This is a genomic window from Paracoccus sp. (in: a-proteobacteria), from assembly GCF_047605025.1.
Classification (GTDB): domain Bacteria; phylum Pseudomonadota; class Alphaproteobacteria; order Rhodobacterales; family Rhodobacteraceae; genus Paracoccus.
Window position 1 is genome coordinate 56,601 of the sequence record NZ_JASGGO010000008.1, and the last position, 57,671, is coordinate 114,271.

Here is a 57,671-nt window from a genome sequence, read left to right on the forward strand (position 1 = left end):
CCGGAAATGGCCTATTTCGAATGCCTGCACGAGGTGAAGCTGATCGTGGACCTGATCTACGAAGGCGGCATCGCGAATATGAACTATTCGATCTCGAACACCGCCGAATATGGCGAATATGTCTCGGGTCCGCGTATCCTGCCCTATGAGGAAACCAAGGCCCGCATGAAAGCCGTGCTGACCGACATCCAGACCGGCAAGTTCGTGCGCGACTTCATGCAGGAAAACGCCGTCGGCCAGCCCTTCTTCAAGGCGACCCGCCGCATCAACGACGAACACCAGATCGAGAAGGTCGGCGAGAAGCTGCGCGGCATGATGCCCTGGATTTCCAAGGGCAAGATGGTCGACAAAGAACGGAACTGATCGGCTCCAACAGGAAAGCCCCGCGAGAGCGGGGCTTTTTAACAAGCAGCAACCCAAAAGTAAAATATATTGAATCTATCTAGTCAGCAATTCGCTTCCCCCAGACGTTTTAATTTTTCTCCATAATTATTCCTTGCCTGGCCAAACCGTTGGCACAAGAGGGGGCTATTTTTGAATGCAGCTTCAAATGTGTTATCCCATCCCGCAACTTCATTCTCCCACCCTTCTCTAAAAATGTAGAAGTAAATTCTATCTACTGCATCTAGACGCATATCGGAAAAAATCATTGCCTCATTTATATTTTTTCAATTTATACCAAAAGCTTCCCCACCTTCAAAATATGGAAAAATAGAAGAGTGCTACATCACCACCACAAGATGACCGCTCCACTCTTCAAAAATTTTAGCATACGCTTCCGTCGAGGCGATGCGCGCAGAAACTCCCCACTGCTTTGCAGCAAAGAAAATTACAACAAACCCGACAAGTGAGAGAGTAATACTTCCGATCCCCAGACAAATACTTATATACTCGCGCGATTCTGCGACATCGCACATGGTCGCTACAGATAAAAATATAATTAATAAATCTGTAGTATAAAAATATTCGGTAAATTCTTATTTAACTGACAGTGTCCGCGAATAAGGCAGTGGCGCTACATCACTCCTCCACCACCTCCAGCACCCCCGGAATGACCCGCAGCGCCTGCCGAGCCGGCGTTGTCAAAGGCGCGTCCTCGGCGATCTCGATATCCACCAGGTCATCGCCATCCTTCAGCCGCAGCGCGATCGGACCGCGCGCGCGCGCGGGCGCCTTCACCTCGTCCTGGATGCGGGCCAGGGCCTCGGCGATCATGGGCACGGCGTCCAGGCCCGCGATCTCGACCGCCAGGCGGTTCGCGCCCGCATCGGCCACCGCCTGATCCAGCGGCGTCACCGAGCGCGCCAGCAGCTTGACCTGATCGCCCGAGGGCTCGACCTGCACCTGCAGCACCACGTTCTCGCCCGGTTCCAGGTGCTGGCGATGCGCGTCCAGCGTGTCGGAAAACACCGTCACCTCATACATGCCGGTCGGGTCCGACAGGCCGACAAAGGCGAAACGGGTGCCGCGCGCGGATTTCTTCTCCTGCCGGAACGCCACCGTGCCGGCCAGAGAGGCGACCAGCGCGCCGTCCATCGCCGCCTGCGTCACCTCGGCCAGGGTCTGGACATTCTTGCGCCGCAGCGCGGGCAGATAATCGTCCAGCGGGTGGCCGGACAGATAAAAGCCCACCGCCGCATGTTCCTCGCCGAGCTTTTCGGCGGGCATCCAGATCGGCGCGGTCACGGGGCGCGGCGGCGGCAGATCCTCGCCTCCACCGAACAGCGAGGATTGCGACGAGGCCGCCGCCACCTGCACCGCCGCTGACCACGCAGCCAGACCATCAATAGATTTCATGACCTTGGAGCGGTTTTCCTCGATACAGTCGAATGCCCCCGCCCGTGCCAGCATCTCAAGCGGACGCTTGCCCACGCGCTTCATGTCCACGCGGCGGGCGAAATCGTGCAGGTCGCGGAAAGGCCGGTCTCCACGCGCCTCGACGATCAGCCTCATCGCTTCGACGCCCACGCCCTTCAACGCGCCAAGGGCATAATGGATGCGCCCGTCCCGCACGCTGAAACTCGCGATCGAGCGGTTGACGCAGGGCGCGACCGTCTCGATCCCCATGCGGTCGGCCTCGCGCTTATAGATCGCCAGCTTGTCGGTCAGATGGATGTCGCAGTTCATCACCGCGGCCATGAATTCGACCGGATGGTTCGCCTTCAGCCAGGCGGTCTGATAGCTGACCACGGCATAGGCGGCGGCGTGCGACTTGTTGAAGCCGTAATTGGCAAATTTCTCAAGCAGGTCAAAGACCTCTCCGGCCTTCTTCTTGTCGATTCCCTGGGCTGCGCAGCCCTCGACGAACTTCGGCCGCTCTTTCGCCATCTCCTCGGCGATCTTCTTGCCCATGGCGCGGCGCAGCAGGTCGGCGCCGCCCAGCGAATAGCCGGCCATGACCTGGGCGATCTGCATCACCTGTTCCTGATAGACGATGATGCCCTGCGTTTCTGCCAGGATCGGGTCGATGGTCGGATGCAGCGATTCCAGCGGCCGCAGCCCGTTCTTGACCTCGCAATAGGTCGGGATGTTCTCCATCGGGCCGGGACGATAAAGCGCGACCAGCGCCACGATATCCTCGATGCAGGTCGGCTTCATGCGCCGCAGCGCGTCCATCATGCCGCTGCTTTCGACCTGGAACACGGCCACGGTGCGGGCGCTGGCGAACAACTCGTAGCTGGGCTTGTCGTCCAGCGGGATCAGGTTGATTTCGTTCTCGGCCCCTTTGGCGGGCTGGTAAAGTTGCCGCCCGTCGGCCGCGACGTGCAGGGGCCGCCCGCCGCCGTTGATCAGGTCGACCGCGTTCTGGATCACCGTCAGGGTCTTCAGGCCCAGAAAGTCGAACTTGACCAGCCCCGCCTGCTCGACCCATTTCATGTTGAACTGCGTGGCCGGCATGTCCGAGGCCGGGTCGCGGTAAAGCGGCACCAGATGATGCAGGGGCCGGTCGCCGATCACCACGCCGGCGGCATGGGTCGAGGCGTTCCTTAGCAGCCCCTCCAGCTTGGCGGCATAGTCCAGCAGGCGGCCGACCACCTCTTCCTTGGCAGCTTCGCGCAATCTAGGTTCATCGGCCAAGGCTTTGGTGACGCTGACAGGTTTCACCCCCTCGACCGGGATCATCTTGCTGAGACGGTCGACCTGGCCAAAGGGCAATTGCAGCACCCGGCCCACGTCGCGCACGGCGGCCTTCGACAGCAGCGCGCCGAAGGTGATGATCTGGCCCACCTTGTCGCGGCCGTATTTCTCCTGGACGTATTGGATCACCTCCTCGCGGCGATCCATGCAGAAATCGATGTCGAAGTCGGGCATCGAGACGCGTTCGGGGTTCAGGAAGCGTTCGAACAGCAGGGAATAGCGCAGCGGGTCAAGGTCGGTGATGGTCAGCGCATAGGCCACCAGCGAACCCGCGCCCGAGCCGCGCCCCGGCCCCACCGGGATGCCCTGGTCCTTGGCCCATTTGATGAAATCGGCCACGATCAGGAAATAGCCTGGAAATCCCATCTGCTCGATGATGCCCAGTTCGAAGCGCAGGCGCTCTTCATATTCCGCGACCGGGACGGCGTGGGGGATGATGGCCAGGCGCGCGCGCAGCCCGTCCCAGGCCTGGCGGCGCAACTCCTCGACCTCATCCTCGGCAAAGATCGGCAGGATGGGCTTGTGCTTCTTGACCGCGAAGGCGCAGCGGCGCGCGATCTCGACGGTGTTCTGGATGGCCTCGGGCAGATCGGCGAACAGCGCCGCCATCTCGGCCTGGGATTTGAAATAATGCTGCGGTGTCAGGCGCCTGCGCGGCGCGGTCTGGTCGACATAGGCGCGTTCCGAAATGCAGATCAGCGCGTCATGGGCGGCGTAAAGCTCGGGCTTCGGGAAATAGGCGTCATTCGTCGCGACCAGAGGCAGGTCCAGCGCATAGGCGATGTCGATCATGCCCCCCTCGGCCGCCTGCTCTTCGGGGATGGGACGGCCCTCGGCGTCGTGATGGCGTTGCAGTTCGACGTAAAGCCGCGTTGGAAAGGCGTCGGAAAGGCGTTCGACCAGCGCGCGCGCCTCGGGCAGCCGGCCCTGCGCGACCAGCAGGCCCACGGGCCCCAGCGGGCCGCCGGTCAGGCAGATCAGCCCCTCGGCATGGGCGGCAAGCTCGTCCAAGGTGACATGCGGCAGCGCCCCTCCCTCGCGCAGATAGAGGCAGGTCGAAAGTGCCATCAGATTAAGCCAGCCTGCCTCATTCTGCGCCAGAAGGACCACGGGTGCCGTTACGTCAGCGGCCAGCGCGACCTGGCATCCGACGATCGGCTGCACCCCGTATTCCTGCGCCTTGATCGAGAATTCCAGCGCCGCGAAAAGCGCGTTCGTATCGGTCAGCGCGACGGCGGGCATACCGTTTTGTGCCGCAAGATCAGCCAGTTTCTTGACGGGGATCGCGCCTTCCAGCAAGGAATGTTCGGAATGCGCGCGCAGGTGGATGAATCGGGGGGATGTCTCGGCCATGGGCGCAATCTAGGTCCGACCTGACCGATTGTGCAATTGCCACTCGGCGGAAAGCCGCTAAGACTTGGACGAAAACTGCACAGGGGCGGGACAGTGAGCGATGTTTTCCGGGCCGAGGGTCTGGGCAAGACCTATCCCGGCGTCCGGGCCAACGATCAGATCAGCTTCTCGGTCGGGCCGGGGGAAATCCACGCCCTTCTGGGCGAGAATGGCGCCGGGAAATCCACTCTGGTCAAGATGATCTATGGGCTGGTGCGGCCCGATGACGGCACGATGGCGCTGCTGGGCCGGCCCCACGCCCCCGCCGATCCGCGCGCGGCGCGGGCCGCCGGCGTCGCCATGGTCTTTCAGCATTTCAGCCTGTTCGACGCGCTGACCGTGGCCGAGAACGTCGCGCTGGGGATGGAGAACCCGCCGCCCCGCGCCGATCTTTCCCGCCGCATCGCCGAGGTTTCCGCGACCTATGGCCTGCCCTTGAACCCCGCCCGCCGCATCGCCAGCCTTTCGGCGGGCGAACGGCAGCGGGTCGAGATCGTCCGCTGCCTGCTGCAAGATCCGCGCCTGCTGATCATGGACGAGCCGACCAGCGTGCTGACCCCGCAAGAGGCCGAGATCCTGTTCGCGACCCTGCGCCAACTGGCCGCGCAGGGGACCGCGATCCTTTACATCAGCCACAAGCTTGACGAGATCCGCGCCCATTGCGACCGCGCGACCATCCTGCGCCATGGCCGCGTGGTGGCCACCGTCGATCCCCGCGCCCATTCCGCGCGCGCGCTTGCCGCGATGATGGTCGGCGCCGAGATGCGGATCGTCGACCGCTCGGGCCGGGCGCCGGGGGCCGAGATCCTGCGCATCTCGAGCCTTTCGACCTCGGGCGAGACGGCGCTAAGGGACATCGCCCTGACCGTGAACGCGGGCGAGATCCTGGGCATCGGCGGCGTCGCCGGCAACGGGCAGGAAGAACTGCTTTCGGCACTTTCCGGCGAGGTCGCCAGCGCGCCCGGCACCATCGCCATGGACGGCCGCGACCTTTCGGCGCTTGGCCCCGAGGCGCGGCGCCGCCTGGGCCTGCTCTCGGCCCCCGAGGACCGGCTGGGCCATGCCGCCGTGCCCGAATTCAGCCTGACCGAGAACACGCTTCTGACCGCGGGCGCGCGGCAGGGCCTGGTGCGGCGCGGGATGATCGACCACGCCGCCGCGCGGCGCTTCGCCCAGGCCGTGATCCAGGCGTTCGACGTGCGCACGCCCGGCCCCGGCACGGCGGCGGGTGCGCTTTCCGGCGGGAACCTGCAAAAATTCGTCATCGGCCGCGAGGTTCTGGGCAAGCCGCGCGTCCTGGTCGTGAACCAGCCGACCTGGGGCGTCGATGCCGGCGCGGCCGCGCAGGTGCGCCAGGCGCTGCTGGACCTGGCCCGGAACGGTGCCGGGGTGATCGTCATCTCGCAGGATCTGGACGAACTGCTTGAGCTTTCGGATCGCTTCTGCGCGCTCAACGATGGCCGCCTGTCGGCCCCTCGCCCGACCGAGGGGCTGACGGTCGAGGAGATCGGCCTGATGCTGGGCGGCGCCCATGGTATGGAGGCCGCGCATGTTCCGGCTTGAGCCGCGCGCCAGCGCCTCGCTGCCTTGGCAGATCGCGACACCGATCCTGGCCGTCATCGCCACCATGCTGGTCGGCGGCGTGCTGTTCGCGGCCATGGGCTTCGACCCGGCGGCCGCGATCCGCACCATCTTCTGGGACCCGCTTTTCGGCCCCGCCGCCGGCTATTCGCGCCCGCAGCTTCTGGTCAAGGCCGGCCCGCTGATCCTGATCGCCAGCGGGCTGGCGCTGGGGTTCCGCGCCGGGATCTGGAACATCGGCGCCGAGGGGCAATATATCATCGGCGCGATCTGCGGCGCGGCGGTGGCGCTGGCGGCCTATCCGGCCGAGGCGTTCTGGATCTTTCCGGCGATGATCCTGGCGGGCGCGCTTGGCGGCTGCGCCTGGGGCATGATCCCGGCCCTGCTGCGCAACTGGTTCGGCGCCTCGGAAATCCTGGTCTCGCTGATGCTGGTCTATGTGGCGGAAAAGATCGCCGCCTGGATGGCCTTCGGACCGATGAAGAACCCCGAGGGCTTCAACTTTCCCGGCTCGCGCAACCTGCAACAATATCCCGCCGCCTCGAACCCCGAACTGATCGCCGATAGCGGGCTGCATTGGGGCGGGATCGCGGCGGTTCTGGCGCTGGTGGCGATCTGGTTCGTGATGTCGCGCCATGTCCTGGGCTTCCAGATCCGCACGGCGGGCGCCGCGCCGCGCGCCGCGCGCTTTGCCGGCGTGCGGCCGCAGCGGCTGGTGGCGCTGTGCCTGGGCGTCTCGGGGGCGCTGGCGGGGCTTGCGGGGTTGTTCGAGGTGGCGGGTCCGGCGGGACAGATCACCGAAAGCTTCGGCTCGGGCTATGGCTTTACGGCGATCATCGTGGCCTTCCTGGGCCGCCTGCATCCGCTGGGCATCCTGCTTGCGGGGCTTTTGATGGCGCTGACCTATATCGGCGGGGAACTGGCGCAGATGATGCTGAACCTGCCCGCCGCGACCGTGCAGGTGTTCCAGGGGATGCTGCTGTTCTTCCTTTTGGGCTTCGACATCCTGACCCGCTACCGCATTCGGAGGCGCGCATGATTTCCGTCCTGATCCTGCTGATGGGCGCCGCCACGCCGATCCTGTTCGCCGCCCTGGGCGAGCTGGTGGCCGAGCGCGCGGGCGTTCTGAACCTGGGCGTCGAGGGGATGATGATCGGCGGCGCGCTGGCCGGTTTCGCCGCCGCCCATGCCAGCGGCAGCCCGGCGGTCGGCTTCGCGGCCGCGGCCGTCGCGGGCGCGGTGCTGGCGATGCTGTTCGCGCTGATGACGCAATACCTGCTGTCCAACCAGGTCGCGACCGGCCTTGCGCTGGTGCTGTTCGGACTGGGCCTGACGGCGATGTTCGGCAAGCCCTATGAGGGGGTCAAGGCGCCGGCCATGGCGGCCGGGCCGCTGGGGCTGAACTGGATGATCTGGCTGGGCCTGGCGCTGGTGCCCGCGATCTGGTGGTTCCTGGCGCGCTCGCGTCCCGGCCTGATCCTGCGCGCCGTGGGCGAAAACCACGAGGCCGCCCATGCCCTTGGCTACCCCGTCCGCCGCACCCGCGTCCTGGCGCTGGGTTTCGGCGGCGCGCTTGCGGGCATGGGCGGGGCCTATGTCTCGATCGCGACGGTGCTGCAATGGACCGAGGGCATGACCGCCGGCGCGGGCTGGATCGCGCTGGCCATCGTCGTCTTCGCGCAATGGAACCCCTGGGGCGTCCTGGCGGGGGCCTGGCTTTTCGGCGGCGTCACCGTGGTGCAACTGCGCCTGCAAGCGGCGGGCGTGGCGGTGCCGGTGCAGTTCCTGGCGATGGCGCCCTATCTCGCGACGATCCTGGTCCTGGTGTTGATCTCGGCCCGGCAGAAATTCGGCCGCTCTGGCGGCGGTTCCGCCCCCGGCTCGCTCGGCAAACCCTTTCACGCGCTGCGCTAGGCGGCATTACCTTCAAGGAGATCCAGATGAAACGCAGAACCCTTCTCGGCAGCGCCGCCGCGCTTCTGGCCGCCTCGGCCCTGCCCACCCTCGCCGCCGGGGAAAAGCTGAAAGTCGGCTTCATCTATGTCGGCCCCGTGGGCGATGGCGGCTGGACCTATCAGCACGACCTGGCCCGCAAGGCCGTGGTCGAGAAATACGGCGACAAGGTGGAAACCACCTTCATCGAAAGCGTCCCCGAGGGCGCCGATGCCGAACGCGCGATCACGCAACTGGCGCTCTCGGGCCACAAGCTGATCTTCACCACCAGCTTCGGCTTCATGGACGCCACCATCAACGTCGCCAAGAAGTTCCCCGACGTGAAGTTCGAGCACGCCACCGGCTACAAGACCGCCGAAAACGTCGCGACCTATGACGCCCGCTTCTACGAGGGCCGCGCCGTCATGGGCACCATCGCGGGCCGCATGACCAAATCGAACAAGATCGGCTATATCGGCAGCTTCCCGATCCCCGAGGTGATCCAGGGCATCAACAGTTCGTTCATCCACGCCCGCAAGGTGAACCCCAATGTCGAGATGAAGGTCGTCTGGGCCTATACCTGGTTCGACCCCGCGAAAGAGGCCGACGCCGCCGCGGCCCTTATCGCCGAGGGGGTGGACGTGATCTTGCAGCACACCGACTCGACCGCGCCGCTTGCCAAGGCGCAAGAGGCCGGCGCCATCGGCTTCGGCCAGGCCAGCGACATGGCGGCCTTCAAGCCGACGCCGCGCGTCTCGGCCATCATCGACAACTGGACGCCCTATTACATCAAGCGCGTGGGCGAGGCGCTGGACGGAACCTGGGCATCGCATTCGGTCTGGCTGGGTATCGGCGATGGCGAGGTCGAGATCGGCGAGATCACCGATGCCGTCCCCGCCGAGGTCAAGGCCGAGGCCCTGGCGCTGAAGGACAGGATCGCCTCGGGCGCATACCACCCCTTCACCGGCCCGCTGAAAAAGCAGGATGGCAGCGACTGGCTGGCCGAGGGTGAGACGGCCAGCGACAAGGACCTGTCGGGCATGAATTTCTATGTCGAAGGCATCACCGCGCCGATGCCGAAATAGGCCGGCGGCAATGAAAGACCGGGGCCGTGGGGCCCCGGTTCCATTCCGTCACGCGGGGCGGCCGCCTTATTCCAGATGGCTCTCCAGGAACCACAGATCCTTGTCCGCCGTGCGCGAGGCGGCGGTGAACAGATCCGCCGTATCCGCATCGCCCGCCTCGTCGGTGGTGTCGATGGCCCCGCGCACCTTGGCGCCATAGTCGCGCATCCGCTCGCAGATGGCCTTGATGTGATCCTCGGATTTCGTCAGGTCGGTCGGATATTCCTTCAGGCTGCTCGTCTTGGCGACCTGCTCGACCGTGCCCAGGGCCACGCCGTCCAGCACCTGGATGCGCTCGGCCATCGTATCCACATGGGCCTGGAGATTGGCGAAAACCGTGTCGAACAGTTCATGCACGGCGATGAAGTTCCGGCCCTTGACGTTCCAATGCGCCTGCTTGATCGCGGCGGAAAGGGCCACCGCATCCGCCAGCCTGGCGTTCAGTTCGGCGATCGCGGTCTTACGCCCATTATCGCTGAGACCCTGGATATTGACGGCCATAAGGATGCTCCTTTGTTCGGCTCCGCCAGGAAAACCCACTTCCGACAAGGGTGGTTCCAATCCCGGAACGCAAAAAGGGGCGACGCCTCTGGCACCGCCCCTTTTCGCCGAAAAGGCAAAGATCGTATCAGACCGCGCCCTGGATGAACTTGACCGCATCGCCGAAGGTCTGGATGGTTTCGGCGGCATCGTCGGGGATCTCGATCCCGAACTCTTCCTCGAAGGCCATGACCAGTTCGACCGTATCCAGAGAGTCGGCGCCCAGATCGTCGATGAAAGAGGCGCTCTCCGTCACCTTGTCTTCGTCGACGCCCAGGTGCTCGACGACAATCTTCTTCACGCGATCAGAAATATCGCTCATGTCTCTTCCTCATTTTCGCGGGCATCCGCCCAGAAAGTGCCGACCAAAGCCGACGCCAGCCCAGGGCGGTTCCCCTGCAGCCTTATTGGCGGGATATAGCACGCAGACGTGATCTTGCAACCGGATAAACGGCCATCAGACCATCGCCATCCCGCCGTTCACATGCAGCGTGGCGCCTGTGACATATCCTGCCTCGGCGCTGGACAGATAAAGCACCGCCGCCGCGATTTCCCCAGCAGCCCCCATCCGCCCCGCCGGGATCTGGCTCAGAATGCGGCCCTTCTGGTCCTCGTTCAACTTGTCGGTCATCGCCGTCTCGATAAAGCCCGGCGCCACGCAGTTCACGGTGATCCCGCGCGAGGCGACCTCATAGGCCAGGCTCTTCGACATGCCGACCAGCCCGGCCTTGGCGGCGGCATAGTTGCCCTGCCCCGGATTGCCCGTGGCCCCCACGACCGAGGTGATGTTCACGATCCGGCCCCAGCGCGCCTTCATCATGCCGCGCAGAACACCCCGGCACAGCCGGAAGCTCGAAGTCAGATTGACCTCCAGCACCTGTGCCCATTCCTCGTCCGACATACGCATGAAAAGGTTGTCGCGCGTGATCCCCGCATTGTTGACCAGCACATCGACCGAACCCATGGCCTGGGCCGCGGCCTTCGGCAGCGCCTCGACCGCCGCCGCGTCGCCCAGATTCGCCGTCACCACATGGGCACGGCCGCCCAGCTTCTCGGCCAGTTCACGCAAGGGCGCCTCGCGCGTCCCCGACAGCGTCACGGTCGCGCCCGCCGCATGCAGCGCCTCGGCCACCGCGCCGCCGATCCCACCCGAGGCGCCCGTCACCAGCGCATTCTTGCCCGTCAGATCAAACATCAAGCTCTTTCTCCGCTTTCCAAATACCCTGGGGGAATCCCGCAGGGATGGGGGCGAAGCCCCCTCTTAACCCTTCAACGCGGCAATATCCGCCGGCGTGCCGATATTGCGGGTCACGGCCTCCCTGGCGATGCGCTTGATCATCCCCGAAAGCGCCTTGCCCGCCCCGATCTCCCAGAATTCGGTGACGCCGGCCTCCGCCAGGAAACCGACGGATTCCCGCCAGCGGACCGAGCCGGTGACCTGCCGGACCAGCAATTCCCGGATCTCGCCGGGATCGGTCACGGCGCCGGCGCGCACATTCGCGACCAAAGGCACCGCCGGCGCCGCGATCTCGACCCCGGCCAGCGCCTCGGCCATCACGGCGGCGGCGGGTTGCATCAGCGCCGAATGGAACGGGGCCGAGACCGGCAGCATCAGCGCCCGCTTGGCGCCGCGCTCCTTGGCCAGGGCGGCCGCCCGTTCGACCGCCGCCTTGTGCCCCGAGATCACCACCTGCGCCGGATCGTTGTCATTGGCGGCCTGGCAGACCTCGCCTTGCGCGGCGTCCCGCGCCAGCGCCTCGACGGCGGCCAGGTCCAGCCCCAGGATCGCGGCCATGGCGCCCTGCCCGACCGGCACCGCCTCCTGCATGGCCTGGCCCCGCAGCCGCAAAAGCCGCGCGGTATCGGCCAGGCTCAGCGCGCCGGCGGCGCAAAGCGCGGAATATTCGCCCAGGCTATGGCCGGCGACAAAGCCCGCATCCCCGATCCCGAACCCTTCGGCCTCAAGCGCGCGCATCGCCGCCAGCGAGGTCGCCATCAGCGCGGGCTGCGCGTTGCGCGTCAGCGTCAGCGTCTCGATATCGCCCTGCCAGATCAGCCCGGACAGATCCTCGCCAAGCGCGTCGTCGACCTCGGCGAAGACCGCGCGCGCGGCGGGATAGGCATCGGCCAGGTCTCGCCCCATGCCCACCACCTGGGCGCCCTGGCCGGGAAATACGAAAGCCCGCATCTTTGATCCCTTCTGCTTATTGATTTTGAACACACTTAGCCGCTGCTCCGGGCGGCGGCAACCGCGCGGCTCAACGCGGGATGACGATCTCGGCGCGCAGCCCGCCCAGGCGCTTGCCGTCGACCAGGCGCAACTGCCCGCCATGGGCGCGGGCGATGTCGGCCGCGATGGCAAGCCCCAGCCCTACCCCCTGTCCCTTGTTCTGGTTGCGCGCCGCATCCAGCCGCGTAAAGGGCTTCAGCGCCTCGTCGCGGCTTTCCGGGGGAATGCCCGGCCCGTCATCCTCGACCGAGATGCGGAAATAGCTCGGCCCCAGCGCCGCCTCGACCTCGGCATGCTCGCCATAGCGCACGGCATTGCCGATCAGGTTCTCGACGGCGCGGCGCAGGCTGTCGCCGCGAAAGGTCGCGCGCCCCGCGGGATCGCCCAGAACCTCGACCAGCTTGACCGCCTGCCCACCGCGCTGCGCATCCGCCACGATGCCGCGCAGGAACTCGATCGCGGGCATGGCGATGGGGGGCGCGTCCTGAGCCTCGTTTCGGGCATGGTCCAGGAAGGCGTCCACCATCCTGCCCATCGCCGCAACGTCGCTTTCCAGCGCCGCGATCTCCTCGGGCTCGGGCGGCAGGTCCGGCGACAGCATCGACAGCCCCAGCCGCAGCCGCGTCAGCGGCGTGCGCAGGTCATGGCTGACGCCCGAGAGCATCTGCTTGCGCTGCTCGCTCTGGCGTTCGATACGCGCGCGCATCTCAAGAAAGGCGGTCCCGGCACTGCGGATCTCGCTGGCGCCGACGGGGCGATAGGGGATGATCCGGCCCTTGCCGTATTCCTCGGCCGCGCGCGCCAGCCGCCTGATCGGACGCAACTGGTTGCGCAGGAAGACCGTAGCGATGGCCGTCATCAGAAGCGATGTCCCCAGCATCAGCACCAGAAGCTGGTGCGGGTTCGAGGCACTGACCCGCTCGCGTCCGAAGCTCAGCGCATAGGGACCATGCCGCCCCGACAGCGTTACCCGCACCTCGCGGCGCTGGCTCAGATCGACGCCGATGACCTCGGGGGTCATGTCGTGGAACTGCGCGATCACCACCCGCCCCGACAGATCGAACGCGCCGCGCCAGTCCCGCGCCGGCTGGCCGGCCGGCAGATCCAGAGACAGCCCCAGGGGGGTGGCCAAGGACAGCGCCGCACGCCGCGCGGCCTCGGCATCCGGGGCCTCGTCGACGCTCCGGGTGATCAGCGCGATCTCATAGCCCATGCCCGAGGTCATCTGCCGCGTCACATCCTCGAAATGGCGTTGCAGGAACATGACCGTGACCACCAGCGTCACCGCCACCACGGGCAGGAACAGGATCAGCGCGGCGCGTCCGTAAAGCCCGCGCGGCGCCACATGCTTCAACAGGTCGAATTTCACCACCGCACCCTTTCGCCGCCCTTCCGTTTCGGGCGCGTCCCGCGCTAGCTTACCCTCATGACAGAGTTGCCGAAAGACCTGCGGGTCGTGACCGCCCCCAACCCCTCGCCCCTGACCGGAGCGGGGACCAACACCTTCCTGCTGGGCAGGGACCAGGTAGCGGTCATTGATCCCGGCCCCGACCTGCCCGCCCATCGCGCCGCGATCCTTGCGGCCGTCGGCGCGGGCCGGATCAGCCATATCCTGGTCACGCACGCGCATCTTGACCATTCCGAGGGCGCGGCGGCCCTGTCGCGTGCCTGCGGCGCGCCGATCCTGGGCTTCGGCCCGGCCGAGGCCGGACGCTCGCCCCTGATGCAACGGCTGGCCGCGCAAGGCGGGATCCAGGGCGGCGAGGGGCTGGACCGCACCTTCTCGCCCGATACCTGCCTACGCGACGGCGATCTGGTCGAAACCTCGGAATGGCGCCTGCGCGCGATCCACACGCCGGGCCATTTCGCGGGGCACCTCTCTTTCGGCTACGAGAACCGGATTTTTTGCGGCGATGTGGTCATGGGCTGGTCCTCGACGCTGATCTCGCCGCCCGATGGCGATCTGGGGGATTATTTCCGCAGCCTCGCACGGCTCGAAGCCGAGGATGCGGCGATGCTGCTGCCCGCCCATGGCGCGCCGATCACCTCAAGCGCGGCGCGCCTGGCCGAGCTTGCCGCCCACCGGCGCGCCCGCACCGCCCAGATCCTGGCCGCCCTGGCCGAGGCCCCCCGCACCCCCGCCGAGCTTGCACGCCGAATCTACGACATCCCCGATCACCTGCACCGCGCCGCCAGCCGCAACGTGCTGGCGCATCTGATCGCGCTGGCCGAACTGGGCGCCGTCACCCCGCGCGGGGCGCTGTCAGCCGAGGCGGTGTTCCAGATCGGCTAGCCGGCTTTCTTGGTGACTGCCGATGCGATAAAAGCTTGCCGGACATTGTGTCAAAGTTTCCCACGCGAACTCCCTGCACAAGGATTGCAAGCTATCCGCCTTTCCCTGACAGGGCCTCGGCTTCGATAGAGCGCGCATAAAGCGGTCCCAGCGGGCCGCATTTTCCCGACGCCACCGCCGGCCGGCAGGCTGGGCACAACCATCCCGGCTCCGCTTTCGGCGGGATGAAAGACCAGCGGTCAATCAAAATCCGAACGGTCGGTTCATGGATAGGTTCGCACCCGGTCGGGAAGCGAATGAAAAAAGGGGCAGCCGGTGCCGCCCCTTTTTCCGATCTGCGGGACAGCCCCCGAAAGGGCCGCCAAATTCCTTAGAAATGGATCGAACGCGCCGTGCCCGGCACTTCCAGCGGCGGGGCGAAGGTGGTCAGGTCGATACCTTCGACCGCCGCCTTGTATTCCTCGGCCGAAGGAGTGCGGCCCAGGATCGCGGCCAGCACCACCACCGGGGTCGAGGCCAGAAGCGATTCGCCTTTTTTCTGGGCGCTGTCCTCCACCACGCGGCCCTGGAACAGGCGGGTCGAGGTGGCCAGCACCGTGTCCCCTTTTTCCGCCTTTTCCTGGTTGCCCATGCAGAGGTTGCAGCCGGGACGCTCAAGATACAGGATATTCTCGTATTCGGTCCGCGCGCTGCTTTTCGGCAGCAGATCATCGAATTCGAAGCCGGAATATCTCTGCAAGATCTCCCAGTCACCCTCGGCCTTCAATTCGTCGATGATGTTGTAGGTCGGCGCGGCGACGACCAGCGGCGCCTTGAACTCGACCTTGCCCTGGGCCTTTTCCAGGTTCTTCAGCATCTGCGCGACGATCTTGATGTCGCCCTTATGGACCATGCAGGACCCCACGAAGCCCAGATCGACCTTCTTGGCACCCCCGTAATACGAGACCGGGCGGATCGTGTCATGGGTATAGCGTTTCGACACGTCGTTGTTGTTCACGTCCGGGTCGGCGATCATCGGCTCGTCGATCAGATTCAGGTCCACGACGACCTCGGCGAAATATTTCGCGTTCTCATCGGGGGCCAGGGCCGGCTTTTCGCCCGAGCGAATCTCGTCGATGCGGGCATCGGCCTTGGCGATCAGGCCGCGCAGCGTGCCAGCGGCATTGTCCATGCCCTTGTCGATCATGATCTGGATGCGCGACTTGGCGATCTCCAGCGACTGGATCAGCGTGTCGTCCTGCGAAATGCAGATCGAGGCTTTCGCCTTCATCTCGGCGGTCCAGTCGGTGAAGGTGAAGGCCTGGTCGGCCAGAAGCGTGCCGATATGCACCTCGATCACGCGGCCCTGAAAGACGTTATCGCCGCATTGCTTCAGCATCTGCGCCTGGGTCGCATGAACCACGTCGCGGAAGTCCATATGCGGCTGCATCTTGCCCTTGAAGGTGACCTTCACCGATTGCGGGATCGGCATGGTCGCCTCGCCCGTGGCCAGCGCCAGCGCGACGGTGCCCGAGTCGGCGCCGAAAGCCACGCCCTTGGACATGCGGGTATGGCTGTCGCCGCCGATGATGATCGCCCAGTCGTCCACGGTGATGTCGTTCAGCACCTTGTGGATCACGTCCGTCATCGCGTGATAGACGCCCTTGGGGTCGCGCGCGGTGATCAGGCCGAAATTGTTCATGAAGGACATGAGCTTGGGAATGTTCGCCTGCGCCTTTTTATCCCAGACCGAGGCCGTGTGACAGCCCGACTGATAGGCCCCGTCCAGAATGGGCGAGATCACCGTCGCGGCCATCGCCTCAAGCTCCTGGGCGGTCATCAGGCCGGTGGTGTCCTGCGAGCCGACGATGTTCACCTTGACCCGCACGTCCGAGCCGGCATGCAGCACCTTGCCCGGCGTCACGCCCACGGCGTTGCGGTTGAAGATCTTTTCCACCGCGGTCAGGCCCTGGCCCTCGACCGAAAGCTCCTTGTTAGGGGCAAAGACCGGCGTGGCCTCGACGCCCAGCGTCTGCGCGGCGAAGGTTTGCAGCTTCTTGCCGAAGACGATGGCATAGGAGCTTCCGGCCTTCATGAACTCCATCTTCTGGGGCGTGAAAGCGGCGGCGATATCGACCAGCTCCTTGCCGGATTCGTCGCGCAGCTTCTTGTCCTTGGCGTCGATGGTCAGGACGGTGCCGGTCTCGACCGAGTATTTCTGTTCAAGGATCGGGTTGCCGTCATTGTTCAGGATAGGCTTGCCATCCTCATCGACCTTCTTGACCCAGTTTTTCAGGTTCAGGCCGATGCCCCCGGTCACGTCCACCGTGGTCGCGAAAATCGGCGAGATGCCGTTGGTGCCCGCGACGACCGGGGCGAAGTTGACGAAGGGCACATAGGGGCTGGCCTTCTTGCCGGTCCAAAGCGCGACGTTGTTCACCCCCGACATGCGCGAGGAACCCACGCCCATCGTGCCCTTTTCCGCGATCAGCATCACGCGCTTGTCGGGATGCTGCGCCTGCAACGCCACGATTTCGGCCTGCGCCTCGGGCGAGATCATGCATTTTCCGTGAAGCTCGCGGTCGGAACGCGAATGCGCCTGATTGCCGGGCGACAGAAGGTCGGTCGAGATATCGCCCTCGGCGGCGATATAGGTCACGACCTTGATTTCGTCCTCGACCTCGGGAAGCTTGGTGAAGAACTCGGCCTTGGCATAGCTTTGCAGGATGTCCGCGGCGACGGCATTGCCGGCCTTGTAGGCATCCGCCAGGCGCGCCATGTCGGCATCGTAAAGGAAGACCTGGGTTTTCAGCACCTCGCCCGCCTGGGCGGCGATGGCGGCATCATCGCCCAGCGCCAGATCCAGCAAAACCTCGACCGAAGGCCCGCCCTTCATATGCGAAAGCAGTTCGAAGGCGAAGGCCGGGGTGATCTCCGGGACCAGGGCCTGGCCCAGGACGATCCTCTTCAGGAACTTCGCCTTCACCCCCGCGGCGCTGGTCGTGCCGGGCAGGGTGTTGTAAATGAAGAACTCCAGCGAATCCTTGCGATATTCGCTGCCGCTATCCTCGATCTGCGCGATCAGTTCCTGCACCAGCGCGCCATCATCGATGGGCTTGGGATGCAGGCCCTGCGTCTCGCGGGTTTCGATTTCGGTGAGGTAGTCCGTGTACAAGCTCATGACGATCCCTAGGATTCAGGGCTGGGTTTAAGCCGAAACACCGTCGTTAAGAATTTTGGCGAGCGGCGGCAAGCTAATTGTATGCAGATGTATACCAAGCGCGCTGCGCTGGCAAGAGGTTCGTGAAGGATTGCACGGATCATCCATCGTCGCGAGCGGTTTCCTTCTTTTGCGTCCGCATGGCGCCAAGGACATGGGCCGGCATCATGGTTGAAAATCGCCGGATACGCCCCTTTTTCGTTCACCCCAAGGGATTTGGGCGATTGACCGGGCCGGGCGCATGGCGGCAAATGCGCCCAAGGCTACCCGACAGGCACCCATGCGCGCGATCATCCCCGACCTTCACGCCGACCCCCGCCGCCTTGATGCCAGCCTTGCCGCCGCCGGTGCCGGCGGACTGGCCTTTCTGGGTGATTTCATCGACGCCTTTCCGGGCGCGCCGGCGGATGGCGATCTTGCCGTGCTGCGCAGGGTGCGCGACCTGATCGACGATCACGGCGCGCTGGCGGTGATGGGCAATCACGAATTGAACGCGATCCTGTTCCACCGCCGCGATACCGCCGGCGCCTTCCTGCGCCCACATAGCGCCAAGAACCTGGGGCAGCATCAAAGCTTCATCCAGCAATTCGGGATCGAGACGCCCCAGGCCCTGGACTGGACCGGGTGGTTCCTGCGCGCCCTGCCGCTGTGGCGCGATGCGGGAAGCTTTCGCCTGGTCCACGCCTGCTGGTCCGATGCCGCCGTCCGCACCATCCGCGCGCGCCGACCCGATGCCCGCTTGCAGCCCGAGGACCTGCCCGAAATCGCCTCCGAATCGACGGATTTCGGTCGGGCGGTCAAGCTTTTGGTCTCGGGCCCCGAGGCGACCGTGCCGGGCTGGAAGGGGTTTCTGGATCACAAGGGCAATCGCCGCCGGCAGGTGCGCCTGTCCTGGTGGAGCGGCGGGCCGACCTGGCGCGATCAGGCGCTTTCGATCCCCGACCCCTTGGACCTGCCCGACGATCCGGTCCCGGCGGAGTTGACCGCGCCCCGCTATCCTGCCGACGCGCCGCCGGTTTTCGCCGGGCATTACAAGATGCGCGGCGCGCCCCGGCTTGACTGCGCGAATGTGCTCTGCCTGGATTATCCCGCCAGCCCCTGCCTTTACCTGCATTGCGGCGAGGCCGCCCTGGACCCGCGCAATCTGCGCGTTCTGGCATCATGACGCCCAAGGAACGGGCAACCCGGCCTCTCACCCCCACTTCCCGCTGAAAGATTTTCAACGTAATCTTGAGACAGCCAAGGCAATTCCGCCAATTTTCGGCAATCAGCCCGATGGGTTAAGCCCTTTCCAGCTAGACAGGAGCATTTTATGTCCGATTTCGCCGTTATTTGGGACTGGCTCGCCTTTGCCATCCGCTGGACGCATGTCGTCACCGCCATCTGCTGGATCGGCTCGTCCTTCTATTTCGTGGCGCTGGACCTGGGCCTGCGCAAGGTGCCCGGCCTTCCCGCCGGCGCCCATGGCGAAGAGTGGCAGGTTCATGGCGGCGGCTTCTACCATATCCAGAAATACCTGGTCGCACCCGAGCGCATGCCCGATCACCTGATCTGGTTCAAATGGGAAAGCTATGCGACCTGGCTTTCGGGGGCGGCGCTTCTGATGGTCACCTATTGGGTCGGGTCCGAACTGTTCCTGATCGACCCCGCCAAGATGGAACTGGTGCCCTGGCAGGCGATCCTGATCTCGGCCGGTTCGCTTTCGGTCGGGTGGCTGGTCTATACCAACCTGTGCAAGTCGAAGCTGGGCGAGACGCCGACGCTGCTGATGCTTTTGCTGTTCGCGCTGCTGATGGTGATGGGCTGGGGCTATAACCAGGTCTTCACCGGCCGCGCCACCATGCTGCATCTGGGCGCCTTCACCGCCACGATCATGACGGCGAACGTGTTCTTCGTCATCATGCCGAACCAGCGCATCGTCGTCGCCGACCTCAAGGCGGGCCGCCCGGCCGATCCGAAATACGGCAAGATCGCCAAGCTGCGCTCGACGCATAACAACTACCTGACGCTGCCGGTCATCTTCCTGATGCTGTCGAACCATTACCCGCTGGCCTTCGCGTCGAACTACAACTGGGTGATCGCCGGGCTGATCTTTCTGATGGGCGTGACCATCCGGCATTTCTTCAACAGCATGCATGCGACCGGCGCCATGAAATGGTGGACCTGGGCTGTCACCACGATCCTGTTCATCATCGTGATGTGGCTCTCGACCGCGCCGATGTTCCGCCAGACCCTGGAAGAGGCCGAGGCCCGCGTCCTGACCCCCACGCAGCAGGCGATGATCGACACCCCCGGCTGGAACGGCGCCTTTGGCGCCGTCATGGGCCGTTGCAGCATGTGCCACGCCCGCGAGCCCAGCTATGAGGGTATCCACACCGCCCCCAAGGGCGTGCTGCTGGAAACGCCCGACGACATCACCCGCGCAGCGCGCGAGATCTATATTCAGGCCGGGCTGACCAATGCCATGCCCCCCGCCAATGCCAGCTTCATGGAACCGCAAGAGCGCAAGGCGATCGTGGACTGGTATCGCGCCCTGCCGAAAAGCTTCGCCTGGAACTGACCCGCTAGACGGCCCACCCGCCGCGCCGAATCGCGCGGGGCAATGCCGCCGAAGACCTTCCTCCTCCCAGCCATCGCACCCGCCTGACCGGAACCGCCGCGCGGACCCGCTCCCTCTTCAAGATAGCGCGGGCTTCAAGATCGCGCGGGCACTGGGCCAGATCCCAGACAAGGCGTCCCTACCCCCATCGCGCGTCAGGGAAAATCACTCTCTTTTCGAATGTTGCCCCGCCGGTTGGCGCGCTAGTCGAAATGCCCGCGCGTCTCGCGCGCGATGAAATCCGCGAACAGCCGCACCTTGGGATCCTGCAAACGGCGATGCGGGGTCAGCACGCCGAATTGCGCCGGCAGGGGGCGGGATTCGGGCAGGACCTCGATCAGGCGCCCCGCCGCCAGGTGTTCGGCCACCTCATAATGCGGACGGTTGGCGATGCCTCGGCTTTTCAGTGCCCAATCGGTCAGCACATCGCCGTCATCAGCGTCAAAACGGCCGTTGACCAGCAGTTTCATCGGCCCCTCGGCGGTTTGCAGCACCCAGTAATATTCCGGGCTGCGCGGATAGCGCAGCAACAGGCAGTTATGCCCGACCAGGTCCTCGGGGCGCTGGGGCGTGCCGCTGCGCGCCAGATAATCCTCCGTCGCCACCAGCACCCGCCGGCATTCCGCGATACGGCGCCATTTCAGCGCCGAATCCTGTGGCTCGCCCAGGAAGAAGGCCAGGTCGATCCCGTCCGCGATGATGTCCACATTCCGGTCCGAAAGGCGCAGGCGGATCTCGACCCCCGGATATTCATCGCAGAAACGCGGCACCAGGGGCGCGATCAGCCGCCGTCCCAGGCCCAGCGGCGCGGTCACCCGCAAGGCGCCGTGCGGCATGCCCGAAAAACCCGAGACGACGGCCTCGGCCTCGTCCAATGTCTCGATCACCCGGCGCGCGCTGTCATAGAAGGCACGGCCCACCTCGGTCGGAACCAGCTTGCGAGTCGTGCGGTTCAGCAGCCGCACACCGAAGCGCGTCTCAAGATCCTTGATGCGATTTGAGGCAACTGCCGGAGACATACGCAGATCCCGCCCTCCGGCGGTAATAGACCCCAACTCGACCACGCGCACGAAAACACGCAGACTTTCAAGATATGGCACGGCGCTTACCCGCCTCTTTCAAGGAATGGCTGAAAGTCTTATGCTCAAACAATCATTTCGCAAAGGGCAAAACGCATCTAGGCTTTTTCCCATCCCAGCGACCAGCGAGGACCAATGAGCGGCGAACTGCGTTTTCTTCTGAACGACACCGAAATCCGCCTGACCGAGGCCGGCGCGCGCGACACGCTTCTGGATTTCCTGCGCCTGAACCGCCGCCTGACCGGCACCAAGGAAGGCTGCGCCGAGGGCGATTGCGGCGCCTGCACGGTGCTGGTCGGCCGGCTGCATCACGGCGCCATGCATTACGAGCCGATCAACGCCTGCATCCGGTTCCTGGCCTCGTGCCACGGCTGCCATGTCGTGACCATCGAACATCTGCGCGGCCGCGACGGCGGGCTGCATCCGGTCCAGGCCGCGATGGTGGAACATCACGGCAGCCAATGCGGTTTCTGCACGCCGGGCTTCGTCATGGCGCTTTACGGGCTTTGGATGCAAAATCCGCGTCCCGACATGCTGGCGATCGAGACCGCGCTGCAAGGCAATCTGTGCCGCTGCACCGGCTATGAGCCGATCGTGACGGCGGCCTTCGCGGCCTCGCAGGCGGGCGGGCAGAACTTCGACGCCCTGACGGTCGAACGGGATCGCGTGACGGCGGCGCTGCAAGCCATCCCGCGCGAGCGGGTCGAGCTCGCCCGCGGCCCGGATCGCGCCATCCTGCCGCGCGACGCCGCCGATCTGGCCCAGGTGCTGGCCGAAAACCCCAAGGCCACCATCGTCGCCGGCGCGACCGATGTGGGCCTTTGGGTGACGAAATTCCTGCGCGACATCTCTCCGGCCGTGTTCATCGGCCATCTGGCGGATCTCAAGCAGATCCAGATCACGCCGGGCCATATCACCATCGGCGCCGGCGTGACCTATTCCGAATTCGAGCCTTTCGTGCTGGCCCATTTCCCCGAGGCGCTGGATTACTGGCGCCGCATCGGCGGCTGGCAGGTCAGGAATGCCGGCACCATCGGCGGCAATGTGGCCAACGGCTCTCCCATCGGGGAAACGCCGCCGCTGCTGATCGCACTGGGGGCCTCGATGCGCCTGCGCGGCGCCGGAGGCACGCGCGACATCGCGGTCGAGGATTACTTCATCGCCTATGGCAAGCAGGACCGCCGCCCCGGCGAATTCGTCGAAAGCATCACCGTGCCGCTGAAGGGCGACGCGCGCATCGCCGCCTACAAGGTCAGCAAGCGCCACCATGCCGACATCACCGCCTCGGCCGCCGCCTTCCGGGTGGAAACCGACGGCACCACGATCACCTGCGCCCGCGTGGCCTTCGGCGGCATGGCCGCGACTCCCAGGCGCGCCACCCAGGCCGAAGCCGCGCTGAAAGGCCAGCCCTTCACCGCCGAGACCTTCGAGGCCGCCGCCCGCGCCGTCGCGAACGACTTCCAGCCGCTCAGCGACTGGCGGGCCAGCGCCGAATACCGCCAAACCCTTGCCGCCAATTTCTTCCGCCGCTTCTGGCTTGAACAGTCCGGCGCCGAGCATCGCCTTCGGAGGGCCGAATGAAACAGGACGTTTTCGTCAAGGGCGCCGCCCATACGTCGATCATCCACGATTCGGCGGTCAAGCATGTGACCGGCCAGGCGGATTACACCGACGACCTGATGGAGCCTGTGGGCACGCTGCACGGCTATCTGGGCCTGTCCTCGGTCGCGCATGGCCGGATCGTCTCGATGGACCTCTCCGAGGTGCGCAAGGCTGCGGGCGTGCATCTGGTCCTGACCGCCGAGGATATTCCGGGCGAGAACGACATCAGCCCAAGCGGCCTGCACGACGACCCGGTTTTCGCCACCCCGGTGGTGCGGTTCCTGGGCCAGCCGATCTTCGCCGTCATCGCCGAGACCCGCGACCAGGCCCGCCGCGCCTGCAAGCTGGCCCGCGTGGAATATGAGGAACTGCCCCATGCGCTGGACGCGATCGGCGCCCGCGACGCCGGCATGGGCTATGTCACCAAGCCGCTGAAGCTCAAGCGCGGCGACATGGCCGGGATGGACCGCGCGCCCCTGCGCACGACCGGCCGCCTGACCGTCGGCGGGCAAGAGCATTTCTACCTGGAAAGCCAGATCGCCTTCGCCATTCCCGGCGAGGATGACGAGGTGATCGTGAACACCTCGACCCAGCACCCAAGCGAGGTCCAGCACATGGTCGCGCATGTGCTGGACGTGCCCTCGAACGCGGTGGTGGTGCAGGTGCGGCGCATGGGCGGCGGCTTCGGCGGCAAGGAATCGCAGATGAACGTCTTCTGCGTCACCGCCGCGCTGGCCGCCAAGAAGCTGAACCGCGCGGTCAAGATCCGCCCCGACCGCGACGACGATTTCCAGATCACCGGCAAGCGGCATGATTTCGTCATCGACTATGCCGTGGGCTATGACGAAACCGGCAGGATCCACGCCGTGGACGCCGATTTCTATGCCCGCTGCGGTTTTTCGGCGGATCTCTCGGGTCCGGTGACGGACCGGGCGCTGTTTCACGCCGATAACGCCTATTACTATCCGGCGGTGGAACTGCGCAGCCATCCGATGCGCACCAACACCTGTTCGAACACGGCGTTCCGGGGCTTCGGCGGCCCGCAGGGCGTGATCATGGCCGAGCGCGTGGTCGAGGATATCGCCTATGCGCTCGGCCGCGACCCGCTGGAAATCCGCAAGCTGAACCTCTATGAAAACGGCCAGTTGACCCCCTATCATCAGGAGGTCGAGGATCAGATCCTGCCGCGCATCTTCGAGGAACTGGAGGCGTCCGCCGACTACCATGCCCGCCGCCGCGCCGTGCTGGAATTCAATGCCCGCGGCGGCGCCATCCGCAAGGGCATCGCCATCACTCCGGTCAAGTTCGGCATCAGCTTCACCGCGACCTGGTATAATCAGGCCGGCGCGCTGGTCCATATCTACTCCGACGGCTCGATCCACCTGAACCATGGCGGGACCGAGATGGGCCAGGGCCTGAACACCAAGGTCGCCCAGGTCGTGGCCGAGGCTCTGGGCGTCGATATCGACCGCATCAGGATCACCAAGACCACGACGGAAAAGGTGCCCAATACCTCGGCCACGGCGGCAAGCTCGGGCACCGACCTGAACGGCATGGCCGCGCTCGATGCCTGCGAACAGTTGCTGGCCCGGCTGAAAGCCTTCGCCGCCGAAGGCCGGGGCGTCGATCCCGATCTCGTCACCATCGGCGAGACGGTGCGGATCGCGGATGACGAGATCCCCTTCGCCGACTTCATCAAATCGGCCTATATGGCCCGTATCCAGCTTTCGGCGGCGGGCTTTTACAAGACGCCAAAGATCCACTGGAACCGCGATACCGGGCAGGGCCGGCCGTTCTATTACTACGCCTATGGCGCCGCCTGCGCCGAGGTCTCGGTCGACACCCTGACCGGCGAATATGTGGTCGAGCGCGCCGATGTGATCCATGACGTGGGCCGCAGCCTGAACCCGGCGCTGGACAAAGGCCAGGTCGAGGGCGCCTTCATCCAGGGCATGGGCTGGCTGACGACCGAGGAGTTGTGGTGGGACCAGAAGGGGCGGCTGCGCACTCATGCGCCCTCGACCTACAAGATCCCGCTGGCCTCGGACCGACCCAAGATCTTCAATGTCAGGCTGGCCGACTGGTCGGTGAACCGCGAAAGCACGATCAAGCGGTCCAAGGCCGTGGGCGAGCCGCCCTTCATGCTGGGAATCTCGGTCTTCCAGGCGCTGAACATGGCGGTGGCCAGCTTCAACGGCTACCGCGAAAATCCCCGCATCGACGCCCCGGCGACGCCCGAGCGCGTGCTGATGGCGATCGAGAAACTGCGATGATCCGGGTGCGGATCACCCGTGCGCGGGGATCGACCCCGCGCGAGGCCGGGGCCGCGATGATCGTGACCCAGCAGACCGTCCAGGGCACCATCGGCGGCGGACAACTGGAATACATGGCCATCGACCGCGCCCGCCAGATGCTCGCGCGCGATGAGGCCGGCGCCACCATGGACGTGCCGCTGGGCCCCGAGATCGGCCAGTGCTGCGGCGGCCGGGTCGAGCTTGCGCTGACCCGCATCGACGAAGCCCCCGCCGCGCCCGAACACCCCCAGGTGCTGATCTTCGGCGCGGGCCATGTCGGCCGCGCGCTGTCCCGCGCGCTGGCGCTGCTGCCGCTGCGCCCGATCCTGATCGACCAGCGCGCCAGCGAACTCGCCCAAGCCACGGGCGAAACCCGCCTCACCCCCCTGCCCGAGGCCGAGATCCGCGCCGCGCCCGCCGGCACCAGCTTCGTCATCCTGACCCATGACCATGCCCTCGACTTCCTCCTGGCGGCCGAGGCGCTGCGCCGCTTGGACGCCCCCTATATCGGCATGATCGGCAGCGGGACCAAGCTCGCGCAGTTCCGCCGCTTCGCCCGCGCCCAGGGGCTCGACACCGGTCGCCTGACCTGCCCCATCGGCGCCGGCTACAGCCACGACAAGCGCCCCGAGATCATCGCCGCCTTCACCGCCGCCGAACTCATCGGCCGCCTGACATCCACCGCTTCTTTGCTTCACAAATACCCATGCGACAGTTGATCCGGGGGCGCACGCTCTCCTTTCACGCCGACCCGGTGGAAACCGAAAACCCCTTCACCTATCATCAGGACGGCGCGATCCTCACCGACAACGGGCGTATCGCCACCGTCGGCGATTACGTGGACCTGCGCGACCCGGCGCTACCGGAGATCGACCACCGCCCGCATCTGATCCTGCCGGGCTTCATCGACACACATATCCATTTCCCGCAGGTGCAGGTGGTGGCCAGCTGGGGGGCGCAGCTTCTGGACTGGCTCAACACCTATACCTTCCCCGAGGAATCGCGCTTTTCTCAACAGGGCCATGCCCCCCGGATGGCCGAGCATTTCCTGAACCTGCTGCTGTCGCATGGCACCACCACGGCCGTCGCCTTCTGCTCGGTGCATCCGCAATCCGCCGAGGCACTGTTCCACGCCGCCCATGCCCGCGACATGGCGATGATCGCGGGCAAGGTGATGATGGACCGCAACGCCCCCGAGGGCGTCCTGGACACGCCGCAACAGGGCTATGACGACAGCAAGGCACTGATCGCGAAATGGCACGGCAAGGGCCGGCAGCGTTACGCGATCAGCCCCCGCTTCGCCATCACCTCGACGCCCGAGCAGATGGAGATGACCGGCCAGCTTGCGCGCGAGCATCCCGATTGCCACATCCAGACGCATCTGTCCGAAAACCGCGGCGAGATCGCCTTTACCCTCAGCCTTTACCCCAAGGCGCGGGACTATCTCGACATCTACGAAACCTACGGCCTTCTGGGCGACAGGATCCTGCTGGGCCATTCGATCCACCTGGAGGAGCGCGAGATCGCGCGCATGGCCGAAACGAACAGCCATCCGGTGTTCTGCCCGACCTCGAACCTGTTCCTGGGCTCGGGCCTGTTCGACGAAGCCGGCCTCAGGGCGCGCGGCATCAGTTCCGGCATCGCCACCGACATCGGCGGCGGCACCAGCTATTCCATGCTGCAAACCCTGAACGAGGGTTACAAGATCCTGCAATTGCGCGGCCAGAAGCTGCATCCCTATGCCGCCTTCCACTGGGCCACGCGCGGCAATGCCAAAGTGCTGGGCATGGAGGACGAAATCGGCACCCTCGCCCCCGGCTCGGCGGCGGATCTGGTGGTGCTCGACAGCCGCGCGACCCCGGCCATGGCGCTGCGCATGGACCGCGCGACGACCCTGGCCGAGGAACTCTTCGTCCTGCAAATCATGGGAGATGATCGCAGCGTGGCCCAGACTTATGTGGCCGGCCGGCCGATGCTGCCGGGCTGATCCCGTCACGCGCCGACACGGTTCGCCGAAACGCGCACCCGCACCCGCGAATTCATCCACCGCAATCGGACGCCGGCACCGCGAACGCCCCTCTTTTACAAAGCGATGACGCGCTGGTTGTCAGGCTCATCCCAAAGCGGAAGCCACCGTATCGAACCTCTCGGCAGACATTCCCCAAACAGGAAAACCCCCGCATTCGCGGGGCTGTTCCTATTCCTGCCAATCCTCATCCTCGCCATCGTCTTGATGGCGCCAATCCTGAAGGCGCGAGGCCAGCGTGATCCCCAGCGCGAAAGCACCCAGAACCGGCGCGAGGCTGCGCAGGTTCGAAGGCCGCTCGCCGCCCGGCCGGGCCGCGAAGCCAAGCCGCTGTGCGGCCTCGTCGCCCATCCTGCGCGCGGCGCCATAGACCCGCGCCTCGGCACCATCGGCCAAGCGGCTGGCGCGGTAATTGACATCGTCGGCCATCGAATGGGCCTTCTGCTCGGCCCGGTCCAGAAGCTGGCTCGCACGGTCCGCGGCCTTGCCGATGGTCACCTCGACCTTGTCCGACGCCTTGGCCATCGCGGCATCGGCCATCAGATGCAATTGCTCCTGCACCTCGGACTTCAACTCATCCGTGCTGGGCACGGGATGCTTTTCGCGGCCCGCCACTGCCAGGCAGATCAGGCCGATCAGCAGCAGCGCGCCGCCGATCGCCAATGAGGCCCAAAGCGGCCCCCAATGCAGGTTATGCGCCAGAAAGACCCAGACCGCCGCCAGCAGAAATCCTGCCGCCAAGGCGAACAGGACCCCCGCCCCGGCCATCAGCCCCGCCCGGCGCAGCTTGTCCGTCAGGGCAAGCTGCATATTGCGGGTATAGGCAAACATGCAGGCCCTCAGCGACGCGAGATGATCAGGCCAAGCAGGAATCCAACCCCCGCCGCGATACCAAGCGCCTGGGCGGGATTGCGCCGCACCATGCTGGACACATCGTCATAGTAATCCTCGGCATAAGAGGCGACCTCGCCCGCGCGGCGCTCACCCTCGCGGTAAAGGCGACGCGCTTCCTTGCGGGCCTGTTCGGCATAGTCCTGGCCACGATTACGGGCCTCATCGACATATTCCGAGCCGCGCTTGCGCACGTTCTCGACAAATTCAGCGCCTTTTCCGCGCATGTCGTGCAGCACGTCGGCGCTGCGGCTTTTCGCATCTTCATAGGCATCGCTTGCTTCATCGGCAGCGCGGCGGGCGCGGTCGCGCACATCGTCGGCGGCTTTCTGTGCCTCGCGCTTGACCGCATTCGCAGCGTCGCGGGCGTCGGATTTCAGATCCTCGGTGCTGTCCTGAGCCATGATGACTATCCTTTCAAGATATCGTCTTGTCACTTTCAGAACGGCTGATGGCGGGGTTCGTTCCCCGCAAAACCAAAAATCATCCGCCTGAGCGATTGGATCTGGAATAAAGCATTCGGAAGGATGGTACCGCCTCCCCGGCTCGAACGGGGGACCTCTAGATCCACAATCTAGCGCTCTAACCGGCTGAGCTAAGGCGGCACTGGCGGCGGTTTAACTCCGGCGATGGCGGGTTGCAACCCCCGTCTTGCCGGAAATTTTCAGGCAAGCTAATCAGGCTTCAGGCAAAGAACGCAAGGACCCCAAGGCATGGGCATCAACAGCGAAAGCGACATCGCGGCGAATATCCAGATCGGCCCGACCGACCAGGGCATGGTCCGCATCTATATCGAGGCCGAGGGCGTGGATCTGCCCCTGGACTTCGATCCCGACGAAGCCGAGGAGATCGCCGAGGAATTGCTTGCGGCGGCCGAAGCCGCGCGCGGCGCCGGGCCGCGACCGGGCAAAAAGCCTAAGCCTCGGGGCTGATGCCCAGGGGATCGCTGAGCGCCAGCAGGCGCGCCGACGAGACGCGCGCGATATCGCGCAAAAGCCGGTTGCGCCGCGCACTGGCCAGCCGCGTCTCGGGCGCCATGCGCTGGATTTCGGCACCAAAGCTGTCGGCGCGGATCAGGCCGGATTCGCGGGGCAGCAGATGATCGGGAAAATCCAGGTCCACCGCCCAGAAGAAGCGGTCGCAGAATTCCAGATAACCCTGCCATTTCGCGTCCGAAACGAAATCCGCCCGGCAGCTTTTGCATTCCACGACCCAAACCTCACCCTTGGGCGAGATCGAGATCACGTCCACCCGCAGCCCGCTGCTGGGCATGAATTCCACAAGCGCGGCATGGCCCATCGCATGCAGCATCCGGGCGACCCCGCGCGCCAGGCGCTGGCCCGCACGAGGTGGAAGCGGATCGGTCGGGCAGGAAAGGGCGCTCATGGCCGAAACATGAACCAAAGAAGAACATCCTGCAAGCCCCTTCCCTTTCACCTCCCCTTGCGCGGCGCGGGGCCTGCGCCTATGTCTGGTCTTGGCGGGTTTCTGCTCTTCTCGTGTGCGGCCTTTTTTTCCACTGGCCTATAATTTCACCGAGGGGGCTGGCTCTGTCGGGGCCCTGGTCCCGTTATCCGGTTCCCACCTGGACATCCAGGCTTTCGGGGAAACCTGCGCTGCAACGGTCGCTGCGGTTCCCGCCACCTTTCCTCCCTGCCCCTCGCTCATGGAAAAGGGCGGCCCGAAGGCCGCCCTAAAGGTCTTGAAAAAAGTCGACCTTAGAAGCCGTAGACCAGCGACACGCCCAGCGTGTTGTCGGTGCGGATGTCGCGGTCCGAGACGTATTCGGTCTTGTAGGACACGCGGGTCGCGAAGGCGTCCGACATCTTGAAGTTCAGACCCAGTTCGTTCGTGATCGTGTCGTTCACGTCCGAGGTCAGGTAGTCGGTGTCATTGGTGACGAAGAAGTTTTCGTTGATGCGGTGATAGAACCGCGACGACACCAGATAGCCCACGTCGGTGTTGCTGTCATATTCCAGCTCCTCGGCGTCCGCATCAATCACGTCCACCGATTTGGTATAGCGAATACCGACGGCGGCTTGCACGCGCCATGCGGTGGCGTCGGTGTTGATGACGCGGTAGCCCGGACCGAAGCCCAGATAGGCATCACGCTTGGCGCGGCCGTCCAACGAGCTGAAGTCTTCGCCGCTGGACAGGCTGATCGGATCGCCCGCCAGCGCGTCGGTGGCCAGGCGGCCCAGACCGAAGGCATAGAAGCGGTCGTTGATGTTATACATGCCTTCGTAGATCACATAGGTCTTCTCGGTATCCTTGTTGCCGGCGTTGTTGTCGCCATATTCCAACAGGATGCCGACCGACTGCGAGAATTGGCCCTGGTTGTGGGACAGACGGCCCGACAGGCTGAAGTCCTGGTTTTCGCTATTGCCGGTCGAGCCGGCATAGGACAGCGCGACCGAGCCGAAGGTGCCTTGGCGCTGGTCGGGGTTGCCGAAGCGATGGGCGTCTTCCGAGCGGGCGAAATCGTCGCGCACGTCGCGCTCGATATCTTTCATGTCCTCGTTGACTTGACTGATGCCGACGGCATTGGCACCCGCCGAGGTTTCCGATTGCGCAAAGGCGGGAACCGCGAAGGAAGCGGCCAGAGCGGTGGCACCTGCGAGATAGGCTAGCGTTTTCATCAAATTCAGTCCTTTTTCTTGAACCTTACGCCATGTCCGCAGCCCCAGGAAACTGTGGTTGCGAGCATTTCTGCTGGGCTAGAATTATCCCTGTCCGGCGCGGTCATAAAGAGCGGTGGCGAATTACCGCCTTGTCTCAAAAACGTGAACCCCCTGTGACAGATTTGCATCGGCGGAAAAGTGACCATATAAAATCGTGATGAAACCTGTGGGTTGAAAAGCTAGTTCGCAAAATTTATCCGGCAAAATCAGGCTTCAGTATATCTGCCCATGGATCACGAAACATGTGTGCAGCGAAACGAACGTCGGCCGGCCAAGATTTGCCTTAAAAATAGGCGGCCTTGATCCATCCTTGCAATGCGCCGGTTGTGGCACGAAACCCACAACGTTTCTCAAAACCCCGTGGCATCCATGGAACCCTATCACTGCCTTGCGCGTTCCATACAGGTTTTTCTGGCCCTTTTCCGGCCCCCATGCGGTGCGGTCGCTCGCGCGTCATGGCGGGTCGGCGCGCCAAGCGCAAAAACGGCCTAAACCCAACCCCCACCTATGAAAAACGCCGCCAGATTCTGGCGGCGCTGGCCTTCGAGGCTGGCATTCGAAGGGGGCAGGTCAGGAATCAGAACTGGTCCGGCCGGCTTTCGCGTGCGATGTGATCCAGCACCGCGTTGACGAATTTCGACTCGCGGCCTTCGGGAAAGAAGGCGTCGGCGATGCTGACATATTCGCTGATCACCACCCGCACGGGCGCCTTTGCGACGACGAATTCCGCTCCGGCCGCGCGGAAAAGCGCGCGCAGCACCGGATCGATCCGCTCGATCGGCCATTTCGCGACCAGTGCGCGGTCGGTCATCTGGTCGATGCGGGATTGCCAGTTGACGGCTTCGTCCACGATGCGCGCGAAAAGCTTTTCGTCGGCCTCGGACGAAACGATGTCCTCATCCTCGTCCAGCCGCCCGATCCGCCATTGCCGGAACTCGCGCAGGACGCGGTCGGCGGATTGGCCCATGGCCTCCATCTGGAACAATGCCTGGACGGCATAGACCCGCGCGGCCGAGGTCCGCGCCTGGCGTTCCGCCCTTTCCTCCGGGCTAAGCCGGTTACCACCCTGCCCGCTCATGCGCCCCGTTGTCCTTCCAATTCGCCCGCCAGCCGGATCACGTCGGGATTGCCCGAGGCGCGCCCCACGGGGCGCGTTTCCCAGCGCCGCTTAAGGGCGACCAGATGCAGCGCCGCCGCCGCCGCGCCGCCGCCCTTGTTCTGGCCTTCGGCCTCGGCGCGGATCTCGGCCTGGGCATAGTTCTCGACCGTCAGGATACCGTTGCCGATGCAATGGCCTTGCAGTCCCAGAAGGGTGATCGCGCGGGAACTGTCGTTGCAGACCGTATCGTAATGCGTCGTTTCGCCCCGGATCACGCAGCCAAGCGCCACGTAGCCGTCGTAAAGGCCGCGCGAGGCGGCAAGTGCGATGGCCGTCGGGATCTCCAGCGCGCCCGGCACCTCGACCAGATCGGCGGTGGCACCCGCGTCAAGGGCGGTCCGGCGCGCGCCCGCGATCAGCGCATCGGCAATCTGGCGGTAATAGGGCGCGACCACGATCAGCAGGCGCGCGCCCTCGATCCTGGGCAGCGGTAGCTGGTGATGTTCGATGCTGGCAGCCATGGCTTACTCTTTGGGAATCGGACGCGTGGAATGGATCGAAAGCCCGTAGGCGTCAAGCCCGACGACCTTGACCGGCGCCGAATTCGTCAAAAGCACCAACTCGGACAGGCCCAGCGAGGACAGGATCTGCGCCCCCAGCCCGTAATGCCGCAGGATATGGGGCGAGGCTTCGCCTTGTTCGGGCAGTTGGTTCGATGTGTCGCGGAACAGGACCACGACGCCCCTGCCCTCATCCCCGATGGCACGCATGGCGGCGCCCAGATCGCCCGCATCCTCGCGCCCGATGCCCAGAACGTCGTGAAGCGGGTCCAGCGCGTGCATCCGCACCAGCGTCGGCTGGTCCGGGACAAGCTCGCCCTTGGTCAGCACGATATGCTCGGCGCCCGAGGTTTCGTCGGCAAAGATCCGCATCGTCCAATCGCCGCCATGGACGGAATGGACGATGCGCTGGCTGCGCTCGACGATCAGGTTGTCGTGGCGGCGGCGATACGAGATCAGGTCGCTGATCGTCCCGATCCTGAGGCCGTGCTTTTGCGCGAAGGCCACCAGGTCCGGCAGCCGCGCCATGGTGCCGTCCTCGTTCATGATCTCGCAGATGACGCCCGCCGGCGTCAGCCCGGCCAGGCGCGAGATGTCCACCGCGGCCTCGGTATGGCCGGCGCGGACCAGGACGCCGCCTTCGCGCGCGCGCAACGGAAAGACATGGCCCGGCGTCGCGATGTCGGGGGCGCCCTTGGTCGGGTCGATGGCGACCGCGATGGTCAGCGCCCGGTCCTGCGCCGAGATGCCGGTCGTCACGCCTTCGCGCGCCTCGATGGACATGGTGAAGGCGGTCTCGTGGCGGCTGGAGTTCTTGGAGCTCATCAGCGGCAGGCCAAGCGCGTCGATGCGCGCCCCGGTCATCGACAGGCAGATCAGCCCGCGCCCATGCATCGCCATGAAGTTCACCGCCTCGGGCGTGGCCATCTGGGCGGGAATGACCAGATCGCCTTCGTTCTCGCGATCCTCGTGATCGACCAGGATGAACATGCGGCCATTGCGGGCTTCGTTGATGATCTCCTCGGTCTTCGAGATTACATCCGACCAGTCGCGCTCGACCGGACCCGGTTTTTCATATTGCATCCGCAACTCCTGCAAAGAAGGTCCGCCCGGCCATGAAACCCGCCAGGCCGCCCGCCGTCATCATCTCGCGTTCATGCGCCGTCTCGCCGATCATCAGCACCGCGTCGCCGGGCAGGCCCTGGGCGCGCAGCCAAGCCTTCATCTCGTCGCGCATCGCTGACCAGCTACTGCCGAAAGGGGCCAGGTCGCGGGCCGAGACCGCGCGGATCTGCCGGCCCAGCACATCGGGGGACAGGCCCGGCGCGCAGCCCAGATGCGGCGCGGCCCGGATAGCGGCGATCCGCCGTGCCTCTGCCTCGGGGACGGGGGCGCCACGGCGAAACACTCCAAGCGCGTTCGACGAATAAAGAAAGGCCACCAGATCGCGCCCGGTCGTCGCCCGCACGCCGGCATAGGTCTTGTAATCCAGGCCCAGTTCCCTGGCGCGGCGGACCTGCATCCGCACGACCTCGATGGGCAGGCGCGCGCCCAGAAGCTCACGCCGCGCGACGGTCCAGGCATGGGTGCGAAAGCCGCAGACCGGGCCGGGGCCGCCGTTATGGCCGATCCCGGCCATCTAGATGCTCTCCGCCAGCCGCGCGACATAGCGCGCCAAAGTGTCGATTTCCAGGTTCACGCTGTCGCCGACCCGCGCACCGCCCCAGGTGGTGACGGCCTGGGTATGGGGGATCAGGTTGACGCCGAAGGTCTCGCCCGCGACCTCGTTCACGGTCAGCGACGTGCCGTTCAGCGCGACCGAGCCTTTCGGCGCGATGAAGCGCGCCAGATCCCTGGGCGCACGGAAGGTCAGGCGCGTGCTGCCGCCCTCGTCCCGCATGGCCTCGATCACCGCCACCCCGTCCACATGCCCCGAGACGATATGTCCGCCCAGTTCGTCGCCCACGCGCAGCGCGCGCTCAAGGTTCAGCCGCTTGCCCGCCGCCCAGTTCTTCACATTGGTCTTCGAGATCGTCTCGGAGGAAATATCGACATCGAACCAGTCCGCGCCCTTCTCGACCACGGTCAGACAAACGCCATCGCAGGCGATCGAGGCGCCCAGATCCACCGCCGGCATGTCGTAATGGCACGCGATCCGCGCCCGCATGTCGCCGCGCATCTCGATCTGGGCGACGGTTCCGATATCGGTGATGATCCCGGTGAACATTTGGGCTCCGATGCTATGATCCAGCCCGAGACCTAGAGCTTTGGCGCGCATTCTTCAAGCAAGGCAGGAATCCGTTTACCTTGCCCGTCAGAAAGTGGTGACAGAAATATAGCATTCATGCATCAGTTGTTTCGGAGCGGTTCTTCATAATTCGTTCCCGAATTGATCTTGAAGGGGTAATTTGCGATGGACTTGGTTCTAGCCTGCCCATAAGGAAATCGACTTGAACGCGCTGACCTCCACATCTCTTGCGGTTCTGCCCGCGGAAATCGCGGCGCGCCCAGCGGAAAGCAGGGTTTTCCTGATGTTGCAGGGACCGCATGGGCCGTTTTTCGATCGTGTGGCGGGCCAGTTGCGCCATACGGGGGCAACGGTCTGGCGCGTGGGGTTCAATGCGGGGGACGAATTTTTCTGGAAAGATTCGGCTCACTTCCTGCGCCATACCGGCACGCCCGAGGAATGGCCCAGCCATCTTGAGCGTATTATCGCCGAAAAAGGCGTCACCGACATCGTTCTTTACGGCGATGTTCGGCCGATCCATGTCGCCGCGCGCGAGGCGACCTTGCGCCACGGCCTGGTGCTTCACGTCTTCGAAGAGGGTTATCTGCGCCCCTTCTGGATCAGCTATGAGCGGGGCGGCTCGAACGGCAACTCCGCGCTGATCGGCATTCCGCTGCGCGAGATGCGCAATGCCCTGCGCGGGCGCAGCGGCGAGCATCTGACGCGCCCTCCGGCCCATTGGGGCGACATGCGCCAGCACAAGTTCTATGGCGCCCTTTATCATTTCTTCGTCCTGATCGCGAATGGCCGCTACAAGGGCTACCGCACCCATCGCCAGATCGGCGTGTTCCAGGAATTCAGGCTGAACCTGCGGCGGCTGCTGATGACCCCGGTGGACATGGTGGCGCAATGGCGCGAGGTGACGGCGGTCCGGCGCGGCGGCTTTCCCTATGTGCTGGTGCCGATGCAGCTTGAGCATGACTCGAACTTCGTCGCGCATTCCCCCTACGCCACCATGGCCGAATTCACCAGGGAAGTGCTGACCGAATTCGCCCGTTCGGCGCCGCGTCACCATCGTCTGGTCTTCAAGGCCCACCCGCTGGAAGATGGGCGCGGCGGCATCCGGCAGGCGATCCGGGACCAGGCCGCCCGGCTGGGGCTGGGGCAGCGCGTGCACTTCGTGCGCGGCGGCAAGCTCGCGCAGCTTCTGAACCAGGCCCGCGCGGTGGTGACGGTGAACTCGACCTCGGCCCAGCAGGCGCTCTGGCGTGGCCTGCCGGTCAAGTCGATGGGCCGGGCGGTCTATGACAAGCCCGGCATCGTCTCGGACCAGAGCCTGGCCGAGTTCCTCGCCGAACCGGCGCCGCCCAACACCTGGGCCTATCGCCGCTATCGTGACTTTCTGCTGGAAAGCAGCCAGATCCCCGGCGGCTTCTATTCCAGACGCTCGCGTGCGCATGCGCTGCGCATCGTGGTCGACATGATGCTGGCCCCCGAAGACCCTTACGAGGCTCTGCTGGCCGGACGTGGAAAATATCGGCAACAGATGGAAACCTATACGGAATGATACCTCGTCTGGTTATGGCTTTCCTAACGGCACTGAGCTAATATTTTCGGCAATAAAATCGACCGGGAACGCTTTCCAAGGCCGAAGTTTGAACGAGAGAGAGACAGGAGTAATGGTTTGACCGCAATAGTTTTTTCGCGTGCCCACAGTGGCTCCGCGGCCGGTCCTCGGCGCGGTTGGGCCATGCGCCTCGCTCAATTCGCGGCTGTCGGGGCGGTGATTCTCGTCTCGGCCTGCGGCATGCCCCGCTCGGGTCCGACCAGGGGAGAGATCATGAAGGGTTCGGTCGCCAATGGCGGCAGCACCAATATCGTCAATGTCGATGACCGTGTCATCCGCGCGGCGAATTTCAGCCCGACCTACGGCTTCGGCCGTGATTTCCAATCGGCCGGCACGGTCGGCGCCGATGAAATCCGCCCCGGCGACGTGCTGGGCCTGTCCATCTGGGAAAACGTCGATGACGGGCTGCTGGCCTCGATGGGATCCAGTTCGACCAGCCTCCAACAGCTTCAGGTGGACAGCCAGGGCTATATCTTCGTGCCCTATGCCGGCCGGGTGCGCGCCTCGGGCAACAGCCCCGACGAGCTGCGGCGCATCATCACCCAGAAGCTGGAAAGCCAGACCCCCGATCCGCAGGTGATGGTCACCCGCATCGCCGGCGACGGCGCCACCGTTTCGGTCATGGGCAAGGTGAACTCGCAAGGCGTCTTCCCGATCGAACGGCCGACCCGCACGCTTTCGGCCATGCTCTCCAAGGCCGGCGGCGTCTCGATCGAGCCTGAGATCGCGGTCGTCACCGTCAAGCGCGGCAATGCCAGCGGCAAGGTCTGGCTGCGCGACCTTTATCGCAGTTCGCGCAACGACATCGCGCTGCGTCCGGGCGATATTGTCCTGGTCGAAGAGGATCAGCGCAGCTTCACCGCCCTGGGCGCCCTGGGCGGCCAGACGAAGGTTCCGCTGGGCAATGAGGAGATCAATGCGATCGAGGCTGTCGCCATGGTCGGCGGCCTGGCGACCATGCTGGCCGATCCGAAAGGCGTCTTCATCCTGCGCAACGAGCCGGAATCGGTGGCGCGTTCGGTGCTGGGCCGCAACGACATCTATGGCAGCCAGCGCGTCGCCTATATCCTGGATCTGACGAAGCCCGACGGGATGTTCCTGGCCCGCGACTTCCTGATCCGCGATGGCGATACCGTCTATGTCACCGAGGCGCCTTCGGTTCAGTGGAGCAAGGCCCTGAACTCGATCCTGAACCCGATTACCGAGGTTCGTCGCACCGAATCCGCCTTCTGATCTGATGATGAGGGTGACCAAGGCCGCCGGGACTTCCCGGCGGCTTTTCGTTTTCAGCGGCGGCTTCCTGTCGCAGCCGCGCCTAAGGCGCATTCTTCAGCTTTCGGGCTGGCGCCCCGCGATCGGCCTGCCCGGCCCCGGCGACATGATCGGGATCTGGGGCGCAAGTCCGACCGCCTGGCGTGGCATGGCCATGGCGCGGCGGCGTGGTGCCGGGCTTTTACGGATCGAGGACGCTTTTCTGCGCTCGGTCCTGCCCGGCCGGGCCGGGGGGCCGATGGGCCGTCGCGGTCCCGTGGGGCTGATCCTGGATCCGGTGGGGCTGCATTTCCTGCCCGAAAGCCCCTCGCTTCTGGAAAACCTGATCCTGGACCCCGCGACCGAAAGCCTGCACGGTGCCGCGCGCGACGCCATGGCGCGGCTGATCGCGGCCGATCTGTCGAAATACAACGCGCATCTGCCCGATCAGCCGCCGCCGGGACGCGATTATGTGCTGGTGATCGACCAGACCCGCGGCGATGCATCGCTTCTGGGCGCGGGGCGGGCGGATTTCCTGGCGATGCTGCAAGCGGCCCGAGACGAAAATCCCGGCGCTCCCATCGTCATCCGCACCCATCCCGAGACCGCCGCCGGCCTGCGCCCCGGCCATTTCGCGGCCGGCGACCTGCGGGCGGGCGAGGCGTTCTGCGACGCTCCGATCTCGCCCTGGCGTCTGCTGCAAGGCGCAAGCCGGGTCTATGTCATGTCCTCGCAACTGGGATATGAGGCGATGCTGGCCGGTCATCGGCCGCGCATCTTCGGACGGCCCTTCTATGCGGGCTGGGGTCTCAGCGAGGATCGGCACCGCTTTCCCCGCCGCCGCCCTGCCGCCATCGAGACGCTTTTCGCCGCCAGCCATCTGCGCGCGCCGACCTGGTATGACCCTTGCGTCGACCGCCTGACCGATTTCGAGGGTGCGCTGCGCCAGATCGAGGCCGAGGCCCGCGCCTGGCGCCAGGACCATGCCGGGCATCTCGCCTATGGCATCCGGCTGTGGAAACGCCCCTTCATCTCGCGCGCCTTCGGGGCGGCCAAGCCGCTGCGCTTCACCGCGAAACCCGGTCCCGCCGTAACCCTGGCCTGGGCCAATCGCGCCGAAGACCTGCCCCAGGCCCTGCGGGTCGAGGATGGGTTCATCCGCTCGCGCGGGCTGGGCGCCGCGCTTGTCCCGCCCTTGTCGCTGGTCGCCGACGATCTGGGCATCTATTACGATCCCGGCCGCGAAAGCCGGTTCGAGCGGATCATGACCCAACCCCTGCCGCCGCAAGGCGCGCGGCGCGCCATGGCGCTGGCCCAGGCGCTGACCCGGCTGGGGGTGACGAAATACAACCTGGGCGGCGCGCTGCCCGACCTTCCGCCGGGACATCGCATCCTGGTCCCCGGCCAGGTCGAGGATGACGCCTCGATCCGCCTGGGCGCCGGGGACGAGCGGACGAACCTGGCGCTGCTGACCCGCGCGCGGCGGGAAAACCCGCGGGCGGTGATCATCTATAAGCCCCATCCCGATGTCGAGGCGGGGCTGCGTCCGGGCCAGATCCCCGCCGAACAGGCCGCCGGGCTGGCGGATGTGATTGCCCATCAGGCCAGCGCCGATGCCCTGATGGGCAAGGTGAACGAGGTCTGGACCATCACCTCGACACTGGGATTCGAGGCGCTGATGCGTGGCCTGCCGGTCACCACCCTTGGCGCGCCCTTTTATGCCGGCTGGGGGCTGACCCGCGATCTGGGACCGATCCCCGCGCGCCGCCGGCAGAGTGCGGATCTGGCGCGGCTGGTCCATGCGGCGCTGATCGAATATCCGCGCTATTTCCATCCCTCGACCGGCCTGCCCTGCCCGCCCGAGGCGGCGCTGGAATGGCTGGCGGACCCGGATTTCCGCAGCGGCGGCGTGCCCTTGCGGCTGCTGGCGAAAATCCAGGGGGCGATGTCGGGCCATGCCTGGCTGTGGCGGCGCTAGCCGCGCAGCCAGCGATGCATCAGATCGGGGCCGATGCGGCGGCTCTCGACCAGGTGAAAGCGGGGGGCGTCGGCCAGATGCACCAGCCCCATGGCGGCGGCGGCGGGGCGCCCGTCCCCGCCCAGCACCAGCCCGGCGGTATAGCCCACGACCTGATCGACCAGTCCCGCGCGCAGCAGGCCCGCCGCCAGGACGCCCCCGCCTTCGCAGAAAACCCGCGTCAGCCCACGCCGCCCCAACTCCGCCATCATCCGCTCGGGCGTGCCGCCGATCCGCCAAAGCGGCCCATGCATCGCATCCTCGGGCGGCAGATCCAAAGCCGGATCGGCCGAGACCACCACCCGCACCGGCTGGCGCGGCGCGCCGAAGCCGCGAACGTTCAGCGCCGGGCGGTCCGCCCGCGCGGTGCCACCGCCGACCATTACCGCATCATGGGACAGGCGCAGCGCATGGACATGGCGGCGCGCCTCGGGTCCGGTGATCCACTGGCTTTCCCCGCCGGCGGTGGCGATGCGGCCGTCGAAACTGGCGGCAAGCTTCAGCGTCAGCATCGGCCGGCCCTGGGTGATGCGGGTCAGGAAACCGCGCTGCAATTCGCGTGCCTCGGCCTCGCGCACATGTTCCGTGACCTCGATGCCGGCGGCGCGCAGCATGGCATGGCCGCGCCCCGAAACACGCGGATCTGGATCGGTCTGGGCGGTCACGACGCGGCGGATTCCGGCGGCGATCAGCGCCTCGGCGCAAGGCGGGGTCTTGCCGTGATGGGCGCAGGGTTCAAGCGTGACATAGGCGGTCGCGCCACGCGCGGCCTTGCCGGCCTGGGCCAGGGCGCGGACCTCGGCATGGGGACGGCCGCCGGGCTGGGTCCAGCCGCGCCCGACCACCCTGCCCGCCGCCAGGATCACGCAGCCCACCGCCGGGTTCGGCCAGGTATTGCCCAGGCCCCGCCGCGCCAGGCGCAGCGCATGGTCCATGTGCCGCGCGTCGTCCTGGTCGCCGCTCACTCTTCGACCAGGGGCCGCAGTTCCGAGACGAACTTGTCGAAATCGTCCGCCGCCTGGAAGTTCTTGTAGACGCTGGCGAAACGGACATAAGCCACGGTGTCGATCCGGGCCAGCGTCTCCATCACGATTTCGCCGATGACCTTCGAGGGGATGTCCGTATCGCCCATGCTTTCCAGCCGCCGCACGATGCCCGAGATCATCTGGTCGATGCGTTCGGGTTCGATCGGGCGTTTTTGCATGGCGATGCGGATCGAGCGTTCCAGCTTGCCACGGTCGAAATCCTCGCGCCGGCCGCTGGTCTTGACCACCACCAGATCGCGCAGTTGCACCCGCTCATAGGTGGTGAATCGGCCCCCGCAGGCCGGGCAGAAGCGGCGCCGCCGGATCGCCACGTTATCCTCGGCGGGACGCGAGTCCTTCACCTGAGTGTCCACATTTCCGCAGAACGGACAGCGCATCCCTTGTCCCCCATCAGGCTTTGACCGCAGGCAGTATAGGAGGGGCCAAACCTGTTGGGTAGCCCACAGATGCAGCCACCAGATCAAGCATGCCAGGACCTTGCCCCGTCCCCCCCCGCAGCGGCCGCGACTGGCGAAACACATGTGCCAGGCCCCGGAGATGCCCAAGGTGAAATGGCCCATGACCCCGGCCATTCCAAAACCGCTGGACATGATCCTTGCCGGAACCGCATGGTCGATCAAAAAGCAAGGCGGGCAAGCCCGCGCCTATACCGCCGAAAATGCGATCAGCGCGGCGGTCTCGCCCAATTGCTGCATCGCGCCCAGCACATCGCCCGTCTGCCCGCCCAGGCGGCGATGCGCGCGCCAGCCAAGCCACGCCTGCGCGATGCCGCAGCAGATCAGCGGGACAAGCCAAGTCTTCGCCGGGAAAGGCGACAGGGCGGCGGGCCAGATCATCAGCCCCGCTCCCAGGGAAAGCGCGGCAAGCGATGCGCCGCTTGCCGGTCGTCCCGCGTCATGCCCCAACCCGCTGGGCCGGGCCGGCCGCATCAGCCGCAGGGCCAGCGCCATGCCCGCCCGCGACAGCGCCGCCGCAGCGATCAGACCGGCCGCCGCGATCAGCGGGCCATTTTCCAGCATGCCCGCGACCGCGCAGACGCGCAGCCCCGTCACCAGAACCAGCGCCAGAACGCCATAGCTGCCGATGCGGGAATCGCGCATGATCTCAAGCGCGCGGACCCGGTTCGCGCCGCCGCAGCCATCGGCGTAATCGGCCAGCCCGTCCTCGTGCAGCGCGCCGGTCGCAAGCACCATGGCGCCCACCGCCAGCAACGCGGCGACCAGGGACGAAAGGCCCAAGGCCAAGGCCGCCGCCAGGACCAGCCCGGCAAGGCCGCCGACCGCCAGGCCCACCAGCGGAAAGGCCCAGACGGCCTCGGCCAGCGGCACCGGGCGCAGCCCCGGAACCGGCAGGCGTGTCAGCCACAGGAACGCCGTCAGCAGCCCGGCAAGTGCCTTAGCCAATCCCGGCCTCGGCAAAGGTCGCCATGCCGTCATGGCACTCCAGCGCCGCGCGCAGGATCATCAGCGCGACGGCCGCGCCCGAGCCTTCGCCCAGGCGCATGTCAAGCGTGACCACGGGCTCTTTCTTCATCACGGCGATCAGGCGGCGGTGGCCCGGCTCGGCGCTTTCATGGCCGATCAGGCAATGGTCCAGCGCGTTCGGATCATTCGCCAGAAGCACCCCCGCCGCTGCCGAGCAGATGAAGCCGTCCAGAATCACCGGAATCCCCAGTTCGCGCGCGCGGATCACGGCGCCGCAGATCGCCGCCTGCTCGCGCCCGCCATAGCTGCCCAGGATCGAGGCCGCCGTCGCCGCGCCCTTGTGCCGCTTCAACCCCGCATCGACGGCGCGAAGCTTGTTTTGCATGATCTCGTCGGTGGCGCCGGTGCCGGGGCCGACCCAATCCTCGGCCGTGCCGCCGAAGGTCGCCGCCGCCAGCGCCGCCGCGACGGTCGAATTGCCGATCCCCATCTCGCCCAGGATGATCACATCCGCCTTGGGGTCGACGGCGTTCTTGCCGGTCTGGATCGCCGCGACCAGTTCCGGCGTCTCCAGGGCCATGCCTTTGGTGAAATCGGCGGTGGGCTGTTCCAGCCCCAGGGCAAAGACCTGAAGATCGGCCCCCGCCGCGCGGCAAAGCTGGTTGATCGCCGCGCCGCCGTTCTGGAAGTTCTGGACCATCTGGGCCGTGACCTCGACCGGGAAGGGGTTCACGCCCTGCGCGGTGACACCGTGGTTGCCGGCAAAGATCAGGGCCTGGGCCTTCTCGATCCGGGGCCGCGCGCGTCCTTGCCAGCCGGCCATGAAGATCGCAAGTTCCTCCAGCCGGCCCAGGGATCCGGGTGGCTTCGTCAGTTCGGCCTGGCGGTTGCGGGCGGCGTCGGCGGCGGCTTGGTCAAACTGTTTCAAGGCATCTCTCTTTGTGGTTTCAGCCGAAGGGGCAGGCCGCTGACGGCCATCCAGACCTGATCCGAGGCCGCAGCGACCGCCTGGTTCATCAAGCCATGAAGATCGCGGAAGCGACGTGCAAGCGCATTTTCGGGCACGATGCCCAGGCCCAGCTCATTGGTGACCAGGATCACGGGCGAGACCTGGGCGGCCAGCGTGTCGACCAGCGCCCGCAACCGCGCCTCGGGATCGTCCCGCATGATGTTGGACAGCCACAGCGTCAGGCAATCGACCAGCCGCACCCCCTGTCCGTCCGTCCGCGCCAGCGCGCCGGTCAGATCCCGCGGCGCTTCATGGGTGATCCAGCCGCCGTCCCGGCGCTGGCGATGCGCCAGGACACGCTGCGCCATTTCAGCGTCCAGGGCTTCGGCCGTGGCGATGTAATGGCGCGGCGCGGGATTTCGGCAAGCCATTGTTTCGGCAAGCAGGGACTTACCGGAGCGGGCGCCGCCTGTCACCATGATGATGCGGGATGGCTGGATCATGGCGGGGTTTTGACACATGGCCAAGTGCCGGGAAAGCCCGAAATCATGCTTGCCGTCCGGCAGCCATCCGGCCAATTTCCGCCAATCCGCCCGCCCAGGCCGACGAGGCGCTTCGGCAGAGATATTATGAGAGGTGCGCCATGACGCGATTGTTCCTGACGACGGCCCTGACGCTGGGTCTTGCCCTGCCCGCCTTCGCCGTCCAGCCCGCCACGGACGAAAAGCTGGCCCAGGACCAAAGCTATACCTTCTGGCTGGCAGACGCGATCAGGACGCTCGATCCGCATAAAAGCAACGATGCCGAGGGAGCGGACGTTCTGCGCCAATTGTTCGAGGGGCTGATGAACGAGGATCCCAAGGGCGCGCCGGTGCCTGGGGTCGCGGCCTCATACGATCTGTCGGACGACAGGCTGACCTATACCTTCCATCTGCGCCCCGAGGCGAAATGGTCGAACGGCGATCCCGTCACCGCCGAGGATTTCGTCTATGGCTGGCGCCGCCTGGCAAATCCCGAGACGGCCTCGGAATACTCCTGGTTCATGGAATTGATGCACGTCGCCAATGCGGCGGATGTGATCAAGGGCGCCAAGAAGCCGGGGGAACTGGGCGTGAAGGCGCTGGACGCGCGGACGCTGGAAGTCAGGCTTTCCACCCCCACGCCCTATTTCGTGAAGATGCTGGGCCGTGCCCCGACCTTTCCGCTGCCCAGAAAGGTGGTCGAAGCCAAGGGCGATGCCTGGACCCAACCCGGAAATCTGATCGGCAATGGCGCCTATATGCTGAAAAGCCACGACCTCGGGGTGCGGATCACCATGGAGAAGAGCCCGAATTACTGGGACGCCGCCAATGTCGTGATGCAACGCATCCAGGGCCTGACCGTCAGCGATGCCGATGCCGCGCTGGCCCGCTTTCAGGCGGGCGATCTGGACCGCGCGCAGATCCCGACCGGAGAATATCCGCGCCTGGCGAAGGAATTCCCCGATCAGGCGATCTCGGTCCCCTATGCCTGCACCTATGCCTATATTTTCAACCTCTCGGACAAAGGCCCCGAGGCGTTGAAGGACGTGCGCGTGCGCAAGGCGCTTTCCTATGCGATGCAGCGCGAGACGGTGGTGAACCAGATCCTGCAAGGCGGCCAGAAACCTGCCTATAGCTGGACGCATTGGGCGATCGAAGGCTTCGGGATGCCCCAGATCGACTATGCGTCCTGGTCCCAGGCCGAGCGGCTTGAGAAAGCCAGGGCGCTGCTGGCCGAGGCAGGCTATGGTCCGGGCAAGCCGCTGAAGCTGACGCTGACCTATAACAGATCCGAGGATCACAGGAAGATCGCCGTCGCGGCGCAGCAGTTCTACAAGGCGCTTGGCGTGCAGATCACGCTGAACGATGTCGACTGGAAGGTGCATGCCGAGCGCCTGCGGAATCAGGACTTCCAGATGGCGCGCTATACCTGGTGCGCGGATTACAACGAAGCCTCGACCTTTCTGGATTATTTCCAGACCGACGGGCTGAATTACGGCAAATACTCCGATCCGGAATTCGACAGGCTGATGGCGGAATCCCGGACCTCGAAGGATCCGGGCGTCCAATACACCGCCGCCGAAAAGATCCTGGCCGGGGACATGCCCCTGATCCCGATCTATCACTATGCCAAGGTCGACATGATCAATCCCGCGATCAAGGGCCTGCCGACGGAAAACGTGATGAACGCCTGGTATGCCAAGAATATCTATCGCATCCAGGAATAGTTGAAGCGGAAGGCCCGGCGGTCAGGCCGCGCCCAGCAGGCGGGCCATCTCGGCGCGCAGTTCGGAAAGCTCGAAAGGCTTGGCGATGAAGCCGTCGGCACCCAGTTCCAGCCCCTTGCGACGCTCGACCGCCGAGCCGCGCGCGGTCATCATCAGCACGCGGATGTCGCGCAGGGCGGGATCGGCGCGCATCGCCTGGATGATCTCATAGCCCGACACATCGGGCAGCATGATGTCCAGAAGCACCAGATCGGGCCGGCGCGAGCGGATCCGTGCCAGCGCATCCGCGCCCGAGGCCAGCCGCTGATGGCTATGGCCGGCGCGCGCCAGCAGGAACTCCAGCGCGACGGCGATATTGTCCTCGTCCTCGACGATCAGGATATGGGCCATGCGTCCAACTTTGCCTTGGCGGAAAACGGCCCGCCCGGAAAGGGCGGACCGCGTGGTTTCTAGTGCGACGAGGCTTCGGACGCGCCGATCCCCGTTTCCGAGCGGACCTGCTGGGCCAGGTAGCCCGCGCGGTCGGTCCGCGCCCGCTGGCTGTTGTCCATCTTCGAGAACAGCCAGATCCCCAGGAAGGCCAGCGTCATCGAGAAGAGCGCCGGCGAGGTATAGGGGAAGGGCGCCGAGCCGACCGGGTTGCCCAGCGTCGCCTCCCAGACCGAGGGCGACAGCACCGTCAGAGCCACCGATGAGATCAGCCCCAGGAAGCCGCCGATCACCGCGCCGCGCGTGGTGCAGTCCTTCCACAGCACCGACATGAACAGCACCGGGAAGTTGGCCGAGGCGGCGACTGCGAATGCCAGCGACACCATGAAGGCGATGTTCTGGTTCTTGAAGGCGATGCCCAGCACCACGGCGATCACACCCAGCGCGATGGTCGTGATCCGCGAGACGCGCAGCTCGCTGCCCGGCGCGGGATTGCCGTTCTTGATCACCGTGGCATAAAGGTCGTGGCTGACCGCCGAGGCGCCCGACAGCGTCAGCCCGGCGACGACCGCCAGGATGGTCGCGAAGGCCACCGCCGACATGAAGCCCAGGAAGACGTTGCCGCCGACCGCATGGGCCAGATGCACGGCCGCCATGTTGCTGCCGCCGACCAGCTTGCCCTCGGCGTCCAGGAAATCGGGATTGGTCAGCACGAAGGTGATGGCGCCAAAGCCGATGATGAAGGTCAGAAGGTAGAAATAGCCGATCCAGCCAGTCGCCCACATCACCGATTTGCGCGCCTCCTTGGCGCTGGGAACGGTGAAGAAGCGCATCAGGATATGGGGCAGGCCGGCGGTGCCGAACATCAGCGCCATGCCGAAGCTGATGGCCGAGATCGGGTCCTTGATGAAGGTGCCCGGCCCCATGATCGACTGGCCGGCGACAGCCGCCTCTTCCGGGGTCTTGCCGGCGGCGGTGGCCAGACCGGCCTTGACCTTCACAGCGTCGGCGAACATCGCCTCGGGCGAAAAGCCGTAATGCCACATCACCATCAGCGCCATGAACGAGGCGCCGCCCAGCAGCAGGCATGCCTTGATGATCTGCACCCAGGTCGTTGCCGTCATGCCGCCGAACAGCACATAGATCATCATCAGCGCGCCGACGATCACCACGGCGATCCAATAGTCCAGGCCGAACAGAAGCTGGATCAGCGAGCCCGCGCCCACCATCTGCGCGATCAGGTAGAAGGCCACGACGACCAGCGTGCCCGAGGCGGCGAAAATGCGCACCGGCGCCTGGGCGAAGCGGAAGGCCGCCACGTCGGCAAAGGTGAACTTGCCCAGGTTGCGCAGGCGTTCCGCCATCAGGAAGGTCAGGATCGGCCAGCCGACCAGAAAGCCGATGGAATAGATCAACCCGTCATAGCCCGAGGTCATCACCGCCGCCGAGATGCCCAGGAACGAGGCGGCGGACATGTAGTCGCCCGCAATGGCCAGGCCGTTCTGGAAGCCGGTGATGCCGCCGCCGGCGGTGTAGAAATCGGCCGCCGACTTGGTCTTGGCCGCCGCCCATTTGGTGATGAACAGCGTCAGCACCACGAAGCCGCCGAACATCACGATGGCGGTCCAGTTGGTGGCCTGCTTGGCGCCGCCCTGAATCACGTCGGCGGCCGATGCCAGCCCCGGCGACAGGGCAAGCGCGCCAACGCCCGCCATGGTTCTGGTGATGCGGCTCATTTCAGCGCCTCCCGCTTGATCTTCTCGCTCAGCTCGTCGAATTCGCCGTTGGCCCGACGGACATAGAAGCCGGTGATCAGAATGGTGAAGATGATCACCCCGAAACCAAGCGGGATGCCCAACGTGATCGCGCCGTCGCCAAGCCGGGTGGCAAGGAATTCCTTGTCAAAGGCGATCAGCACCACATAGCCGTAATACACCACCAGCATAGCGATGGTCAGGATCCAGCCAAAGCGTGTCCTGCGCGATGTCAGAAGCTGATAATTGGGATCGGAAGCGATCCGGTCAGCCAGTGTCTTTTCCATTGTATCGTGTCCTCCACTGCCACGAACTGGGTAATTTCGACCAGACGGCATGCGGCGCGCGCGCCGTCCAAGCTGCTTTTTTCGGTGGAATCGCGGCGCGGTGGGCCATCTTCGGCCAAGCCGCCACCGCTCCGCGGGACGATCATCGCCCGCGGCCGTCACAAAGGCGGAACCCGGCGCCGCGCGGACGCCGGGACGGTATCAGTCCCGGTTCATCCGGTTTTCGATCAACTCCTCGACCACACTGGGATCGGCCAGCGTCGAGATGTCGCCCAATGCGCCGAAATCATTCTCGGCGACCTTGCGCAGGATGCGGCGCATGATCTTGCCCGAACGGGTCTTGGGTAGGCCCGGCGCCCATTGGATCAGGTCGGGCTTGGCGATGGGACCGATCTCGGTGCGGACCCATTTCTCCAGCTCGGCGCGCAGTTCGTCGCTGGGCTCGACATTCTTCATCAGCGTGACATAGGCATAGATGCCCTGCCCCTTCAGCGGATGCGGATAGCCGACCACGGCGGCCTCGGCGACCTTGGCATGGGCGACCAGGGCCGATTCCACCTCGGCCGTGCCCATGCGGTGGCCCGAGACGTTGATCACGTCATCGACCCGCCCGGTGATCCAGTAATAGCCGTCCTGGTCCCGCCGGCAGCCGTCCCCGGTGAAGTAATAGCCGGGATATTGCTGGAAATAAGTCTCCATGAAGCGTTCATGATCGCCCCAGACGGTGCGCATCTGTCCGGGCCAACTGTCGGCGATGCAAAGCACGCCCTCGACGCCGTTGCCCGCCAGCACCTCGCCGGTCTGCGGCTCAAGCACCTCGGGGCGCACGCCAAAGAAGGGCAGCGTGGCCGAGCCGGGCTTGGTCTCGATCGCGCCGGGAATCGAGGTGATCATATGCCCGCCGGTCTCGGTCTGCCAGAACGTGTCGACGATGGGACAACGGCCCTTGCCAACATGCCTGTCATACCAGATCCAGGCTTCCGGGTTGATCGGCTCGCCCACGGTGCCCAGCACGCGCAGGGTGGAAAGGTCGTGCTTCTCGACCCATTCCGGCCCCTGCCCCATCAGCGCGCGGATGGCGGTGGGGGCGGTGTAGAACTGCGTCACCTTGTGCCTGTCGCAAACCTCCCAGAAGCGGCCGGGATCGGGAAAGTTCGGCACGCCCTCGAACATCAGGGTGGTCGCGCCATTCGCCAGGGGGCCATAGACGATATAGCTGTGCCCGGTGACCCAGCCCACATCCGCCGTGCACCAGAACACGTCCCCATCCTTGTAGTCGAAGACATATTGATGCGTCATCGCGGCATAGACCAGATAGCCGCCGGTCGTGTGCACGACGCCCTTGGGCTTGCCCGTCGATCCCGAAGTGTAAAGGATGAACAGCGGATCCTCGGCCCCCATCGGGCGCGGCGGGCAATCGGGGCTGACATCCTCCATCAGCTTCAGCACGTCGATGTCGCGGCCGTCGATCCAGGTCGTCTGGTCGCCGGTATGCTTGACGACCAGGCAGCGCACCCGGTCCGAGCAATGCAGAAGCGCCGCGTCGGTGTTCGACTTCAGCGCCGTCCGCCGTCCGCCGCGCGGCGCGGTATCGGCGGTGATCACCAGCTTGGCGCCGCAATCGTTGATCCGATTGGCCAGTGCATCGGGCGAAAAGCCGGCGAAGACGATGGAATGCACCGCGCCGATCCGCGCGCAGGCCAGCATGGCATAGGCGGCTTCGGGGATCATCGGCATATAGATCACCACCCGGTCGCCGCGCGTGACGCCCTGGCTCAGCAGCACATTGGCAAAGCGGTTCACCTTGTCGGCCAACTGGGCATAGGTGATATGGCGCGCGGGGGTATCGGGGTCGTCCGCCTCCCAGATGATCGCGGTCTGGTTCGCGCGCTCGGGCAGGTGGCGGTCGATGCAGTTGACCGAGGCATTCAGCACCCCGTCCTCGAACCATTTGATCGAGACCTTGCCCATTGTGAAATCGGTGTTCTTGACCTGGCTATAGGGCTCGATCCAATCCAGCCGCTTGCCTTCCCGGCCCCAGAACCCGTCGGGATCGCGAATCGATTCCTCGTAAAGCCGGCGATATTCGACGGGACTCATCAAGGCATTTTCAAAGCCCGGCGGAATGGGATGTTTAACAATGTTTTCAACGGACATGACGGACCTCCTCTTGTCGCTGCGGGTCCCGGCCCCTCCCCGGACCCGACCACCGGCAGCCGCCGATCCAGAGCAGGTTAATATAACAGCCATGCTAAGGTAAACTATTTTTTGTATTGGAAAATTTTGTAAAGTTATTGACGGAATCTTAGGTCAATCGGTAAATTTTTGACAGGCGTATGAAAAAGCCCGGCAGGCCAAAGCCTGCCGGGAAGTGATCCACCCGCAAGAAAAAGTGACGCGGGGCCCCTGCCCTCAGTCCGGGTTGTCCATCCGCACCCGCAACGAGACCGAGCCTTTCGTGGCCGCGCTCCAGTTCACCGCGATCTGCTTCTTCGCCGCCCCGACCGAGCTTTGCAGCCAGGGCATTTCCGTGATCCGGGCGTTGGCGCCGTTGGTGATCGCCGAGGTCGCGACGACCGATTCCACGTTCTTGGCCCAGCCGTTGAAGGGCAGCGCCGCCGTGACCGGAACGATCCAGCGGTTCGAGGCCGTGCCCTGGGTAAAGCTGACATCCACCGGATTGGCGATATAGACCTGCACGCCGTTGAACATGTTGCCCTGAAACTGGATATTGCGCATCCGGGTGTAGTCCAGCGCGGCGAATGTCGTATCTACGCGGTCGATACGGTTGATCTTGTTGAAAAGCGATTTGAACACATTGCCCATGACCGAAAGGCCATGGATGAAATGCCCGGTGCCATAGGGCTTCACCACCAGCCAATTGAAACCCAGCGTGGTGTTCGAGGCCAGGAAGGTATTGCCGGTAATCGTCAGCCCTCCAAAGGAATATTCGTCGGTCACGAAATCCGGCGTCGGATCATGTTCGTTCGTCCATTCTATAGAACAGTTGTCGATGTAATTTCCGGTAATCGTGCTCTGGGCGTTGGTCTGGGTCAGGACCAGCCCGCCGAAGCGCACGCCCGCCTGCGCGGAATCGCCCTGAAACCAGTGATTGCCCTCGATGATATGGCCGCCGCCGTTCATCACCGCGAAATGACCGAAGCGGATAAAGCGGTTGTGCCGGATCTTGGTGTCGTTGTTGTTGACGTTCATCGCGATCGAGCTGCGGTTCTGCGCCAGCGCGCTCATCTCGTTCGAAAGAAACTCGCAGCGATCCACCAGCATGCCCTGACAGCCAGAGCCGATAGAGGTAATGCCACGATCCTTGGGACGGGTGAAATAACAGTCGCGGAAACAGTTCATCGTGCCGGTGCGCGCCAGCATGACCGCGCTGGCCGTGCCGTCCAGCAGAAACTCGATATCATCGAAATTGAAACGGCTTAGCTGCTCCATATCCGAGAAATCGAAGACATAGCGATAACGGGTGAAGGTATAGTTCCGCGTCCCCGCGCCGCCGTAAAGCGGCTGCGAAAGCGTCAGGCTGCCGGCGGCGACGTTCTTGGCCATGACATAGACCTCGCGCCCGACGCCATTGCCCGAGACGCGCGCGCCTACCTCGATATTGGCGATATTGGCGACGTTGCTCAGCGTGACCGACTGGCTAACGCTATAGGTCGCGGTCGAGGTGACGGTCTTGGTATTCCAGGCCGATCCCGCCACAGGGGCGATCTGACCGTTGGTGATGACGCGGCGGTTGGCGAAGCTGGTCAGGTTCGGCGCGAAGGTCGAAGCCCGCATAGGCTCGGTCAAGTGAACGCAACGCCCGCCCAGATCCAGCGAGGAATGGTCCGTGAAGCCGAACAGCGCCTGAAGCGCGCGCTTCAGCCCCTCGGTCTCGTCGCCGAAGGCGGCGGCATAGGTCGGATAATCGAACTTTCCCGTCAGCGCCAACCGGGCTGCGCGCGGCATGGTCAGCTTACCCACGAAGCGCATGGGCGCGCTCAGGCTCAGGTCCGAACCGACAAGATAGGTGCCTGCCGGAACCAGAATCTGCCGGCCCGCCGCCGCCTGGTTCGCCGCCACGAAGGCGTCGCGATCATCGGTCACGCCGTCACCGACCGCCCCGAAATCGCGCACATCGACCCAGTCCAGCATGTCGGGCACGAAGGCCGAGGTGACATCCTCGATGACAAAATTCTCGATCCTGACCGAACCGTTGTTGTCCCCCAGCAAATCCAGCCCGAAAAAACCGAAGGTGGCCTGCCGCCCCCAGGCCAGGTCCACCCCGTCGCGCCGTCCGCTGCCGACCACCGCCGCGACCTCGACCGCGTCGCCATAGGACGATATCGTGACCGTAGGCCCGACCAGCGGCACGCCCGTGACCGCCGCGCCCGAACTGGTGCCGGCATAGCCCGCGATCCGCACCTGCGGCAGGCTGCCCGCGATCACCTTGACCCGCGTGGAGATGCGCAGATAGGTGCCCGGCGTGATCGGTGTCTGGCGCTTATAGCGCAGCGATGTCACCGTATCGAGCTTCAGGATCTCAAGGCAGGTGCCGAAATGCTCGTCCGCCGGAACGATGGCAGCGTTGCCCTGCCCTTCCCAAGTCGGCGAATCCGCCGTGCCATTGGTCCGCGACCAAAGGCTCAGGCCCAGTCGAAATTCGCGCGGCATAAGCGCCTTGCTGCCAATCGCAATGGTCATTGCCAGATTACTCCCTCTACCAGTTCAGTTCCGCCCCGGCCGCTGGACAGTTGAGGTCCGGGGCCGCGTGCTCTGGTCAGGAATTTGGCAATCCGCGATTAACGTTTCATTAATACATCGCGCGCGGCAACGCCGCCGCGCGCAACGGCATATTATTATTAATTATAATCAATATATTGACTGATCAACCATGGCGCCAGCCAAGGCGCGCTCGATCAGCTTGCGGGTTTCCTCGACGCCGTAAAGCGCGATGAATCCGCCGAAGCGCGGTCCCTGGTCCGCACCCAGCAGCACCTGGTAAAGCGCCTGGAACCAGTCCTTCATCGGCTCGAACCCATGTTCGCGCCCGATGGCGAAGACCATGGTTTGCAGTGCCTCGGCATCCGCCGGCTGGTTCCAGGCCGCAAGCCGGCCCGCCAGATCCTCCAGCGCGCGGCGCTCGATCTCGGTCGGTTCGCGGAAGGTCCGGGTGGGCGCGACGAAATCGTTGAAATAGCGCACCGCGAATTCGGCGGCGGCATCCAGCGCCGGATTGGACTCGGGGCTGGCCTCGGGCGCATAGCGGCGGATAAAGCCCCACAGCCCCGCCTTGTCCTTGGCCCCGGCGACCGAGGCCAGGTTCAGCAGCATCTGGAACGGCACCACCATGTCGCTGGCCGGAACCGCCCCGCCGTGGATATGCCAGACCGGGTTCGCAAGCTGCTGATCGGGGTTCTGGTCGGGATAGGCGCGCAACTGCTGGTGATATTCGTCCACCGCCTTCGGGATCACGTCGAAATACATCCGCTTGGCGGTCTTGGGCTTCTGGAACATGAAATAGCTCAGGCTCTCGGTCGCCGCATAGGTCAGCCATTCGTCGATGGAAAGCCCGTTGCCCTTGGATTTGCTGATCTTTTGCCCGTGCTGATCCAGGAACAGCTCATAGGTGAAATGCTCGGGCTTCCTGCCGCCCAGGATCTCGCAGATGCGATCATAGATCGGCGTATTGGTGCTGTGATCCTTGCCATACATCTCGAAGTCCACGTCCAGCGCGGCCCAGCGGGCACCGAAATCGGGCTTCCATTGCAGCTTTACCTGGCCGCCCGTGACCGGCAGGGTCAGTTCCTGCCCGTCCTCGTCGTCGAAGGTGATGGTGCCATCTTTCGCATCGACATGCTTGATCGGAACGTAAAGCACCTTGCCGGTCTTGGGGCTGATCGGCAGGAAGCAGGAATAGGTCTGCTGGCGTTCCTCGCGCAGCGAGGCCAGCATCACCTCCATGATCGCGTCATAGCGTTCGGCGGCCAGAAGCAGGGTCGGATCGAACCGGCCCGACTTGTAGAACTCGGTCGCGCTGATGAACTCGTATTCGAAACCGAACGTGTCCAGGAAGCGGCGCAGCATCGCGTTGTTATGCCCGCCGAAGCTGTCATATTCGCCGAAAGGGTCCGGCACCGTGGTCAGCGGCTCTTGCAGATGCTCGCGCAGCATCTCTTGGTGGGGCACGTTCTCGGGCACCTTGCGCATGCCGTCCATATCGTCCGAGAAGCAGAAGAGCCGGGTCGGAATGTCGCTGATCATCTGGAACGCCCGCCGGATCATCGCCGTGCGCGCCACCTCGCCGAAGGTGCCGATATGGGGCAGGCCCGACGGGCCATAGCCGGTCTCGAACAGGACATAGCCCTTTTCCGGGTCCTTCTTCTCATAGCGTTTCAGCACGCGGCGGGCCTCCTCGAAGGGCCATGCCTTGGATTTCATCGCGGCGTCACGCAGGGCGGTCATTTCGGGTCTCCATCGCTAAGGGTTTCCCCGTATTGAAACCGCGGCGGATGGTCAATAATTACCCCCTGGACACCACGGAGAAATGCGATGACCGATGCCATGCCCTCATTCTCGCCCTGCGACGCGCTGGTGGCGCTGATGGTGGCCGTATCGGCCTCGGACCAAAGGCTGCGCACGGCCGAACTGGTGGCGATCGAGCGGGCGGTGAACCATACCCCGGTCTTCGCCAGCTACGACATCGACCGGGTGCGCGCGATCTCGCAGACGGTGATGTCGCTTTTCGAGGAAGAGGACGGGCTGGACGCGCTATTCGGCCTGATCCGCGAATCCCTGCCCCAGCGGCTTTACGACACCGCCTATGTGCTGGCCTGCGACGTGGCCGCCTCGGACGGGCGGCTGGGCGAGGTCGAGGCCGAGATGCTGGCCGAGATCCGCGATCAGCTTGAGATCGAGCGGCTGCATGCGGCGGCGATCGAGCTGGCCACGCGGGCGCGTCATCGCGTGCTTTGAGGCGCGGTCCTGGCGGCGCCGCCGCCGGGGTATTTGGAAAACGAAGAAGATCAGGCCGGTTCGCACCAGCCCCGGATCAGATCCTGTTGCAGGCGCTTCGCGCGCCTGGTCCAGCCGATGACGCCCTCGGGCAGTTCCTGGCCTTCGGTCGCGGCGCGGCGGGGTTCATCCGCGCCGAGGATGGCGAAGGCCAGGGGCCGGCCTTGCGGCGGGGTGGCATAGCCGGCGAGGTTCGAGACGAAATTCAGCGTGCCGGTCTTGGCCCGGACCTGGATCGCGGGATCGGGCTGCGTCTTTTCCTTCAGGGGTATCCGCTTCAGCAGCGCGGCCAGATCGCGCGAGCGGCCCGGCCCCGCCAGCAGCCGGGCAAGCGTCATCGCGGTGACGCGGTTGTCGGGGGAAAGGCCGGAATGGTCGTGAAAGGCGAATTCCGCCGCGGGGTCGAGGCCGCGCATCCAGTCCGACATGGCGGTGGTCGAGGCGGCCAAGCCGGGCGCGGCGCTGGCGGCCAGGCCCAGCACCTCGGCGGTCAGATTGGTCGAATATTCCAGCATGTCGCGCAGGATCAGGGACAGGGCCGGGCTTTGCTCCTGCGCCAGTTGCCGGCCTTCGGGGGGCTGATCGGCGATTTCGGGCGTGGGCAGGACCAGGCCCTGGGCGCGGCACAGGGTCTGGAACACGTCGCCTGCGTAAAGCTCGGGGTGACGGACGGGCAGCCAGCGCGCGCCCGGCTGGCGCAACGCGGCGCGCGCCACCGTCCAGCTTTCGCGCGCACCGCCGTCCTGATAGGCGAAAAGCGGCAAGCGGCGGTCGGTCGCGGCGGCGGTGACCGTATAGGCGCGGGGCGAGAGCTTGCCGCCCCGCGCCTCAAGCGACATTTGCCCGGCCCGCCAGCTTAGATGCACGCGGTTGAAGTTCAGGATCATGCCCGAAATGGTCGGGTTATAGGGCAGATGCTCGTCCTGGCTGGCCGAGAGCCGGTCGATACGCGGCAAGGCGCCGCCCCAGACCAGGAACCGCGTCGGCGCCGCGCCCTGCCAGCCCTGGGCCGTGGCCTTGGCAAGCCGCCCCAGCGCATCCGTGTCCAGCACCGGATCGCCGCCGCCCGCCAGGACCAGCGCCTCGCCCCGGCGCAGCACGCGGGTCTGGAAGCGATGCGCGGGACCGAGCCGGTCCAGCGCGTAAAGCGTGGTCACGAGTTTCAGCGTGCTGGCCGGCGGCAGCGGCGCATCCGCATCCCGGCTGGCGAGGACATGGCCGGTTTCCGGGTCGATCACGGCAAAGGCCACCGCGCCGCCCAGGCCGGCGGCCTGGACCTGCGCCTGGGCATCGAAGGGCGATTGCGCATATGCGGCGCGCGGCAGGGCCAGCGCCGCCATCCCGGCCAGAAGCGCGCGACGGTTCAGCATCGTCATCCCTTCCCCACCCTGATCGCGGTCGATGAGAGCTTGCTCATCGGGACGTTGATCATCGCCCAGGCCGGAGACCGGGCATCGGCGATGCGGCCCACCCGCTCCTCGGGCAGGCGGGCGCGCCACATGAGCCGCGCCGTGCGCGAGAAGCGCGCGGGCATGCGCCAGCCAGGCCGGGCAATGACGCCAAGGGGGACGCGCGCCGCGATCTGGTCCCATCGGCCCCAGCGGTCGAACTGGACCAGATTGTCGGCGCCCATCAGCCAGACGAAGCGCACTTGTGGATAAAGCCTCTGCAAGCCCGCGATGGTGTCGGCGGTGGCGCGGGTGCCGAGGCGGCTTTCCAGGTCGGTGATCCGCACGCGAGGATGGCGCATCAGCGCGCGGGCCTGGGCCATACGCCGCGCAAGCGGCGCCGGACCATGGGTCTTCAGCGGATTGCCGGGGCTGACCAGCCACCACACCTGGTCAAGTCCGAAGCGGCGCAGCGCCTCTTCGGTGATATGGACATGGCCGGCATGGGCCGGATCGAACGAGCCGCCCAAGAGGCCGATCCGCATGCCCGGCAGGGCCAGGGGCAATCCCGCGCGCATCTAGAACAGCCCCTCGATCCGGCCCTGATCGTCCAGGCCGATGCGCAGCGCGGCGGGTTCGCGCGGCAGGCCCGGCATGGTCATGATCTCGCCGCAGATCGCGACGACGAAGCCCGCGCCGGCCGCAAGCCGGACCTCGCGGAGCGGGATCGAGAAGCCCTGCGGCGCGCCCAGGGCGGCGGGATCGGCCGAGAAGGAATATTGCGTCTTGGCCATGCAGATCGGCAGCGTGCCATACCCGGCCTCTTGCCAGGCGCGAAGCTGCGCCAGCACGCCCGGCGCGGCCTCGACCCGATCCGCGCGATAGATCCGGCGGCAGATGGTCTGGATCTTGTCCCAAAGCGGCATCTCGTCGGGATAGAGCGGTTGAAAGCCCGAGGGCGCCTGGGCCTGGCGCACCACTGCCTGGGCCAGTTCCTCGGCCCCCGCGCCGCCCATGGCCCAATGCCGACAAAGCACGGCCTTGACGCCATGGCCGGCGCAATAGTCCTGAAGCGCCGCGATCTCGGCCTGGGTGTCGCTGGTGAAATGGTTGATCGCCACGACCACCGGCAAGCCATAGCCGCGCAGATTCTCGATATGGCGGCCTAGATTGGCCGCGCCGCGCCGCAGGGCGCCGACATTCTCGGCCCCCAGATCGGCGCGGGCGGTGCCGCCGTTCATCTTCAGCGCGCGCACCGTCGCCACCAGCACCACCGCGTCGGGCACCAGCCCGGCCATGCGGCATTTGATGTCGAGAAACTTCTCGGCCCCCAGATCGGCGCCGAAACCGGCCTCGGTCACGACGTAATCCGACAGCGCCAGCGCCGCGCGGGTGGCGATGACCGAATTGCAACCATGGGCGATATTGGCGAAGGGGCCGCCATGGACCAGCGCGGGGCTGTTTTCCAGCGTCTGGACCAGGTTCGGCTGCAAGGCATCGCGCAGAAGCGCCGTCATCGCCCCGGCCGCGCCAAGATCGCGGGCCGTCACCGGGGTCTTCTCGAAGCTCTGGCCGATCACGATGCGGCCCAGCCGCGCTTGCAGATCGCCAAGATCCGAGGCGAGGCACAGGATCGCCATCACCTCGGAGGCCACGGTGATGTCGAATCCGCTTTCGCGCGGATGGCCGTTCGCGCAGCCGCCAAGGCCGATCACCGTCTCGCGCAGGGCACGGTCGTTCATGTCCATGA

At 65.3% G+C, this 57,671-nt stretch carries 49 protein-coding genes and 1 tRNA gene (2 of these 50 cut by a window edge); 18 read left to right on the top strand and 32 right to left on the bottom strand.

The features are described from left to right. On the top strand, positions 1–363 hold the 3' end of the coding sequence (gene ilvC / locus QM682_RS06555) for a ketol-acid reductoisomerase (RefSeq protein ID WP_415128136.1). 660 nt of this gene lie to the left of the window's left edge; only the last 363 of its 1,023 coding nucleotides appear in the window; its start codon lies off the left edge, out of view; its stop codon occupies positions 361–363. Positions 364–1,020: 657 nt separating this feature from the next. Here ilvC and dnaE read toward each other — a convergent pair. Then, a complete protein-coding gene (gene dnaE, locus QM682_RS06560) occupies positions 1,021–4,491 on the bottom strand; it encodes a DNA polymerase III subunit alpha (RefSeq protein WP_415128137.1) in 3,471 nt (1,156 codons plus the stop codon). A 93-nt stretch (positions 4,492–4,584) separates the two neighbouring features. Here dnaE and QM682_RS06565 point away from each other — a divergent pair, with 93 nt between their 5' ends. The 4 genes from QM682_RS06565 to QM682_RS06580 are packed head-to-tail and all read left to right on the top strand — an operon-like array spanning position 4,585 to position 9,128. Next, on the top strand, positions 4,585–6,093 hold the full coding sequence (locus tag QM682_RS06565; protein WP_415128138.1) for an ABC transporter ATP-binding protein: 1,509 nt from the start codon (positions 4,585–4,587) through the stop codon (positions 6,091–6,093). Then, positions 6,080–7,150, top strand: coding sequence for an ABC transporter permease (locus tag QM682_RS06570; RefSeq protein ID WP_415128139.1), 1,071 nt, complete (start codon positions 6,080–6,082; stop codon positions 7,148–7,150). The genes QM682_RS06565 and QM682_RS06570 overlap by 14 nt, the downstream gene beginning before the upstream one ends. After that, the gene (locus tag QM682_RS06575) at positions 7,147–8,025 is read left to right on the top strand and encodes an ABC transporter permease (RefSeq protein ID WP_415128140.1); all 879 of its coding nucleotides are present in this window, start codon (positions 7,147–7,149) and stop codon (positions 8,023–8,025) included. The genes QM682_RS06570 and QM682_RS06575 overlap by 4 nt, the downstream gene beginning before the upstream one ends. Positions 8,026–8,051: 26 nt before the next feature. Then, on the top strand, positions 8,052–9,128 hold the full coding sequence (locus QM682_RS06580; protein WP_415128141.1) for a BMP family ABC transporter substrate-binding protein: 1,077 nt from the start codon (positions 8,052–8,054) through the stop codon (positions 9,126–9,128). A 66-nt stretch (positions 9,129–9,194) separates the two neighbouring features. Here QM682_RS06580 and dps read toward each other — a convergent pair whose 3' ends face one another. The 5 genes from dps to QM682_RS06605 all read right to left on the bottom strand — a co-directional run bounded on the left by dps (position 9,195) and on the right by QM682_RS06605 (position 13,306). Continuing rightward, complete coding sequence (gene dps / locus QM682_RS06585; protein ID WP_415128142.1) at positions 9,195–9,668, bottom strand: DNA starvation/stationary phase protection protein Dps; 474 nt, start codon at positions 9,666–9,668, stop codon at positions 9,195–9,197. Between the two features lie 127 nt (positions 9,669–9,795). Then, positions 9,796–10,029, bottom strand: coding sequence for an acyl carrier protein (locus tag QM682_RS06590; protein WP_415128143.1), 234 nt, complete (start codon positions 10,027–10,029; stop codon positions 9,796–9,798). Positions 10,030–10,164: 135 nt separating this feature from the next. Then, positions 10,165–10,902 (bottom strand): 3-oxoacyl-[acyl-carrier-protein] reductase, encoded by a 738-nt coding sequence (gene fabG, locus QM682_RS06595; protein ID WP_415128144.1) that lies wholly within the window; start codon positions 10,900–10,902, stop codon positions 10,165–10,167. A 66-nt stretch (positions 10,903–10,968) separates the two neighbouring features. Next, entirely contained in the window at positions 10,969–11,895 is a 927-nt protein-coding gene (fabD, locus tag QM682_RS06600) for an ACP S-malonyltransferase (RefSeq protein ID WP_415128145.1), read from the bottom strand. Positions 11,896–11,965: 70 nt separating this feature from the next. Further along, positions 11,966–13,306, bottom strand: coding sequence for an ATP-binding protein (locus QM682_RS06605; RefSeq protein WP_415128146.1), 1,341 nt, complete (start codon positions 13,304–13,306; stop codon positions 11,966–11,968). 57 nt (positions 13,307–13,363) lie between these two features. Between QM682_RS06605 and QM682_RS06610 the strand changes: the two genes are divergently transcribed. Next, positions 13,364–14,230, top strand: a complete 867-nt coding sequence (locus QM682_RS06610; protein ID WP_415128147.1) for an MBL fold metallo-hydrolase — start codon at positions 13,364–13,366, stop codon at positions 14,228–14,230. 370 nt (positions 14,231–14,600) lie between these two features. Here QM682_RS06610 and QM682_RS06615 read toward each other — a convergent pair whose 3' ends face one another. After that, on the bottom strand, positions 14,601–17,390 hold the full coding sequence (locus QM682_RS06615) for a bifunctional aconitate hydratase 2/2-methylisocitrate dehydratase (RefSeq protein ID WP_415128148.1): 2,790 nt from the start codon (positions 17,388–17,390) through the stop codon (positions 14,601–14,603). Between the two features lie 319 nt (positions 17,391–17,709). Between QM682_RS06615 and QM682_RS06620 the strand changes: the two genes are divergently transcribed. Next, the gene (locus QM682_RS06620) at positions 17,710–18,594 is read left to right on the top strand and encodes a hypothetical protein (protein WP_415128149.1); all 885 of its coding nucleotides are present in this window, start codon (positions 17,710–17,712) and stop codon (positions 18,592–18,594) included. 147 nt (positions 18,595–18,741) lie between these two features. Next, positions 18,742–19,989, top strand: a complete 1,248-nt coding sequence (locus QM682_RS06625) for a urate hydroxylase PuuD (protein WP_415128150.1) — start codon at positions 18,742–18,744, stop codon at positions 19,987–19,989. A 242-nt stretch (positions 19,990–20,231) separates the two neighbouring features. Here QM682_RS06625 and QM682_RS06630 read toward each other — a convergent pair whose 3' ends face one another. Next, positions 20,232–21,128, bottom strand: a complete 897-nt coding sequence (locus tag QM682_RS06630; protein ID WP_415128151.1) for a LysR family transcriptional regulator — start codon at positions 21,126–21,128, stop codon at positions 20,232–20,234. A gap of 114 nt (positions 21,129–21,242) precedes the next feature. Between QM682_RS06630 and xdhA the strand changes: the two genes are divergently transcribed. From xdhA to guaD, 4 genes are read left to right on the top strand one after another with little or no spacing between them, the layout of a single operon-like run. Beyond that, complete coding sequence (gene xdhA / locus QM682_RS06635) at positions 21,243–22,688, top strand: xanthine dehydrogenase small subunit (RefSeq protein WP_415128152.1); 1,446 nt, start codon at positions 21,243–21,245, stop codon at positions 22,686–22,688. Then, entirely contained in the window at positions 22,685–24,982 is a 2,298-nt protein-coding gene (gene xdhB, locus QM682_RS06640) for a xanthine dehydrogenase molybdopterin binding subunit (RefSeq protein ID WP_415128153.1), read from the top strand. The genes xdhA and xdhB overlap by 4 nt, the downstream gene beginning before the upstream one ends. Continuing rightward, entirely contained in the window at positions 24,979–25,722 is a 744-nt protein-coding gene (gene xdhC, locus QM682_RS06645) for a xanthine dehydrogenase accessory protein XdhC (RefSeq protein WP_415128154.1), read from the top strand. Before xdhB ends, xdhC begins: the two co-directional genes overlap by 4 nt. Then, positions 25,710–26,990, top strand: a complete 1,281-nt coding sequence (gene guaD, locus QM682_RS06650) for a guanine deaminase (RefSeq protein WP_415128155.1) — start codon at positions 25,710–25,712, stop codon at positions 26,988–26,990. Before xdhC ends, guaD begins: the two co-directional genes overlap by 13 nt. Before the next feature lie 210 nt (positions 26,991–27,200). Here the strand turns inward: guaD and QM682_RS06655 are convergent, their stop codons facing one another. The 3 genes from QM682_RS06655 to QM682_RS06665 all read right to left on the bottom strand — a co-directional run bounded on the left by QM682_RS06655 (position 27,201) and on the right by QM682_RS06665 (position 28,525). After that, positions 27,201–27,860 carry a phage holin family protein gene (locus QM682_RS06655; protein ID WP_415128156.1) on the bottom strand — a complete coding sequence of 220 codons (660 nt, stop codon included), beginning with the start codon at positions 27,858–27,860 and terminating at the stop codon, positions 27,201–27,203. Positions 27,861–27,868: 8 nt separating this feature from the next. Beyond that, the gene (locus QM682_RS06660) at positions 27,869–28,324 is read right to left on the bottom strand and encodes a glycine zipper domain-containing protein (protein ID WP_415128157.1); all 456 of its coding nucleotides are present in this window, start codon (positions 28,322–28,324) and stop codon (positions 27,869–27,871) included. 124 nt (positions 28,325–28,448) lie between these two features. Then, positions 28,449–28,525: transfer RNA gene (locus tag QM682_RS06665), tRNA-His, on the bottom strand. A 108-nt stretch (positions 28,526–28,633) separates the two neighbouring features. Between QM682_RS06665 and QM682_RS06670 the strand changes: the two genes are divergently transcribed. Then, the gene (locus QM682_RS06670) at positions 28,634–28,852 is read left to right on the top strand and encodes a DUF6324 family protein (RefSeq protein ID WP_415128158.1); all 219 of its coding nucleotides are present in this window, start codon (positions 28,634–28,636) and stop codon (positions 28,850–28,852) included. On the opposite strand, the gene QM682_RS06675 is transcribed toward QM682_RS06670, so the two are convergent. The 7 genes from QM682_RS06675 to QM682_RS06705 all read right to left on the bottom strand — a co-directional run bounded on the left by QM682_RS06675 (position 28,836) and on the right by QM682_RS06705 (position 34,487). Beyond that, a complete protein-coding gene (locus QM682_RS06675) occupies positions 28,836–29,306 on the bottom strand; it encodes an MmcB family DNA repair protein (protein ID WP_415128159.1) in 471 nt (156 codons plus the stop codon). The genes QM682_RS06670 and QM682_RS06675 overlap by 17 nt on opposite strands. 332 nt (positions 29,307–29,638) lie before the next feature. Further along, positions 29,639–30,559: a YdiY family protein gene (locus tag QM682_RS06680; protein ID WP_415128160.1), complete on the bottom strand. Its 921-nt coding sequence runs from the start codon at positions 30,557–30,559 to the stop codon at positions 29,639–29,641. A gap of 619 nt (positions 30,560–31,178) precedes the next feature. Then, a complete protein-coding gene (gene nusB, locus QM682_RS06685) occupies positions 31,179–31,679 on the bottom strand; it encodes a transcription antitermination factor NusB (protein WP_415128161.1) in 501 nt (166 codons plus the stop codon). After that, positions 31,676–32,221: a 6,7-dimethyl-8-ribityllumazine synthase gene (locus QM682_RS06690; protein WP_415128162.1), complete on the bottom strand. Its 546-nt coding sequence runs from the start codon at positions 32,219–32,221 to the stop codon at positions 31,676–31,678. The genes nusB and QM682_RS06690 overlap by 4 nt, the downstream gene beginning before the upstream one ends. 3 nt (positions 32,222–32,224) lie before the next feature. Further along, on the bottom strand, positions 32,225–33,343 hold the full coding sequence (ribB, locus tag QM682_RS06695) for a 3,4-dihydroxy-2-butanone-4-phosphate synthase (protein ID WP_415128163.1): 1,119 nt from the start codon (positions 33,341–33,343) through the stop codon (positions 32,225–32,227). Continuing rightward, the gene (locus QM682_RS06700; RefSeq protein ID WP_415128164.1) at positions 33,333–33,899 is read right to left on the bottom strand and encodes a hypothetical protein; all 567 of its coding nucleotides are present in this window, start codon (positions 33,897–33,899) and stop codon (positions 33,333–33,335) included. The genes ribB and QM682_RS06700 overlap by 11 nt, the downstream gene beginning before the upstream one ends. Beyond that, complete coding sequence (locus QM682_RS06705) at positions 33,900–34,487, bottom strand: riboflavin synthase (RefSeq protein WP_415128165.1); 588 nt, start codon at positions 34,485–34,487, stop codon at positions 33,900–33,902. 304 nt (positions 34,488–34,791) lie between these two features. Between QM682_RS06705 and QM682_RS06710 the strand changes: the two genes are divergently transcribed. The 3 genes from QM682_RS06710 to QM682_RS06720 all read left to right on the top strand — a co-directional run bounded on the left by QM682_RS06710 (position 34,792) and on the right by QM682_RS06720 (position 39,343). After that, a complete protein-coding gene (locus QM682_RS06710) occupies positions 34,792–36,054 on the top strand; it encodes a capsule biosynthesis protein (protein WP_415128194.1) in 1,263 nt (420 codons plus the stop codon). Between the two features lie 183 nt (positions 36,055–36,237). Then, the gene (locus QM682_RS06715) at positions 36,238–37,347 is read left to right on the top strand and encodes a polysaccharide biosynthesis/export family protein (RefSeq protein ID WP_415128166.1); all 1,110 of its coding nucleotides are present in this window, start codon (positions 36,238–36,240) and stop codon (positions 37,345–37,347) included. A 7-nt stretch (positions 37,348–37,354) separates the two neighbouring features. Next, positions 37,355–39,343 (top strand): capsular polysaccharide biosynthesis protein, encoded by a 1,989-nt coding sequence (locus QM682_RS06720; protein WP_415128167.1) that lies wholly within the window; start codon positions 37,355–37,357, stop codon positions 39,341–39,343. Here the strand turns inward: QM682_RS06720 and ribD are convergent. The 5 genes from ribD to cobU form a co-directional block, all read right to left on the bottom strand. After that, entirely contained in the window at positions 39,340–40,347 is a 1,008-nt protein-coding gene (ribD, locus tag QM682_RS06725) for a bifunctional diaminohydroxyphosphoribosylaminopyrimidine deaminase/5-amino-6-(5-phosphoribosylamino)uracil reductase RibD (protein WP_415128168.1), read from the bottom strand. The genes QM682_RS06720 and ribD overlap by 4 nt on opposite strands. Then, entirely contained in the window at positions 40,344–40,805 is a 462-nt protein-coding gene (gene nrdR / locus QM682_RS06730) for a transcriptional regulator NrdR (protein ID WP_415128169.1), read from the bottom strand. Before nrdR ends, ribD begins: the two co-directional genes overlap by 4 nt. 267 nt (positions 40,806–41,072) lie before the next feature. Further along, a complete protein-coding gene (locus QM682_RS06735) occupies positions 41,073–41,831 on the bottom strand; it encodes an adenosylcobinamide-GDP ribazoletransferase (protein WP_415128170.1) in 759 nt (252 codons plus the stop codon). Then, positions 41,824–42,780 (bottom strand): nicotinate-nucleotide--dimethylbenzimidazole phosphoribosyltransferase, encoded by a 957-nt coding sequence (cobT, locus tag QM682_RS06740; protein WP_415128171.1) that lies wholly within the window; start codon positions 42,778–42,780, stop codon positions 41,824–41,826. The genes QM682_RS06735 and cobT overlap by 8 nt, the downstream gene beginning before the upstream one ends. Beyond that, positions 42,777–43,304: a bifunctional adenosylcobinamide kinase/adenosylcobinamide-phosphate guanylyltransferase gene (cobU, locus tag QM682_RS06745; RefSeq protein WP_415128172.1), complete on the bottom strand. Its 528-nt coding sequence runs from the start codon at positions 43,302–43,304 to the stop codon at positions 42,777–42,779. The genes cobT and cobU overlap by 4 nt, the downstream gene beginning before the upstream one ends. 140 nt (positions 43,305–43,444) lie before the next feature. Here cobU and QM682_RS06750 point away from each other — a divergent pair, with 140 nt between their 5' ends. Beyond that, a complete protein-coding gene (locus QM682_RS06750; RefSeq protein WP_415128173.1) occupies positions 43,445–45,049 on the top strand; it encodes a peptide ABC transporter substrate-binding protein in 1,605 nt (534 codons plus the stop codon). Between the two features lie 21 nt (positions 45,050–45,070). On the opposite strand, the gene QM682_RS06755 is transcribed toward QM682_RS06750, so the two are convergent. From QM682_RS06755 to QM682_RS06780, 6 genes are all read right to left on the bottom strand, one after another. Next, a complete protein-coding gene (locus QM682_RS06755) occupies positions 45,071–45,439 on the bottom strand; it encodes a response regulator transcription factor (protein WP_415128174.1) in 369 nt (122 codons plus the stop codon). Positions 45,440–45,498: 59 nt separating this feature from the next. Further along, positions 45,499–47,214 (bottom strand): cation acetate symporter, encoded by a 1,716-nt coding sequence (locus QM682_RS06760; RefSeq protein ID WP_415128175.1) that lies wholly within the window; start codon positions 47,212–47,214, stop codon positions 45,499–45,501. Further along, positions 47,211–47,519 (bottom strand): DUF485 domain-containing protein, encoded by a 309-nt coding sequence (locus QM682_RS06765; RefSeq protein ID WP_415128176.1) that lies wholly within the window; start codon positions 47,517–47,519, stop codon positions 47,211–47,213. Before QM682_RS06765 ends, QM682_RS06760 begins: the two co-directional genes overlap by 4 nt. A 201-nt stretch (positions 47,520–47,720) precedes the next feature. After that, the gene (acs, locus tag QM682_RS06770) at positions 47,721–49,619 is read right to left on the bottom strand and encodes an acetate--CoA ligase (RefSeq protein WP_415128177.1); all 1,899 of its coding nucleotides are present in this window, start codon (positions 49,617–49,619) and stop codon (positions 47,721–47,723) included. A gap of 312 nt (positions 49,620–49,931) precedes the next feature. After that, a complete protein-coding gene (locus tag QM682_RS06775) occupies positions 49,932–52,223 on the bottom strand; it encodes a glycosyl hydrolase family 28-related protein (protein WP_415128178.1) in 2,292 nt (763 codons plus the stop codon). A 168-nt stretch (positions 52,224–52,391) separates the two neighbouring features. Beyond that, the gene (locus QM682_RS06780; RefSeq protein WP_415128179.1) at positions 52,392–53,984 is read right to left on the bottom strand and encodes a lysine--tRNA ligase; all 1,593 of its coding nucleotides are present in this window, start codon (positions 53,982–53,984) and stop codon (positions 52,392–52,394) included. Positions 53,985–54,071: 87 nt separating this feature from the next. On the opposite strand from QM682_RS06780, the gene QM682_RS06785 reads away from it, so the two are divergent. After that, positions 54,072–54,494 (top strand): tellurite resistance TerB family protein, encoded by a 423-nt coding sequence (locus tag QM682_RS06785; RefSeq protein WP_415128180.1) that lies wholly within the window; start codon positions 54,072–54,074, stop codon positions 54,492–54,494. 50 nt (positions 54,495–54,544) lie between these two features. On the opposite strand, the gene dacB is transcribed toward QM682_RS06785, so the two are convergent. The 3 genes in view from dacB to QM682_RS06800 are tightly spaced (at most 2 nt apart) and all read right to left on the bottom strand, a layout consistent with a single transcriptional unit that may run on beyond the window. Beyond that, positions 54,545–55,903 carry a D-alanyl-D-alanine carboxypeptidase/D-alanyl-D-alanine-endopeptidase gene (dacB, locus tag QM682_RS06790; protein WP_415128181.1) on the bottom strand — a complete coding sequence of 453 codons (1,359 nt, stop codon included), beginning with the start codon at positions 55,901–55,903 and terminating at the stop codon, positions 54,545–54,547. Between the two features lie 2 nt (positions 55,904–55,905). Next, a complete protein-coding gene (locus QM682_RS06795) occupies positions 55,906–56,499 on the bottom strand; it encodes a nicotinate-nucleotide adenylyltransferase (protein WP_415128182.1) in 594 nt (197 codons plus the stop codon). Then, positions 56,500–57,671: the 3' portion of a formate--tetrahydrofolate ligase gene (locus QM682_RS06800; RefSeq protein WP_415128183.1), read on the bottom strand. 496 nt of this gene lie beyond the right edge of the window; only the last 1,172 of its 1,668 coding nucleotides appear in the window; the start codon falls outside the window, past its right edge — the gene reads right to left on this strand; its stop codon occupies positions 56,500–56,502. It lies immediately after the preceding gene.

Coding starts and splice junctions, on each gene's coding strand:
- fabG (WP_415128144.1), bottom strand. CDS start 10,902: ATGTTTGATCTGACGGGCAAGAATGCGCTGGTGACGGGCGCCTCGGGT.
- QM682_RS06670 (WP_415128158.1), top strand. CDS start 28,634: ATGGGCATCAACAGCGAAAGCGACATCGCGGCGAATATCCAGATCGGC.
- xdhB (WP_415128153.1), top strand. CDS start 22,685: ATGAAACAGGACGTTTTCGTCAAGGGCGCCGCCCATACGTCGATCATC.
- dps (WP_415128142.1), bottom strand. CDS start 9,668: ATGGCCGTCAATATCCAGGGTCTCAGCGATAATGGGCGTAAGACCGCG.
- nrdR (WP_415128169.1), bottom strand. CDS start 40,805: ATGCGCTGTCCGTTCTGCGGAAATGTGGACACTCAGGTGAAGGACTCG.
- dnaE (WP_415128137.1), bottom strand. CDS start 4,491: ATGGCCGAGACATCCCCCCGATTCATCCACCTGCGCGCGCATTCCGAA.
- QM682_RS06680 (WP_415128160.1), bottom strand. CDS start 30,559: ATGAAAACGCTAGCCTATCTCGCAGGTGCCACCGCTCTGGCCGCTTCC.
- QM682_RS06690 (WP_415128162.1), bottom strand. CDS start 32,221: ATGGCTGCCAGCATCGAACATCACCAGCTACCGCTGCCCAGGATCGAG.
- QM682_RS06710 (WP_415128194.1), top strand. CDS start 34,792: ATGTTGCAGGGACCGCATGGGCCGTTTTTCGATCGTGTGGCGGGCCAG.
- QM682_RS06705 (WP_415128165.1), bottom strand. CDS start 34,487: ATGTTCACCGGGATCATCACCGATATCGGAACCGTCGCCCAGATCGAG.
- QM682_RS06700 (WP_415128164.1), bottom strand. CDS start 33,899: ATGGCCGGGATCGGCCATAACGGCGGCCCCGGCCCGGTCTGCGGCTTT.
- QM682_RS06625 (WP_415128150.1), top strand. CDS start 18,742: ATGTCCGATTTCGCCGTTATTTGGGACTGGCTCGCCTTTGCCATCCGC.
- QM682_RS06715 (WP_415128166.1), top strand. CDS start 36,238: ATGCGCCTCGCTCAATTCGCGGCTGTCGGGGCGGTGATTCTCGTCTCG.
- QM682_RS06590 (WP_415128143.1), bottom strand. CDS start 10,029: ATGAGCGATATTTCTGATCGCGTGAAGAAGATTGTCGTCGAGCACCTG.
- QM682_RS06765 (WP_415128176.1), bottom strand. CDS start 47,519: ATGGAAAAGACACTGGCTGACCGGATCGCTTCCGATCCCAATTATCAG.
- QM682_RS06570 (WP_415128139.1), top strand. CDS start 6,080: ATGTTCCGGCTTGAGCCGCGCGCCAGCGCCTCGCTGCCTTGGCAGATC.
- QM682_RS06660 (WP_415128157.1), bottom strand. CDS start 28,324: ATGGCTCAGGACAGCACCGAGGATCTGAAATCCGACGCCCGCGACGCT.
- fabD (WP_415128145.1), bottom strand. CDS start 11,895: ATGCGGGCTTTCGTATTTCCCGGCCAGGGCGCCCAGGTGGTGGGCATG.
- nusB (WP_415128161.1), bottom strand. CDS start 31,679: ATGAGCGGGCAGGGTGGTAACCGGCTTAGCCCGGAGGAAAGGGCGGAA.
- xdhC (WP_415128154.1), top strand. CDS start 24,979: ATGATCCGGGTGCGGATCACCCGTGCGCGGGGATCGACCCCGCGCGAG.
- guaD (WP_415128155.1), top strand. CDS start 25,710: ATGCGACAGTTGATCCGGGGGCGCACGCTCTCCTTTCACGCCGACCCG.
- QM682_RS06775 (WP_415128178.1), bottom strand. CDS start 52,223: ATGACCATTGCGATTGGCAGCAAGGCGCTTATGCCGCGCGAATTTCGA.
- QM682_RS06750 (WP_415128173.1), top strand. CDS start 43,445: ATGACGCGATTGTTCCTGACGACGGCCCTGACGCTGGGTCTTGCCCTG.
- QM682_RS06620 (WP_415128149.1), top strand. CDS start 17,710: ATGCGCGCGATCATCCCCGACCTTCACGCCGACCCCCGCCGCCTTGAT.
- QM682_RS06760 (WP_415128175.1), bottom strand. CDS start 47,214: ATGAGCCGCATCACCAGAACCATGGCGGGCGTTGGCGCGCTTGCCCTG.
- acs (WP_415128177.1), bottom strand. CDS start 49,619: ATGAGTCCCGTCGAATATCGCCGGCTTTACGAGGAATCGATTCGCGAT.
- QM682_RS06780 (WP_415128179.1), bottom strand. CDS start 53,984: ATGACCGCCCTGCGTGACGCCGCGATGAAATCCAAGGCATGGCCCTTC.
- xdhA (WP_415128152.1), top strand. CDS start 21,243: ATGAGCGGCGAACTGCGTTTTCTTCTGAACGACACCGAAATCCGCCTG.
- ribB (WP_415128163.1), bottom strand. CDS start 33,343: ATGCAATATGAAAAACCGGGTCCGGTCGAGCGCGACTGGTCGGATGTA.
- QM682_RS06580 (WP_415128141.1), top strand. CDS start 8,052: ATGAAACGCAGAACCCTTCTCGGCAGCGCCGCCGCGCTTCTGGCCGCC.
- cobU (WP_415128172.1), bottom strand. CDS start 43,304: ATGATCCAGCCATCCCGCATCATCATGGTGACAGGCGGCGCCCGCTCC.
- QM682_RS06795 (WP_415128182.1), bottom strand. CDS start 56,499: ATGCGCGCGGGATTGCCCCTGGCCCTGCCGGGCATGCGGATCGGCCTC.
- QM682_RS06655 (WP_415128156.1), bottom strand. CDS start 27,860: ATGTTTGCCTATACCCGCAATATGCAGCTTGCCCTGACGGACAAGCTG.
- QM682_RS06675 (WP_415128159.1), bottom strand. CDS start 29,306: ATGAGCGCCCTTTCCTGCCCGACCGATCCGCTTCCACCTCGTGCGGGC.
- QM682_RS06785 (WP_415128180.1), top strand. CDS start 54,072: ATGACCGATGCCATGCCCTCATTCTCGCCCTGCGACGCGCTGGTGGCG.
- QM682_RS06615 (WP_415128148.1), bottom strand. CDS start 17,390: ATGAGCTTGTACACGGACTACCTCACCGAAATCGAAACCCGCGAGACG.
- dacB (WP_415128181.1), bottom strand. CDS start 55,903: ATGCTGAACCGTCGCGCGCTTCTGGCCGGGATGGCGGCGCTGGCCCTG.
- QM682_RS06755 (WP_415128174.1), bottom strand. CDS start 45,439: ATGGCCCATATCCTGATCGTCGAGGACGAGGACAATATCGCCGTCGCG.
- QM682_RS06720 (WP_415128167.1), top strand. CDS start 37,355: ATGAGGGTGACCAAGGCCGCCGGGACTTCCCGGCGGCTTTTCGTTTTC.
- QM682_RS06575 (WP_415128140.1), top strand. CDS start 7,147: ATGATTTCCGTCCTGATCCTGCTGATGGGCGCCGCCACGCCGATCCTG.
- QM682_RS06610 (WP_415128147.1), top strand. CDS start 13,364: ATGACAGAGTTGCCGAAAGACCTGCGGGTCGTGACCGCCCCCAACCCC.